Origin of the sequence: Streptomyces sp. Tue6028, from assembly GCF_002300165.1 — a bacterium.
GTDB classification, from domain to species: Bacteria; Actinomycetota; Actinomycetes; order Streptomycetales; family Streptomycetaceae; genus Streptomyces; species Streptomyces siamensis.
On the sequence record NZ_MLCE01000021.1, the window covers coordinates 1 to 57671 of the forward strand.

48 protein-coding genes, 1 tRNA gene and 2 pseudogenes (1 of these 51 running past the window's edge) are annotated in these 57671 nt (G+C 71.1%); 28 read left to right on the forward strand and 23 right to left on the reverse strand.

Going from position 1 to position 57671, the window contains the following annotated elements; all coding sequences use genetic code 11:
* Window positions 1-178 (reverse strand): annotated as a pseudogene (locus tag BKI49_RS18385) (bifunctional DNA primase/polymerase); the annotation flags it as partial.
* A gap of 483 nt (window positions 179-661) precedes the next feature.
* Between BKI49_RS18385 and BKI49_RS18390 the strand changes: the two are divergent.
* The 4 genes from BKI49_RS18390 (at window position 662) to BKI49_RS18405 (ending at window position 6760) form a co-directional block, all read left to right on the forward strand.
* Window positions 662-2173 (forward strand): PP2C family protein-serine/threonine phosphatase, encoded by a 1512-nt coding sequence (locus BKI49_RS18390; RefSeq protein ID WP_095935371.1) that lies wholly within the window; start codon window positions 662-664, stop codon window positions 2171-2173.
* A 166-nt stretch (window positions 2174-2339) separates the two neighbouring features.
* Window positions 2340-3827, forward strand: coding sequence for an aminopeptidase P family protein (locus BKI49_RS18395; protein WP_028804025.1), 1488 nt, complete (start codon window positions 2340-2342; stop codon window positions 3825-3827).
* A gap of 125 nt (window positions 3828-3952) precedes the next feature.
* The gene (gene pdxR / locus BKI49_RS18400; RefSeq protein ID WP_095935372.1) at window positions 3953-5332 is read left to right on the forward strand and encodes a MocR-like pyridoxine biosynthesis transcription factor PdxR; all 1380 of its coding nucleotides are present in this window, start codon (window positions 3953-3955) and stop codon (window positions 5330-5332) included.
* Window positions 5333-5476: 144 nt separating this feature from the next.
* Window positions 5477-6760, forward strand: coding sequence for an MFS transporter (locus tag BKI49_RS18405; RefSeq protein ID WP_095935373.1), 1284 nt, complete (start codon window positions 5477-5479; stop codon window positions 6758-6760).
* Here the strand turns inward: BKI49_RS18405 and BKI49_RS18410 are convergent.
* The 4 genes from BKI49_RS18410 to BKI49_RS18425 form a co-directional block, all read right to left on the reverse strand.
* Window positions 6750-7577 (reverse strand): triphosphoribosyl-dephospho-CoA synthase, encoded by an 828-nt coding sequence (locus tag BKI49_RS18410; RefSeq protein ID WP_095935374.1) that lies wholly within the window; start codon window positions 7575-7577, stop codon window positions 6750-6752. The two genes, BKI49_RS18405 and BKI49_RS18410, sit on opposite strands and share 11 nt — an antisense overlap.
* A gap of 479 nt (window positions 7578-8056) precedes the next feature.
* On the reverse strand, window positions 8057-8665 hold the full coding sequence (locus tag BKI49_RS18415) for an acyl-CoA-like ligand-binding transcription factor (protein WP_095935375.1): 609 nt from the start codon (window positions 8663-8665) through the stop codon (window positions 8057-8059).
* Window positions 8666-8779: 114 nt separating this feature from the next.
* Window positions 8780-10444, reverse strand: a complete 1665-nt coding sequence (locus tag BKI49_RS18420) for an MFS transporter (RefSeq protein ID WP_095935376.1) — start codon at window positions 10442-10444, stop codon at window positions 8780-8782.
* 123 nt (window positions 10445-10567) lie between these two features.
* Complete coding sequence (locus BKI49_RS18425; RefSeq protein WP_095935377.1) at window positions 10568-11023, reverse strand: ATP-binding protein; 456 nt, start codon at window positions 11021-11023, stop codon at window positions 10568-10570.
* Between the two features lie 223 nt (window positions 11024-11246).
* On the opposite strand from BKI49_RS18425, the gene BKI49_RS18430 reads away from it, so the two are divergent.
* The 9 genes from BKI49_RS18430 (at window position 11247) to BKI49_RS18470 (ending at window position 21528) form a co-directional block, all read left to right on the forward strand.
* Entirely contained in the window at window positions 11247-12077 is an 831-nt protein-coding gene (locus BKI49_RS18430; protein ID WP_095935378.1) for a hypothetical protein, read from the forward strand.
* Between the two features lie 109 nt (window positions 12078-12186).
* Entirely contained in the window at window positions 12187-12933 is a 747-nt protein-coding gene (locus BKI49_RS18435) for a YcnI family copper-binding membrane protein (RefSeq protein WP_095935379.1), read from the forward strand.
* Between the two features lie 121 nt (window positions 12934-13054).
* A complete protein-coding gene (locus BKI49_RS18440; protein ID WP_095935380.1) occupies window positions 13055-13708 on the forward strand; it encodes an SCO family protein in 654 nt (217 codons plus the stop codon).
* Window positions 13705-14187: a copper chaperone PCu(A)C gene (locus BKI49_RS18445; protein ID WP_095935381.1), complete on the forward strand. Its 483-nt coding sequence runs from the start codon at window positions 13705-13707 to the stop codon at window positions 14185-14187. The genes BKI49_RS18440 and BKI49_RS18445 overlap by 4 nt, the downstream gene beginning before the upstream one ends.
* 13 nt (window positions 14188-14200) lie before the next feature.
* Window positions 14201-16207 carry a copper resistance CopC/CopD family protein gene (locus tag BKI49_RS18450; RefSeq protein ID WP_095935382.1) on the forward strand — a complete coding sequence of 669 codons (2007 nt, stop codon included), beginning with the start codon at window positions 14201-14203 and terminating at the stop codon, window positions 16205-16207.
* Window positions 16208-16215: 8 nt separating this feature from the next.
* Complete coding sequence (gene efeB / locus BKI49_RS18455) at window positions 16216-17496, forward strand: iron uptake transporter deferrochelatase/peroxidase subunit (protein ID WP_095935383.1); 1281 nt, start codon at window positions 16216-16218, stop codon at window positions 17494-17496.
* Window positions 17497-17648: 152 nt separating this feature from the next.
* A complete protein-coding gene (gene pheA / locus BKI49_RS18460; RefSeq protein WP_095935384.1) occupies window positions 17649-18581 on the forward strand; it encodes a prephenate dehydratase in 933 nt (310 codons plus the stop codon).
* A 785-nt stretch (window positions 18582-19366) separates the two neighbouring features.
* On the forward strand, window positions 19367-20644 hold the full coding sequence (serS, locus tag BKI49_RS18465) for a serine--tRNA ligase (RefSeq protein WP_095935385.1): 1278 nt from the start codon (window positions 19367-19369) through the stop codon (window positions 20642-20644).
* Window positions 20645-20748: 104 nt separating this feature from the next.
* Window positions 20749-21528, forward strand: a complete 780-nt coding sequence (locus BKI49_RS18470; RefSeq protein ID WP_095935778.1) for an HAD family hydrolase — start codon at window positions 20749-20751, stop codon at window positions 21526-21528.
* Between the two features lie 226 nt (window positions 21529-21754).
* Here the strand turns inward: BKI49_RS18470 and BKI49_RS18475 are convergent.
* The 6 genes from BKI49_RS18475 to BKI49_RS18500 form a co-directional block, all read right to left on the reverse strand.
* A tRNA-Ser gene (locus BKI49_RS18475) sits at window positions 21755-21839 on the reverse strand.
* A gap of 323 nt (window positions 21840-22162) precedes the next feature.
* Entirely contained in the window at window positions 22163-22396 is a 234-nt protein-coding gene (locus BKI49_RS18480) for an SGM_3592 family protein (protein WP_028804039.1), read from the reverse strand.
* A 153-nt stretch (window positions 22397-22549) separates the two neighbouring features.
* Window positions 22550-23269 carry an ABC transporter permease gene (locus tag BKI49_RS18485; protein ID WP_095935386.1) on the reverse strand — a complete coding sequence of 240 codons (720 nt, stop codon included), beginning with the start codon at window positions 23267-23269 and terminating at the stop codon, window positions 22550-22552.
* A 10-nt stretch (window positions 23270-23279) separates the two neighbouring features.
* Window positions 23280-24191, reverse strand: a complete 912-nt coding sequence (locus BKI49_RS18490; protein WP_095935387.1) for an ABC transporter ATP-binding protein — start codon at window positions 24189-24191, stop codon at window positions 23280-23282.
* Window positions 24188-25093: an ABC transporter permease subunit gene (locus BKI49_RS18495; protein ID WP_095935388.1), complete on the reverse strand. Its 906-nt coding sequence runs from the start codon at window positions 25091-25093 to the stop codon at window positions 24188-24190. The genes BKI49_RS18490 and BKI49_RS18495 overlap by 4 nt, the downstream gene beginning before the upstream one ends.
* Window positions 25083-26045: an ABC transporter ATP-binding protein gene (locus BKI49_RS18500; RefSeq protein ID WP_095935389.1), complete on the reverse strand. Its 963-nt coding sequence runs from the start codon at window positions 26043-26045 to the stop codon at window positions 25083-25085. The genes BKI49_RS18495 and BKI49_RS18500 overlap by 11 nt, the downstream gene beginning before the upstream one ends.
* 294 nt (window positions 26046-26339) lie before the next feature.
* Here BKI49_RS18500 and BKI49_RS18505 point away from each other — a divergent pair, with 294 nt between their 5' ends.
* From BKI49_RS18505 to BKI49_RS18535, 7 genes and pseudogenes are all read left to right on the forward strand, one after another.
* Window positions 26340-27203 carry a M24 family metallopeptidase gene (locus tag BKI49_RS18505; protein WP_095935390.1) on the forward strand — a complete coding sequence of 288 codons (864 nt, stop codon included), beginning with the start codon at window positions 26340-26342 and terminating at the stop codon, window positions 27201-27203.
* Window positions 27200-28969 (forward strand): SDR family oxidoreductase, encoded by a 1770-nt coding sequence (locus tag BKI49_RS18510; RefSeq protein WP_095935391.1) that lies wholly within the window; start codon window positions 27200-27202, stop codon window positions 28967-28969. Before BKI49_RS18505 ends, BKI49_RS18510 begins: the two co-directional genes overlap by 4 nt.
* Before the next feature lie 65 nt (window positions 28970-29034).
* A pseudogene (locus BKI49_RS35875) lies at window positions 29035-29217 on the forward strand (metal-dependent hydrolase); the annotation flags it as partial.
* 45 nt (window positions 29218-29262) lie between these two features.
* Window positions 29263-30207 carry a MerR family transcriptional regulator gene (locus BKI49_RS18520; RefSeq protein ID WP_095935392.1) on the forward strand — a complete coding sequence of 315 codons (945 nt, stop codon included), beginning with the start codon at window positions 29263-29265 and terminating at the stop codon, window positions 30205-30207.
* A gap of 240 nt (window positions 30208-30447) precedes the next feature.
* Window positions 30448-30996, forward strand: a complete 549-nt coding sequence (locus tag BKI49_RS18525; protein ID WP_095935393.1) for an RNA 2'-phosphotransferase — start codon at window positions 30448-30450, stop codon at window positions 30994-30996.
* Between the two features lie 147 nt (window positions 30997-31143).
* A complete protein-coding gene (locus BKI49_RS18530; protein WP_095935394.1) occupies window positions 31144-32046 on the forward strand; it encodes an LLM class flavin-dependent oxidoreductase in 903 nt (300 codons plus the stop codon).
* Between the two features lie 77 nt (window positions 32047-32123).
* Entirely contained in the window at window positions 32124-33020 is an 897-nt protein-coding gene (locus BKI49_RS18535; RefSeq protein ID WP_095935395.1) for a Cof-type HAD-IIB family hydrolase, read from the forward strand.
* Here BKI49_RS18535 and BKI49_RS18540 read toward each other — a convergent pair.
* The 5 genes from BKI49_RS18540 to BKI49_RS18560 form a co-directional block, all read right to left on the reverse strand.
* Window positions 33017-34060: a M23 family metallopeptidase gene (locus BKI49_RS18540; protein WP_095935396.1), complete on the reverse strand. Its 1044-nt coding sequence runs from the start codon at window positions 34058-34060 to the stop codon at window positions 33017-33019. The genes BKI49_RS18535 and BKI49_RS18540 overlap by 4 nt on opposite strands.
* 115 nt (window positions 34061-34175) lie before the next feature.
* The gene (locus tag BKI49_RS18545; RefSeq protein WP_095935397.1) at window positions 34176-35891 is read right to left on the reverse strand and encodes a sensor histidine kinase; all 1716 of its coding nucleotides are present in this window, start codon (window positions 35889-35891) and stop codon (window positions 34176-34178) included.
* Between the two features lie 42 nt (window positions 35892-35933).
* Window positions 35934-39503 carry a thiol reductant ABC exporter subunit CydD gene (cydD, locus tag BKI49_RS18550; RefSeq protein ID WP_095935398.1) on the reverse strand — a complete coding sequence of 1190 codons (3570 nt, stop codon included), beginning with the start codon at window positions 39501-39503 and terminating at the stop codon, window positions 35934-35936.
* Between the two features lie 61 nt (window positions 39504-39564).
* Complete coding sequence (cydB, locus tag BKI49_RS18555; RefSeq protein ID WP_095935399.1) at window positions 39565-40572, reverse strand: cytochrome d ubiquinol oxidase subunit II; 1008 nt, start codon at window positions 40570-40572, stop codon at window positions 39565-39567.
* Between the two features lie 20 nt (window positions 40573-40592).
* Window positions 40593-42101: a cytochrome ubiquinol oxidase subunit I gene (locus BKI49_RS18560; RefSeq protein ID WP_095935400.1), complete on the reverse strand. Its 1509-nt coding sequence runs from the start codon at window positions 42099-42101 to the stop codon at window positions 40593-40595.
* A gap of 222 nt (window positions 42102-42323) precedes the next feature.
* Between BKI49_RS18560 and BKI49_RS18565 the strand changes: the two genes are divergently transcribed.
* A complete protein-coding gene (locus BKI49_RS18565) occupies window positions 42324-42704 on the forward strand; it encodes a cyclophilin-like family protein (RefSeq protein ID WP_095935401.1) in 381 nt (126 codons plus the stop codon).
* Window positions 42705-42917: 213 nt separating this feature from the next.
* Here the strand turns inward: BKI49_RS18565 and hisC are convergent, their stop codons facing one another.
* On the reverse strand, window positions 42918-43997 hold the full coding sequence (hisC, locus tag BKI49_RS18570; RefSeq protein WP_095935402.1) for a histidinol-phosphate transaminase: 1080 nt from the start codon (window positions 43995-43997) through the stop codon (window positions 42918-42920).
* Between the two features lie 443 nt (window positions 43998-44440).
* Between hisC and BKI49_RS18575 the strand changes: the two genes are divergently transcribed.
* The 3 genes from BKI49_RS18575 to BKI49_RS18585 all read left to right on the forward strand — a co-directional run bounded on the left by BKI49_RS18575 (window position 44441) and on the right by BKI49_RS18585 (window position 48068).
* Window positions 44441-45553 carry a LacI family DNA-binding transcriptional regulator gene (locus BKI49_RS18575; RefSeq protein ID WP_078629357.1) on the forward strand — a complete coding sequence of 371 codons (1113 nt, stop codon included), beginning with the start codon at window positions 44441-44443 and terminating at the stop codon, window positions 45551-45553.
* A 216-nt stretch (window positions 45554-45769) separates the two neighbouring features.
* Window positions 45770-47023 carry a metallophosphoesterase gene (locus BKI49_RS18580; RefSeq protein WP_257004857.1) on the forward strand — a complete coding sequence of 418 codons (1254 nt, stop codon included), beginning with the start codon at window positions 45770-45772 and terminating at the stop codon, window positions 47021-47023.
* 181 nt (window positions 47024-47204) lie between these two features.
* Complete coding sequence (locus BKI49_RS18585; RefSeq protein ID WP_095935404.1) at window positions 47205-48068, forward strand: hypothetical protein; 864 nt, start codon at window positions 47205-47207, stop codon at window positions 48066-48068.
* A gap of 148 nt (window positions 48069-48216) precedes the next feature.
* On the opposite strand, the gene BKI49_RS18590 is transcribed toward BKI49_RS18585, so the two are convergent.
* Complete coding sequence (locus BKI49_RS18590; RefSeq protein ID WP_095935405.1) at window positions 48217-49740, reverse strand: VWA domain-containing protein; 1524 nt, start codon at window positions 49738-49740, stop codon at window positions 48217-48219.
* 169 nt (window positions 49741-49909) lie between these two features.
* On the reverse strand, window positions 49910-51730 hold the full coding sequence (gene thiC / locus BKI49_RS18595; protein ID WP_095935406.1) for a phosphomethylpyrimidine synthase ThiC: 1821 nt from the start codon (window positions 51728-51730) through the stop codon (window positions 49910-49912).
* A 220-nt stretch (window positions 51731-51950) separates the two neighbouring features.
* Here thiC and BKI49_RS18600 point away from each other — a divergent pair, with 220 nt between their 5' ends.
* Window positions 51951-53489: a YibE/F family protein gene (locus tag BKI49_RS18600; protein WP_095935407.1), complete on the forward strand. Its 1539-nt coding sequence runs from the start codon at window positions 51951-51953 to the stop codon at window positions 53487-53489.
* 62 nt (window positions 53490-53551) lie between these two features.
* Here BKI49_RS18600 and BKI49_RS18605 read toward each other — a convergent pair whose 3' ends face one another.
* The 4 genes from BKI49_RS18605 to BKI49_RS18620 all read right to left on the reverse strand — a co-directional run bounded on the left by BKI49_RS18605 (window position 53552) and on the right by BKI49_RS18620 (window position 55894).
* Window positions 53552-53989, reverse strand: a complete 438-nt coding sequence (locus tag BKI49_RS18605; protein WP_095935408.1) for an SsgA family sporulation/cell division regulator — start codon at window positions 53987-53989, stop codon at window positions 53552-53554.
* Between the two features lie 100 nt (window positions 53990-54089).
* Window positions 54090-54815, reverse strand: a complete 726-nt coding sequence (locus BKI49_RS18610) for an IclR family transcriptional regulator (protein WP_095935779.1) — start codon at window positions 54813-54815, stop codon at window positions 54090-54092.
* A 385-nt stretch (window positions 54816-55200) separates the two neighbouring features.
* Entirely contained in the window at window positions 55201-55413 is a 213-nt protein-coding gene (locus BKI49_RS18615) for a DUF5326 family protein (protein WP_028804065.1), read from the reverse strand.
* 163 nt (window positions 55414-55576) lie between these two features.
* Window positions 55577-55894, reverse strand: a complete 318-nt coding sequence (locus BKI49_RS18620) for a cupin domain-containing protein (RefSeq protein WP_028804066.1) — start codon at window positions 55892-55894, stop codon at window positions 55577-55579.
* 80 nt (window positions 55895-55974) lie between these two features.
* On the opposite strand from BKI49_RS18620, the gene BKI49_RS18625 reads away from it, so the two are divergent.
* The 3 genes in view from BKI49_RS18625 to BKI49_RS18635 are tightly spaced (at most 6 nt apart) and all read left to right on the forward strand, a layout consistent with a single transcriptional unit that may run on beyond the window.
* Window positions 55975-56355: a phage holin family protein gene (locus tag BKI49_RS18625; protein ID WP_095935409.1), complete on the forward strand. Its 381-nt coding sequence runs from the start codon at window positions 55975-55977 to the stop codon at window positions 56353-56355.
* Window positions 56356-56361: 6 nt separating this feature from the next.
* The gene (locus tag BKI49_RS18630) at window positions 56362-56853 is read left to right on the forward strand and encodes a low molecular weight protein-tyrosine-phosphatase (protein ID WP_095935410.1); all 492 of its coding nucleotides are present in this window, start codon (window positions 56362-56364) and stop codon (window positions 56851-56853) included.
* On the forward strand, window positions 56850-57671 hold the 5' portion of the coding sequence (locus tag BKI49_RS18635) for a cystathionine gamma-lyase (protein WP_095935411.1). 324 nt of this gene lie beyond the right edge of the window; only the first 822 of its 1146 coding nucleotides appear in the window; its start codon is at window positions 56850-56852; the stop codon falls past the right edge of the window. Before BKI49_RS18630 ends, BKI49_RS18635 begins: the two co-directional genes overlap by 4 nt.

The following is a 57671-nucleotide window of genomic DNA, read 5'->3' on the forward strand; positions in this document are numbered from 1 at the left end:
CCGTGCACTCCGGGTCAGGGCACGCGCAGCGGGCGCGCCCCTGCGGGTCCGCCGCCACTCCCGGGAGTACGGGCCACTGCCATTCGGTCGCGAAGGTCAGGGCCGCGCTGAGCATCTCAGGCCTCCCGTTGTTCCGCCTGGACAGGAGCCTGCGTCGCCTTCCGAGGATCTCGCGCATGAGCGCTCGTTCCTTTCCGTTGCACGCCTGGCAACACCGTGGACCACATCACACCATGTGTCGATCACTTCACTGTGCGTACCTACTGGCGCATCACACCCCTGCTGGAGACAAGGGGAACCCCTATGGGCCGAGCGTTTGGCTGCGTCCGCGTCCATACTGCGTCTATCAAAAGCATGGGCATGGCGTGGGGTGGCGGCGCCTGGCGATTTGCCGTCCCGTGTATTTCTTGCCGCCTCCGCCACGGGAGGATGGGGCACGGTCGTCGGTGGTTAAGACGCCCGGGTCCGTCGCCAGGTTCCGGGCGGATCTCAACCACCCCTGGCCTTCACCGAGTACGTACCCATCACGACCGCTGTGACGCTCCGTCGAACGAGGCCAGTCGACCTCAATAAGCCGTTGCCCGAGTCAGTTTTAAGCCAACTTTGCTTTCCCGCAAGGGTTACCGACAGTCTCACGGACACCAGGAATCCCAGCAGGACAATGCTGGACATCCCCTCACGAGTGCGTGTACATGTGGAGACACCGCTAGCGGCGCAGAACGACATGGGGGTTTGCGATGCTATTGAGCAATACGCACCGGTCGGAAAGCCGGACGCCATGAACGCCCCTCACATTCCGAAAGTGGCCGGAATCGATTCAACGGTTCCTTCGCCCGCACACACTGTCGCGCCGACGCCTGCCCCCACGGGTGCCCCTTCGGCCACTTCCCCCATCGGTCCCGGCGCCGTTCTCCAAGATCGTCTGGCGGGCTGGGTCTCGGATCTCACCACGCTCCACGAGCTCACCGAGCGCCTGGCACGCACCTCGGCACTCGACGACGCCCTGCAGGAGACGCTGCGCGCCGGAGCCGCCCTCGTGGGCGCACGACGCGGTCTCCTCGTCCTGGAGCCGGGCGACGGACTCGGGCCCGACACGACGATCGGCCTGGGGCTGGCCCGAGCGGATCTCGGCCATATCGAGACCGTCCCGCGCAGCGCCATGTCGTACGGGAAGATCCTGGACGGGCTTCCGGGCGGTGAGAGCGAGATCGCCCAGCCGGACCTCTTCTCCGAGGACGGGCTCGACCCCCGCCACCGCGAGGTGGCCGCCCGGCTCGGCTACGCCGCGAGCTACGCACTCCCCCTGTCCACCGGCGCGGCGGGCCGGCTGGGCGCCGCCGTCTGGCTCTACGACGAACCCGCCGAGCCGGTCGAGCGCCAGCGCCACCTCGTCGGCCTCTACGCCCGCTACGCCACCGAGCACCTGGCCCGCCTCGTGGAACTGGAGCGCACGCGCGCGTGCATGACGACGATCTCCGAGGAGCTGCTGCCCCCGCGGCTCCCCCGGGTCTCCGGCGTCCAGCTCGCCGCCCGGCACCGCACGAGTGCGCGCGGCGGCGGCGACTGGTACGACGCGCTGCCGCTGCCCGACGCCGCGCTCGGCCTCGCGGTCGGCTCCGTCACCGGGTGCGGGCCCAGCGCGGTCGCCGCGATGGGCCGTCTGAGGGCGTCCCTGAGGGCGTACGCCGTCATGGAGGGCGAGGACCCCGTCGCGGTCCTGTCCGACCTCGAACTGCTGCTGCGGCTGACCGAGCCCGCCCGCTCCGCGACCGCGCTGTTCGCCTACTGCGAGCCCGCGCTGCGCAAGCTCACGCTGGCGGGAGCCGGACACAGCCCGCCCCTGGTGATCGGGCCACGGCGCACGGAGTTCGTGGAGACCTCCCTGTCGGCCCCCCTCGGCATGCTCGCGTGCTGGGAGGCGCCGAGCGTCGAGCTGACCACGGAGCCGGGCGAGACCGTGCTGCTGTACACCGACGGTCTGCTGCACCGCACCGGCGATCCCATGGACCGGGCCTTCACCCGGCTGCACGCGGCGGCGGCGAGCGTGCCGCGGGCGGTGCGCGACAACCCCGACGCGGTCGCCGACCACGTCCTGCGCACGGTGCTGCCGGACGGGCTCGACGAGGCCGACAGCAAGGAGGACGTCGTCCTTCTCGCGGCACGCTTCGAGTGAGCGCCCCGAGCGCCGCCGTCCCGGGCAGCCGTCCCGGGCGGCCGATCCGCGGTGGCCGCGGTCGCCGATCACGGTGAGCCGTACGTAACAGGTCTTCCGGCCCTGGGCCCCCTTCAGTACGACCGTACGATGGGGGAGGTCCAATGTCGTATCTAGGAGGCAGACCGTGTCGGAGGCGCTCACCCCGGAGACCCCGGAAGCCGTGCTTGACGATGCCGCTGACGAAGCGGGCGAAGAGGAGCCGATCAAGCAGCGCAAGAACGGCCTGTACCCGGGCGTGTCCGACGAGCTGGCCGAGAGCATGAAGTCGGGATGGGCCGACACCGAGCTGCGCGGCCTGAAGCCCATCGCCCAGGCCGAGCACACGGCCGCCCGCCGCGCCGCGCTCTCCGCGCGCTTCCCGGGCGAGCGCCTGGTGATCCCCGCGGGCAACCTGAAGACCCGCTCGAACGACACCGAGTACCCCTTCCGCGCCTCGGTCGAGTACGCGTACCTGACCGGCAACCTGACCGAGGACGGCGTCCTCGTCCTGGAGCCGGTGTCCGGCGGCCACAAGGCGACGATCTACCTGCTGCCGCGCTCCGACCGCGAGAACGGCGAGTTCTGGCTGTCCGGCCAGGGCGAGCTGTGGGTGGGCCGCCGCCACTCCCTCACCGAGTCCGAGGCGCTGTACGGCATCCCGGCCTCGGACGTGCGCGAGCTGACCGCCGCGCTGCGTGAAGCCACCGGCCCGGTCCGTGTCGTGCGCGGCTACGACGCCGGCATCGAGTCCGCCCTGACCGACAAGGTCACCGCCGAGCGCGACGAGGAGCTGCGGGTCTTCCTCTCCGAGGCGCGGCTCCTCAAGGACGACTTCGAGGTCGGCGAGCTGCAGAAGGCCGTCGACTCGACCGCGCGCGGCTTCGAGGACGTCGTCCGGGTCCTGGACAAGGCCGAGGCGACCAGCGAGCGCTACATCGAGGGCACGTTCTTCCTGCGCGCACGCGTCGAGGGCAACGACATCGGCTACGGCTCGATCTGCGCCGCGGGCCCGCACGCCTGCACGCTGCACTGGGTGCGCAACGACGGCCCGGTCCGCTCCGGCGACCTGCTCCTGCTGGACGCGGGTGTCGAGACCCACACGCTCTACACCGCCGACGTGACGCGCACGCTGCCGATCAACGGCACGTACACGGAGCTCCAGAAGAAGATCTACGACGCCGTGTACGAGGCCCAGGAGGCCGGTATCGCGGCCGTGAAGCCGGGCGCCAAGTACCGCGACTTCCACGACGCCGCGCAGCGCGTGCTCGCCGAGAAGCTCGTCGAGTGGGGCCTGGTCGAGGGCCCCGTGGAGCGCGTCCTGGAGCTGGGCCTGCAGCGCCGCTGGACCCTGCACGGCACCGGCCACATGCTCGGCATGGACGTGCACGACTGCGCGGCCGCGCGGACCGAGACGTACGTCGAGGGCACGCTGGAGCCGGGCATGTGCCTGACCGTCGAGCCCGGTCTGTACTTCCAGGCGGACGACCTGACCGTCCCGGAGGAGTACCGCGGCATCGGCGTCCGCATCGAGGACGACATCCTCGTCACCGAGGACGGCAACCGGAACCTGTCCGCGGGCCTGCCGCGCCGCTCGGACGAGGTCGAGGCCTGGATGGCGTCCCTGAAGGGCTGACATAGTGCCCCGCGAGGGCTGATGACGAGACTGATGGCCGGGTGCCCTCCTGGGTGCCCGGCCATCGGCATGCCCGGGGGACTTCGGCGCTCCCGGGTTTTCCGGTGTGCCTAGGGGGGCTTTTCGTGGACGACTTCTGGTCCGGTGTCGGGGTGGACCTGCATCTGGAGCCGGACGCCGGGGCGGGGCGCAGGGCGGGGCTCGAACGGGCCCTGCGGGACGCCGTGCGCGAGGGACGGCTCTCACCCGGCACACGGCTGCCGGCGACCCGCCGGCTCGCGGCCGAACTGGGCATCTCCCGCGGCACGGCGAAAGCGGCGTACGACCAGTTGGTCGCGGAGGGCTATCTGACGGCCCGGCAGGGTTCCGGCACCGAGGTGGCACCGCTGCCCACGGACGGCGCGACGGCGGCCGTACGCGCGCCACACGCGCGTGCGCCACGTTTCGACCTGCGTCCGGGCAGCCCGGACGTCGGCACCTTCCCGGCGGCGGCATGGCTGCGGGCGCTGCGCCGCGCCATCGCGACGGCACCGTCCCTGGCGTACGACTACGGGGACCCGCGCGGCCGTATCGAGCTGCGGACCGCGCTGTCGGGTTACCTGGGGCGGGCGCGGGGAGTGATCGCGCCGCCCGAACGGATCGTCATCACTTCGGGGTACGTGCAGGGTCTCGCGCTCCTCACCCGTGTGCTGGACGGCGGCACGGTGGCCATGGAGGACCCCGGCCTGGCGTTCCACCGCGAGGTGGTGCGCAAGAGCGGCGGAACCGTCGTGCCGCTGCCCGTCGACGAACGCGGCGCCCGCGCGGACGCCGCGGCGAAGGCGGACGCGGTCGTCGTCACGCCCGCCCACCAGTTCCCGACCGGCGTCACCCTGCACCCGGAACGGCGGCGCGCCCTCACCGACTGGGCACGCGCGCGTGACGGGCTGATCGTCGAGGACGACTACGACGGGGAGTTCCGTTACGACCGGCAGCCGGTCGGCGCGCTCCAGGGGATGGCACCCGGCCAGGTCGTCTACCTGGGCACGGCCTCCAAGACGCTCGGGCCCGCCCTGCGGCTCGGCTGGATGGTGCTGCCGCCGCACCTCGTCGACGCGGTCGCCGACATCAAGCTGCACAGCGACCACCACACCGAGTCCATCGGCCAGTTGGCGCTCGCCGAGATGATCGGCAGCCACGCGTACGACCGTCATGTGCGGGCGTGCCGGCTGCGCTACCGGCGCCGCAGGGACCAGCTGCTCGACCGGCTGGGGACGCGCAGGAGCGTCCGGGGGATCGCCGCGGGGCTGCATGCCCTGGTGGAGGTGGACGACGAGGCGGAGGTGCTGGCGCGCGCCGCGCAGGAGGGGCTCGCGATCGGCCACCTGGGAGATCACTGGCACACACCGGCCGCGGACCGTCCGCAGGGACTCGTCGTCGGGTACGGGACACCCCGCGAACGCGCGTATCCGGAGGCCCTGGAGGCGCTGGGGCGGGTGCTGGACGCGGCGCGGAGGGCGGGCTGAGCGCCCACCGGTGCTGATCGGTCCGCCCCGGCGGCTGAGACCTCCGGCGTGGGCCTTGCCGGTGGCGGGCCGTCGAATTGGGCCAACAAGAGGCGTACTCATTGGAGCTGCCCGGGGAGCCAATACATCCGTAGCGTCAGTGGCATGACGAACCAGGCAGCCGCGGCGCACGCGACGTCACACCGTCTCCTCCCGCCCGTGGGCCCGCAGCGCGTGCTCGCCCTCGCCCAGCTGGCCAACTCCGTGGGCGACGGCGCCTATTACGTGACCTCCGCCCTCTACTTCACGCACGTCGTCGGTCTCGCGCCCGAGCACGTGGGACTGGGGCTGACCGTCGCCTGGGCCGTCGGTTCACTGGTGGGCGTGCCGCTCGGCCGGCTCGCCGACCGGCGCGGGCCGCGCGGCACGGCGGCGCTGCTGGCCCTGGCGACGGCGACGGCGGTGGCGTCCTTCCTGGTGGTCCGCGGCTTCGTCCCCTTCGTGCTCGCGGCGTGCGCGTACGCGTCCGCGCAGTCGGGGCTCGCGGCGGCCCGACAGGCGCTGCTCGCGGGGCTGGTGCCGGCCGGGCGGCGCACCGGACTGCTCGCGCACCTCCAGTCGACGCTGAACGCCGGTCTGGCGGTGGGCGCCGGCCTCGGCGGGCTCGCGCTGCACGCCGGAACGCGGGCCGCCTACTCCGGGGTGTTCGCGCTGGACGCGACGAGCTTCCTGCTGTGCGCCGGGCTGCTGCTGCGCCTGCCACCGGTGCAGCCGGTGACCGTGCGGCGCGGTCACGGGCTCGGTGTCCTGCGCGACCGCCCCTACGTGCTGGTGACGTTCCTCAACACCGTGCTGCTGCTGCGGATGCCGCTGCTCAGCCTCGGCGTCCCCCTGTGGATCACCGAGCGCACCGAGGCGCCTGCCTGGCTGGTCTCCGCGCTGTTCGTGCTCAACACGGGCGCGGTGATGGCCTTCCAGGTGCGGATGGCGCGGGGCGTGTCGGGCCTCACGGCCGCCACGCGCGCGATCCGCCGGTCCGGACTCGTGATGCTGGCGTCCTGCGCGGTGTTCGCCCTGTCGTCCGGGGCCTCTCCGTGGGTCGCGGCCGGGATCCTCGTGGCGGGCGCGCTCCTTCAGGTCGTCGCCGAGATGCAGCAGTCGGCGGGCTCCTGGCAACTGGCCTTCGACCTCGCCCCGGCCGACCGCATGGGCGAGTACCAGGGCTTCTTCGGCACCGGTGTCACGGTGGCCCGCACGATGGGTCCGCTCGTCCTGACGGCCCTGCTGGTGGGCTGGGGAACCCCGGGATGGCTGCTGCTCGGCGGACTGATCGCCGGGGCGTCGTACGCGATGGGGCCCGCGGCGCGCTCCCGCCTCGCGCAGGACCCGGCGTCGGACCCACACTCCGAGCCGGCCGCGGGCCGACGCGGCGTCCCGGTCACGACCTGACGGTCACGGGCAGCGAGTCCACGAACAGGGCACCCGCGAGGAGCGCTCCACTGCCTCGCGGGCTCCACGCGCGCGCGTGCAGGTCGCCGTCGAACGCGGTCAGGGCCGCACGGCCCGCCTCCGTGGACGGACCGCCCGCGTCCAGCACCGCGCGGGCCCCCGCCTGGACGTGCCGCAGGCCGTGGGGTCCGGCGGTGTGCAGCAGCTCCGTGTCCTGGAGCGTGCACATGACGGTGAGGAGGGCGTCGAGCCGGGCGCAGGGTTCCGGCGCACCGGCCGAGCGGCTGGCGGCGAGCGCGTCCAACGCCCGGCGGACGTGCGGGAATCCGGCGCGTGCCTCGCCCCGTGCGCCGGCCGCCCCGTAGGTCGCGGAGACGGTCGATCCCCGGGAGGGCCGCCGCGGTGCCCGCCGGTCGGGGTGCGCCGCGATCCGCTTGGCCACCGCCGTGACCTCCGTCCCGGTGGCGCCGGGTTCCAGGGCGGCTGCCGCGACGAGCAGCCCGAGCGCCCACAGGGCGCCCCGGTGTCCGCCGCCGGCCAGGGCCACCGAGTGCTCCGTGGACCGGCCGATCGCGCCCAGTTCCGCGCGGAGTCCGGGGGTGGCGCGGCCCGTACGGCGTGCGGCGGCCGCCATGGCCGCGAGGCCGGGCGCCAGCGCCTTGGCCGACCAGCGCAGGGACCGGTGGTCCTGCCGGGTGGCTCGGGCACGTAGATCGCGCGGGTCGGGCAGTCCGGGCTTGGGTGCCAGCTCCAACTGCCGTGTCAGCGCCGTCACCGCGGCCTCGGCGAGCGTCTCGTCCTGGCGGCTTCCCCTCATGCCGGGAATCTAGGAACGCCGGCCGTCAGGGACCTGGGGGAGAGCTGTGACCGCGCTGTGGACTCCGGAATTTCCCGGGCCGGACGTGACCGCGAGAAGCCCGGGCCGGGGGGACGCGTCACGAGTCCGGGGCGGGGGCACGCGTCGCGCCCGGCGGGTCGGTCGGCAGGCCGGGTCCAGCGGGTCGTTCGGCACGTCGGCCCCCGCGGGTCGCTCGGCACGTCAGCCCCTGCCGGTCGCTCGGCACGCCGGCCCCTTCCGGTCGCTCGGCACGTCCCCGCGGGTCGTTCGGCACGTCGGCCCCCGCGGGTCGCTCGGCACGTCAGCCCCCGCGGGTCGCTCGGCACGTCAGCCCCTGCCGGTCGCTCGGCACGCCGGCCCCGCGGGCCGACCAGGCACGGTCGGCGTCTACGGGCGAGCCGTTCACGGCCGGGCGTCTGCGCGCGAGCCGGGCGCGACCAGGCGTCTGCGGGCGGGGCCTAGAACTCCAGACCGCGTGACAGCAGGGGCAGATGACGGGCGTACAGCTCCGCCAGGTCCTCCGTGCCGCCGCCCTCCACCCAGTGCCGTACGAGGGTCGTGAACACGGCGATGATGGCCGCCGCCGCGCACCGCACGTCGAGGTCCGAGGCGTCCCGGCCGCTGCGCTCCGCGATGATCGCGGCGATCTCCCGCTCGCTGCGCTCCTGTTCACCGACGGAGCGGGCGCGGATCGCCGGATCGGTGAAGGTGATCCGGCTGCGCAGCAGCAGCGCCTCGCGGTCCTGCTCGAGCATCCGGCCCATGGGGCCATTCAGCGCCTGGAGGATCGCGTCGACGATGGGCTCGTCGGCGGGGCGGGCGCGCAGCGCCTCGGCGAGCGCGGGGTCGTACTCGTCCTGGATGACCACGTCCTCCTTGGTGGGGAAGTACCGGAAGAACGTGCTCGGGGAGACCTCGGCGGCCTCCGCGATGTGGTCGACCGTCGTCGCCTCGTACCCGTGCTCGGCGAACAGGCGGTAGGCCTCACGGCGGATCCGGTCGCGGGTCTGGCGCTTCTTGCGCTCCCGCAGGCCGAGCGGCGCTGCCGAGGTCTCCTGTGTCGTCATTCCGCGGTCTCCTGCTCCGTCACGCGATCGTCTCCCACGTCGCCGTGCGCACCGTGCACGCCATGCATTTCATGCATCTCACGCACCTCATGCACGCCATGCATCTCACGCACGTCACGCGGCGTCCTGCGCCTTCATGCCCTGTGCCGTCGATTCTGCGTCCTGGGGCCCGCCCCGGGCCACCTTCCGGGACGCCGCCGGGCGGCCGGGCAGGTAGACCGCGGCGAGGACGGCAGCCAGCAGGGAGATGATCCCGCAAGCCGTCAGGACCAGGTTCATGCCGTGCACGAAGGCGTCGTGGGCACTGGCCGCGAGACCGGTGTCGTGCAGCCGGCGGGCCACCTCGTCCGCGCCGGACACCGAGTCGCGGGCCGTGTCGGCGGCCTGCCCGGGCAGTCCGCCGGTGCGCAGCCGGGCGAGGTAGCCGTAGCCGAGGAGGCTGCCGAGGCCGGCCACGCCGAGGACTCCGCCCAGCTGCTGGACGGTCTCCAGCAGGCTCGTGCCGCGGCCGGTGCTGCCGCCGGCCAGCGACCCCATCACCAGGCTGGTCGCCGGCACGACGGCGAGGCCGAAACCGAGACCTGTCAGGGAGAGCCACAACGCGGTGAAGGCGTAGCCGTCGGCGCCGTCCGTGGTCGCCCCGAGCAGGGCGCCTCCCGCGAGGACGGCCATGCCGAGGGTGACGGCGGCGCGGGCACCGATCCGGGGCACGAGCGACTCGCTCGCCGTGGCGGCGGCCATCAGCCCGCCGATCAGGGGCAGTACGCGGATTCCGGTGGCGAAGGAGTCGTGGCCGAGAACGGCCTGGAGGTACTGGGGGACGACGAACAGGATCCCCATCACCGCGAAGTTGACGAAGACCGCGATCAGCGTGCCCCACAGGAAGCGGCGGTCGGCGAACAGCCCGAGGTCGACGATCGGGTGCGGGTGACGGCGCTCGTGCAGGACGAACCCGGTCAGCAGGACCGCCGCGGAGCCGAGGGCGGCGAGGACGGCCGGGCCGGTCCAGCCGTCGCGCGGGATCAGGATGGTGCCGTAGACGAGTGCGGTGATGCCGAGGGCGCTCAGCACGGCGCCGACCCCGTCGAACGGGACGGCGCCGGCGCGCTCGGTGCGCCGTGCGTCGCTCGGCAGCAGCCACAGCCCGGCGGCCAGGGCGAGAACGGTGACGGGCACGTTGAACAGGAAGACGGAGCCCCACCGGAAGTGGTCGAGGAGCCAGCCGCCGACGAGAGGGCCGACGGGCATGCCCAGGGCGGTGGCGGCGGTCCAGACGGCGATGGCCTTGGGCAGTTCCTCCTTGGCGAAGACGCGCGGAAGGATCGCCATCGACAGCGGCATGATCGTGGCGGCGCCGAGGCCGAGGACGGCGCGGGCCACGATGACCGTGCCGGGCGAGGCGGCGAACGCGCCGCCCAGCGAGGCGAGGCCGAACAGGGCCATGCCGCAGAGCAGCAGCCGTTTGTGCCCGTAGCGGTCGCCCAGCAGGCCGACGGGCAGCATGGCCACCGACAGGGCCAGCAGGTAGCCGCCGCCGATCCACTGCAACTGGGCGCTGTCGGCGTGCAGATCGCCGGCGAGGGTGGGCAGGGCGACGTTGATGATCGTGCCGTCGAGGCCGACGATCAGCACGCTCAGCGTGAGGGCGGCCAGGGACAGCCAGCGGCGGGGGGAGGCGGACAGGGCCGCGGTCGTCGTGGCCCTGGAAGGCGGAGGAGCCGGGGAAGCCGAAGAAGGGGCAGCGGAAGCGGGCTGGGCAGGCGGGCGCGACGCGGACATGCGGACCTCCAGAAGGGAGCAACCTGATGAGAGGTTACTTCCAAATGAGAGTCCACTGTCAATATGCAGTTGGCTTTCACATTGGGGCGGCCGCTCGGATGCCCCGCTCCGCCGCGCGCAGCGCTACGCCGTCAGCAATGACGGGTCCTTCTTCCACTTGAGGATCTTGTCGAAGCTGACGACTGCGCCGCCCCTGCCGGGGCTGCTGTCGATCTCGACGTGGTCCGCGAGTTCATGGATCAGGCACAGCCCCCGTCCGTGCTCGCTGTCGCCGCGCGCCGGACGGATCGGAGGTCGGGCACGGCCGCCGGGGAAACCCGGGCCCGAGTCGGCGACTTCGATGCGGCACCTCTCCCCGTCGAGGTAGGCGGTCACCCGATAGGCCTCGGAATAGGGGCCGTTCGCGGTGCCGCCACCGTGCTCGACGGCATTGGCACAGGCCTCGGTGAGGGCGACGGAGAGGTCGTACGAGATGTCCGGGTCGACTCCCGCGCTCTCCATCGTGCCGAGCAGCAGGCGTCTCGCGAGCGGAACGCTCGCAGCTTCGCGCCGCAGATGGAGTGACCACCAGATGCTCATGCTCCAGCCTCCCGGCCGCGGCTCGACATACCGTTACGTATTGCCGCAAGCACGCGCACGCAATCGCCTGCCCGAGGTGATGCCGCCCATACGGCGGATGCGCGGGTGCCGAGGATCGGTGTATGTGCACCCAAGACCCCGCACAGGGTGACCTATCGGTCGAACACCACCTAGCGGACCTGCCGTACGGGACGAGCCGGGCCAGTGGGATGATGAGCCCGCCATGACTGCCCCCCACAAGCGCTCGGCACGCTCCGGACTCGACCTCCGGACGCTCAGGGCCGCGGTGTTCGCCGCGGTCTGCGTCGCGCTGGCCGCGGCCGGTCATGGTCTCGCCTCCTGTGCCTCGGTCCCCCTGTGGACACTCGGGGCCGGCTTCCTCGCGGTCTTCGCGGTCGCCGCCGCACTGGCGGGACGCGAGCGGTCGCTCCCGGGCATCGCCGCGGTCCTCGCGGCCGGACAGACCGCGCTGCACACGCTGTTCGGGCTCGGCCAGCACACCGGCGCGACGTCCACGGACGCCATGTCGGGCATGCCGATGTCCGACGCCTCGCTCGTCGAGCGGGCCGCGCGCCTCGTGTGCGGCACCGCCGCGGCGGCGATCAGTCCGGCACAGGCCCAGCGGATCCTCGCCGAGGCGCGGATCGACACGGGCACGACGGCCGGCATGAGCCCGTCCATGCACCACCCGGCGGACGCCATGGCGGCCACGGCCGGCTCATCGATGTCGGTCCTGCCGTCCCTGCCGATGCTGCTCGGCCACGTCCTCGCGGCCGTCGCCGCGGGATGGGTGCTGCGCCGCGGGGACTTGGCGCTGCTGCGTCTCATGCGGCTGTCCGCCCACGGGGTCGCGGAGACGGCACTCGTACGGTCCCTGCGCTCCGCGTTCGCGCTCGTACGCGCCCTGCGCTCGGGTCTTCTGGGAGCGCCCGACGCGGTCCGCGCACCACGCACCGCGCTGCTCGCGCCCCTGAAGCCGCAGGCGAGCACACTTCAGCACACCGTCGTCCGGCGCGGGCCGCCGTCCTCCACCGCACTCGTCCTCGCCGCCTGACACGACACGTCACTCCGCCAAGGGGCCACGCCGTCGTGCGGCACGCGCGCGTGCCCGTCGCGCACGCGCACCCCCTTGCCAACGGACTGAAAGTGGAGTGTCCCCTGCTATGAAGCCTTCCCGTATCGCCGCCGCCGCTGCCGTCGCCGCCTCGGCCGTCCTCACCCTGTCGGTCCCCGCCTTCGCGCACGTCAGCGTTCAGCCCGAGGGCGCGGCCGCCAAGGGCGGCTACGCGGTCGTGAACTTCAAGGTCCCCAACGAGCGCGACGACGCCTCGACCACCAAGCTCGAGGTCAGCTTCCCGACCGACCACCCGCTCGCCTCGGTCATGCCGCAGAAGCTGGACGGCTGGGACGTGAAGGTCACCAAGTCCAAGCTGGACAAGCCGCTGACCGTGCACGGCCAGAAGATCGACGAGGCCGTCACCAAGGTCACCTGGACCGCCAACGGCAAGGGCGTCGAGCCGGGCTTCTTCCAGAAGTTCCCGCTCTCCATCGGCGCGCTGCCCGAGGACACCGACGAACTGGTCTTCAAGGCCGTCCAGACGTACTCCGACAAGGAGGTCGTGCGCTGGATCGAGCCGCAGCAGGAAGGCCAGGAGGAGCCCGAGAACCCGGCCCCGGTGCTCGCGCTCTCCGCCGCCTCCGAGGACGGCCACCACGGCTCCGCCGACGCCGAGGACGCCTCCGACGCGTCGCACTCGTCCGACGCGAAGGCGGAGTCCGAGAAGACCACCGAGGCGTCGTCCGACAGCAGCGACACCACCGCGCGCGTGCTCGGCATCATCGGCATCGTCGTCGGCGTGGCGGGCGTGGCGTACGGCGTGGTGGCCAGCCGCCGCCGCACCGCCGCCTGAGACAGCGCGCGGTACCGAGGCTCATCCCTTCGGTGCGCACCGGGACGTCGTACGACCTGGGCTTCGGGCCCGGTACGACCCCCGGTGCGCGCCGGAGCGCACACATCTGGGACATTTTTCTATGCGCAAGAAGACGTATGCCGTGGCCGCCCTGTTCGCCGCCGCCACCCTGACCCTCTCCGCCTGCGGCAGCGGCGACGACGGCAACAAGCCCGTCGCCGACGTGTCCGCCGAGACCGGCTCCGCCAAGACGGCGACGATCCTCGACAAGCCGTTCGAGAAGCCGGACCTCGTGCTCACCGACACGCACGGCAAGAAGTACGACCTGCGCGCGCAGACCAAGGGCCGGCCGACGCTCGTGTACTTCGGCTACACGCACTGCCCCGACGTCTGCCCGCTGACGATGAACAACCTGGCCGTCGCCAAGAAGCAGCTGCCCAAGGCCGAACAGGACAAGCTCCGCGTCGTGTTCGTCACCACCGACCCGGACCGCGACACCCCCGCCGCCCTCGGTACGTGGCTCAAGGGCATCGACTCCGACTTCGTCGGCCTCACCGGCGACTTCGCCACGATCCAGGCCGGCGCGCGCACCCTGGGCATCTCCATCGAGCCGACGTCGAAGGACAAGAACGGCAAGCTCGTCTCCGTTCACGGCACCCAGGTCGTCGCGTTCTCGCCGAAGACCGACGGCGGCTACGTGCTGTACGGCGAGGACGCCACCGTCGACGACTACACCAAGGACCTGCCCAAGCTCATCAAGGGGGAGAACCCGTGAGCCGTACCGGCCGGGCCCCGCGTCCGCTCGCCGCGTGCGCGGTCCTCGTGGCCACCGCGACCGCACTCGCGGGCTGCGGCTCGGACGACGGCGGTTCCTCGGCGGGCAGGCCCGCACTGAAGGTCACCGGCGCCTACATGCCCGCCCCGAGCATGGCCACCATGGCGGCCGGCTTCTTCAACGTCAGCAACACCGGCGGCGCCGACACCCTGACCTCGGTCACCAGCAGCCTCTCGGACGACGTCACACTGCACTCCACCCAGGGCGGGGCGATGGAGGAGGAGACGTCGTTCGCCGTGCCCGCGAAGGGCACGCTGAACTTCGCGAGCGGCGGCAACCACCTCATGTTCGAGAAGCTCACCCGCAAGCCGGAGCAGGGCGAGAAGGTGGCCGTGGAACTCCACTTCGCCAAATCCGGCACAGTGAAGATATCCATGCCGGTGAAGTCCGCGACGTACACACCGAAGACCGGGCACTGAGGGAGCGACCACCTTGACGCAGACCATCGCCCCCCGTTTCCGGACCCTCCTGCTGCTGTTCCTCGCCGTCACCGGCGCGCTCCTGGCCGGGGCGGCGCCCGCCTCCGCGCACGCAGCGCTGACCGGGAGCGACCCGAAGCAGGGGTCGGTGGTCGACCAGGCGCCCACCCAGGTGTCGCTCACCTTCTCCGAGAAGGTCGCGCTGTCCGACGGTTCGCTCCGCGTGCTCGACCCCAAGGGCAAGCGGGTCGACACCGGCCGGGCCGCCAACCTGAGCGGCACCACGTACGGCGTGAAGCTGCACTCGGGACTGCCCGACGGCACCTTCACCGTCACCTACCAGGTGGTCTCCGAGGACAGCCACCCCGTCTCCGGTGCCTTCACCTTCTCCGTCGGCGCGCCCTCGCAGACCTCCGTCGCCCTGTCCGACCAGGGCGCGGGCGGCGGAACCGTCGGCGTGCTCTACGGCATCGCACGCTACGTCTCCTACGCGGGCTTCGTCCTCCTGGTCGGCGGAGCCGCCTTCGTGCTGACCTGCTGGCAGCGCGGTGCCGGCGTCCGGCCGGTCCAGCGGCTCGTCGTCACCGGCTGGCTCGCCCTCACCGGCGCCACGCTCGCGCTGCTGCTCCTGCGCGGTTCGTACGTCGGCTCCGGCAAGATCGGCGACATCTTCGACCTGAGCCTGCTGGGTCAGGTGCTCCAGACCAAGTCGGGCGCGGCCCTGGTGTCCCGGCTGCTGCTGCTCGCCGCCGCGGCGCTGTTCATCGCGGTGCTCTTCGGGGCGTACGTCAAGCGGGACGAACCCGAGGCCCAGGCGTCCGACACGTCCGCCACGGACGATGCGACCGACGGGACCGACGGATCCAGCGGGGGCGAGGACGAGGCCACCGTGGCGGCCGCCCGGGCCGCCGAGGCCGCGGACAGAGCCGCCGAGAAGAAGGACCTCACCTTCGGCCTCGCGATCGGCGGCACCGTCGTCGCGGCGGGCCTGGCCGCGACCTGGGCGATGGCCGAGCACGCCTCGACCGGCCTCCAGCCCGGTATCGCGATGCCCGTCGACGTACTGCACCTGCTGGCCGTCGCCGCATGGCTCGGCGGGCTGTCGGCCCTGCTGACGGCACTGTTCAGGGCTCCGGCCGAGGACGCGATCGAGACGGCGGCCGTGCGCCGCTTCTCCCGCCTCGCGTTCGGCGCCGTGGTCACGCTGGTCGCCACCGGGATCTACCAGTCGTGGCGCCAGCTCGGTTCCTGGTCCGCGTTCACCGGCACGAGGTACGGACAGCTGCTGCTCGCCAAGATCGCTCTGGTGGCGGTCCTCGTCGGCATCGCATGGATCTCACGCCGCTGGACCGGCCGGCTGTCCGAGGCGCCGGCTTCGGAGGAACGAGGCTCCGCGGCCGAGGACGTGGCCGAACAGCGCGAGGAGACCCGGGAGACGGTCCCGGCGGACTCCCGGCGTGCCGCGCAGCTCGCCCGGCAGCGGGCGGCCGTCGCCACCGCGCGCGACAAGCGCCTGCGTGACGCCGATCCGCACCGCTCGGGTCTGCGTCGCTCGGTGCTCGCGGAGGCGGGTGTCGCCGTCGTCCTGCTCGCGGTCACGACCGTGCTGACCTCCACCGAGCCCGGGCGTACGGAGGAGGCGGCCCAGCAGGCCACCGCTTCCGCGTCCCAGCGCTCGGGCCCGCTGTCCCTGAAGATCCCGTTCGACACCGGCGGCGAGGACGGCAAGGGCACCGTGGAGCTCACCCTCGACCCGGCCCGCGTCGGCGGCAACGAGATGCATGTCTTCGTGGAGCGGCCCAACGGCAAGGCCTTCGACGTCCCCGAGGTGAAGGTCGCCTTCACCCTCGCCGCGAAGGACATCGGCCCGCTGCCCGTGACCCCCGACCGCATCGCCACCGGACACTGGTCGGCGAGCGGAGTGCAGATCCCCATGGCGGGCGACTGGAAGATCGCGGTGACCGTGCGCACCTCCGACATCGACCAGGCGACCGTGAACAAGAACGCGCAGATCGGCTGAACCCCACCATGTCCGACCAGTCCACTCCCGACGCCGTCTCCTCCCCCGAGGCCGCCGCCAAGGGCGGCTTCTCGCGGCGCCGGCTGCTCGGCACCGCCGGCGCCACCGGTCTCGCCCTGGGCGCGGCCGGGGGCGCCGCCGGATACGCGGCCGCTCCGAACGACGAGAGCGGCGCGCCGGCCGCGCCGCTGAGCTCGGTCGGCTCGGACGCGGTGATGTTTCACGGGAAACATCAGCCGGGCATCACGACCGCCCTCCAGGCACGCGGCCACCTCGTCGCCTTCGACCTGGCGGCGGGCGCGGGCCGCAAGGAGGCCGCCGCGCTGCTCCGCCGCTGGTCGGCGACCGCCCAGCGGCTGATGGCGGGCGAGCCTGCCGCCCAGGACGACACGGATGTCGCACGCGACGCCGGCCCTTCCTCCCTGACGGTCACCTTCGGATTCGGCCACAGCTTCTTCGCGCGTACGGGCCTGGAGAAGCAGCGCCCGGTGGCGCTCGACCCGCTGCCCGACTTCTCCTCCGACCACCTCGACAAGGCGCGCAGCAACGGCGACCTGTGGGTGCAGATCGGAGCGAACGACGCCCTGGTCGCCTTTCACGCCCTGCGCGCCGTCCAGAAGGACGCGGGCAGCGCGGCCCGGGTGCGCTGGCAGATGAACGGCTTCAACCGCTCGCCCGGCGCGACCGGGCGGCCCATGACGGCTCGCAACCTGATGGGGCAGATCGACGGCACCCGCAACCCGAAGCCGTCCGAGTCCGACTTCGACCGGCGCGTCTTCGTGCCCGCCGCGGGCGAGCCGGCCTGGATGGCGAACGGCTCCTATGCCGTCGTCCGCCGTATCCGCATGCTCCTCGACGGCTGGGAGAAGCTCTCTCCCACGGCCCAGGAGGATGTCATCGGGCGGAAGAAGGCCACCGGCGCCCCGCTCAGCGGCGGCACCGAGACCACGCCGATGGACCTGGACAAGACCGACGCCGACGGCAATCTCGTCGTCCCGATCAACGCGCATGCCAGGATCACCCGGCCCGACCAGAACGGCGGTGCCGCGATGCTGCGCCGCCCGTTCTCCTTCCACGACGGCATCGACACGGACGGGGTGCCCGACGCGGGGCTGCTCTTCGTCTGCTGGCAGGCCGATCCGGTGCGCGGATTCGTGCCCGTCCAGCGCAAGCTCGACCGCGGTGACGCGCTCTCCACCTTCGTCCGCCACGAGTCGAGCGGCCTGTTCGCGGTGCCTGGCGGGGCGGCGACGGGCGAGTACGTGGGGCAGCGCCTGCTGGAGGGCTGACCGCCCCGCATCGCCTCTGGGGGCCTGGATCACTTCTGGGGGGTGGCTGGTCACCCCTGGGGGTGGCTGATCACCTCGTAGCCGATCACCCCTGGGGGGTCCCGTTCCCACACGCGTCGTCCTGGTTGTTCGAGGCCCATTAGGGTGAGGTCATGCCAGCCAGCTACGCGTATCTCGGTCCCGAAGGCACCTTCACCGAAGTCGCCCTGCGCACGCTCCCGGAGGCTGCCACCCGGGAACTGGTCCCGGTGGTGTCGGTTCCCGCCGCGCTGGACGCCGTCCGCAACGGCGAGGCCGAGGCCGCCTTCGTCCCCATCGAGAACTCGGTGGAGGGCGGCATCACCACGACCCTCGACGAGTTGGTCGCGGGCGCCCCGCTGATGATCTACCGCGAGGTGCTGCTGTCGATCACCTTCGCGCTGCTGGTCAGGCCCGGCACGAAACTGTCGGAGATCAAGACGGTCACCGCGCACCCCGCCGCACAGCCACAGGTGCGCAACTGGCTCGGGACGCACCTGCCCGACGCCCTGTGGGAGTCCGCCGCGTCGAACGCCGACGGCGCGCGCCTGGTCCAGGAGGGCAGGTACGACGCGGCCTTCGCGGGCGAGTTCGCGGCGGCCAGGTACGGCCTGGAGCCGCTGGAGACCGGCATCCACGACGCGGAGAACGCGCAGACACGCTTCGTGCTGGTGGGCAGGCCCGCCCGGCCCGCGGCACCGACCGGCGCGGACAAGACGTCCGTGGTCATCTGGCAGCGCGACGACCACCCCGGCGCCCTGCTGGAGCTCCTCCAGGAGTTCGCGGTGCGCGGCGTCAACCTGATGCTGCTGCAGTCGCGGCCGACCGGTGAGGGCATCGGCAACTACTGCTTCGCCATCGACGCCGAAGGCCACATCTCCGACCGGCGGGTGGGCGAGGCGCTGATGGGGCTCAAGCGGGTCTGCCCGCAGGTGCGCTTCCTCGGCTCGTACCCCCGGGCGGAAGTCGATCCCAAGGACGTACGCGCACCCCGGGCCGGGACCTCGGACAGCGAATTCTCCGCCGCTTCCGACTGGCTGGCGCGCTGCCAGGACGGCCGCTTCTGAAAGGGGCCGTTCCGCGGGCGGCCGGGAAGGAGCGCGCGGGTTCGGGCCAGGGCGGTCAAAGGCAGTGGGCCGACGCCGGGAATCGAATGGACGAACTGTTCCCGAACACGCCGTAAACAGTCCGTGCGGCTCATTTCCACCGGTTCGGTGCACGGGAGCCGATCGCCCCTGGTCGGCGGCTCGTCCCCGGCGGCCTGTCCGCTCCCGGACGTCCTCCCTGTCCACCGGCCCGCGCACCCTTGATCACTGGTCCTACCTGCAGATTTTCGTCATCCACAGGCGTTATCCACAGGCACGCTTCTCGACCTGGGGACAAGTCGACAACGAAATACTGCATCGTCGACAAATCGGCCTACAGACCCCAACTTCTTCCACAGCCCCGCACGTCACCCTTCGTCCACCCTTTTCCATTGATCAACTCTATGGGGCGAATCATTTACACCCGAAAGTGCGTGTACGCAGGGTTTGAACCGGGAATTCCTCAACCCGTGTCCACCCCTTGGAATGATCATTTCCGAAGTCCACAGATCTTCCGCACAGCCTGTGGATAACTCTGGAGGGCTGTGGATTCCTGTGGACAACCGGGCACCAAGTCCCTGTCGCCGCAAGGAAATCCGGTCAACCGACGAGCCGCCACCTGCCCCCTTTCAGGGAGTACGACCCTTTTCCTTGACGCCGACTCATGATCAAAAGATTCAGTCCGGCATTCTCCCCATAACGTGACAGAACCGGCGGACCGGAATATCGAGTCGTTGGCCGGAACCGCGCACCGGTAGCCTTGAGGGGTGATTGACCTTCGCCTGCTCCGTGAGGACCCCGACCGTGTTCGCGCCTCCCAGCGCGCCCGTGGAGAGGACGTCGCCCTCGTCGACTCCCTCCTCTCCGCCGACGAGCGGCGCAGGTCGTCCGGCGTCCGCTTCGACGAGCTGCGTTCCGAGCAGAAGGCGCTCGGCAAGCTGATCCCGAAGGCCTCCCCCGACGAGCGCGCCGAGCTGCTGAAGAAGGCCGAGCAGCTCAAGGCCGACGTCAAGGCGGCCGACGTCGAGCAGCACGAGGCCGACGAGGAGGCCAAGCGGCTCCTCCTCCAGCTGGGCAACCTGGTGCACCCCGACGTCCCGGTCGGCGGCGAGGAGGACTTCGTCGTCCTGGAGACGCACGGCACCATCCGCGACTTCGGCGCCGAGGGCTTCGAGCCCAAGGACCACCTGGAGCTCGGCGAGGCGCTGGGCGCCATCGACGTCGAGCGCGGCGCCAAGGTGTCCGGCTCGCGCTTCTACTACCTGACCGGCGTCGGCGCCCTCCTGGAGCTCGCCCTCGTCAACGCGGCGATCGCGCAGGCCACCGAGGCCGGCTTCACCCCGATGCTGACGCCCGCGCTGGTCCGCCCGCGCGCCATGGAGGGCACCGGCTTCCTCGGCCAGGCCGCGGAGAACGTGTACCACCTGGAGAAGGACGACTACTACCTGGTCGGCACCTCCGAGGTCCCGCTCGCGGCGTACCACATGGACGAGATCCTCGACGCCGACAAGCTGCCGCTGCGCTACGCCGGCTTCTCGCCGTGCTTCCGCCGCGAGGCCGGCACCTACGGCAAGGACACCCGCGGCATCTTCCGCGTGCACCAGTTCGACAAGGTCGAGATGTTCTCGTACGTCGACCCGGAGGACGCGGAGAACGAGCACAAGCGCCTCCTGGACTGGGAGAAGCAGTGGCTGACCGGTCTTGAGCTGCCGTTCCAGGTCATCGACGTGGCGTCGGGCGACCTGGGCTCGTCCGCGTCCCGCAAGTACGACTGCGAGGCGTGGATCCCGACGCAGGGCAAGTACCGCGAGCTGACCTCGGCGTCGAACTGCGACGGCTTCCAGGCCCGCCGCCTGTCCGTGCGCATGCGCGACGGCAAGAAGGTCCAGCCGCTCGCCACGCTCAACGGCACGCTGTGCGCCGTCCCCCGCACGATCGTCGCGATCCTGGAGAACCACCAGCTCGCCGACGGCTCCGTCCGGGTGCCGGAGGTGCTGCGCCCGTACCTGGGCGGCCGTGAGGTCCTGGAGCCGATCTCCAAGTGACCGGCACATCTGGAGCGACCGGTTCGACCGCGCCGCACGGCTCGACCGCGCCGCGGGCGTCGCACGAGCCGGACGGACCGAGCGGGTCGTTCCCGTACAAGCTCGTGGCGACCGACCTCGACGGCACGCTGCTGCGTGCCGACGAGACGGTCTCCCCGCGCACGCGTGAGGCGCTCGCCGCGGTGACCGCGGCGGGCGCGGCCCACATCGTCGTCACCGGACGCGCGGTGCCCTGGACCCGGCACATCCTCGACGACCTCGGCTACGAGGGCCTCGCGGTGTGCGGCCAGGGAGCGCAGGTGTACGACGCGGGGGAGCACCGGCTGCTCACGTCGGTGACGCTGGACCGGCAGCTGGCCGGGCTGGCGCTCGCCAAGATCGAGGCAGAGGTCGGGCCGCTCCTGCTGGCCGCGAGCCGCGACGGGCTCGACGGCCAGGTCGTCGTGGGCCCCGGCTACCGGGTGCAGGACGGCCCGCTGACGACCGTGCCGATCAGGGACGCGGCGGACCTCTGGTCGGCTCCCCTGAACAAGGTGTACATCCAGCATCCGACGCTCTCCGACGACGAGCTCGCCGCCGTCGGCACGGAGGTCGCGGGCGGTCTGGTGGGCGTCACGATGGCGGGTGCGGGGATAGTGGAGCTGCTGCCCCTCGGCCTCTCCAAGGCGACCGGGCTGTCCCTGGCGGCCCGCCGGCTCGGCATGAAGGCGGCCGACACGATCGCCTTCGGCGACATGCCCAACGACATTCCGATGTTCGCCTGGGCGGCGCACGGGGTGGCCATGTCCAACGCCCACGACGATCTCAAGGCCGTCGCGGACGAGGTGACGTCCTCGAACGAGGAGGACGGCATCGCGGTGGTCCTCGAACGCCTGCTGGGCTAGTCCCGACCTCGGTCCGGTCCCAGCGCCTGCCGCGCGCGGCGGGAGGCTGCGCCCCGGATCCTGGAGCTGCGCGACGGGGGCGGGGTCTGCGCCGCGGAGCCATGAGCTGCGCGGCAGGGCGGGCGCTCACGGACGTCGGCCGGTCGGCCGGGGACGACGGCATCGGCCGTCCGCTGTCGTGCCGGCCGTGACTCGACGACATCAGCCGTCGACTGGTGCGTTCTTGCGGAGGATGCGCGGATCGAACGCGCGCGGGGACGACCCCGACCACGGCTTAGCAAGCCGGTGCCTTACCTCTCGGCCAATCCTCCGGGTGGGCGGCCCGCGCGTGACGCGCGCTCGAAGCGGCCGCCCCGGGCAGCCCCCCGTGCGGGGTGGGTTCGACGGAGGGGTAACTACTCCGGAACCCGCCGCGGGCTGCCCTGTCGGGAGCTCGACGAACTGCTCCTGATGAACATCGTCGCGCTCCTCTCCCAGAACATGGCGCCGGCTCGATGCGGCGGCGTGGACACAACTACTGTGCCCCGGAGCCGATTTGGATGCCACCGAATAAATGCCGGGCTCGCACGCAGTGCCGGGTCAGGGTCACCCGCCCCGGCGGCGCCCCGTACGCGGTGGCCCTCGGAAGCCGCGGTCAGCGGCGGCGCCACCTGCGCCGTCGCGCCTTGCTGAAGAACCATCCCGCGGGCGGCTCGTCGGACCGCCAGGGCTGCGGGTCGGGCCCTCCCTGGCGCCAGCGGGCGGCCAGCATACGGGCGCGGGCCGAGGGCTCGGCCGTATCCGCGGACCGTATGAAGTCCTCGTCCAGGACGAGGTCGTCCCAGACGTCCCCGGGTTCCCCGTCGCCTTTCAGTTCCTCAGCGGACATCCCCGTCCTCCTAGCAACGCATCCCCTTGGCCCAGTGTGCCCGGGCACAGGTGAAGCCGATGTCAAGAAAAGGCCGCCCGGTGGACGGGCGGCCTCGGCGGGGTTCCACGCGCGCGTGCACCGTGACGGCCGCCGCGCGCGCGTGGAACCCGCTCACTCCTCGCCGGCCAGCGTCAGCGACCGCAGCCGCTGCCCCGCGTACCAGGTGGCCAGCACGGTGACCCCGATCAGCAGCACCGTCGCGGTCGGCAGGCCCACGTCGGAGGTGACGAGGTCGCCGCCGGTGACCTTGTGGCCCACGGCGAGTGCCCACTGCTGGACGCTCAGCGTGCGCGCGCCGGACACCAGCGACCCGAAGAGGGCCTCCCAGACGAGGGCGTAGACGAGTCCGAAGACCACCGCGTGCCGGGTCACGGTCCCCAGGAGCAGGAACAGGGCGGCGTACGCGATCGAGGCGACCAGCGCGGCGACGGTGTAGGCGACGGCGATCTGCTGGCCGTTGCCGTTCAGGATCAGGCCCGCGATGAACGTCGGCACCGCCGAGAACGCCATGGTGACGGCGATCGCGACGATCAGCTTGGTGAAGATGATCGTGGGCCGCTTGAGGGGCTTGGCCAGCAGATACACCACCGAGCCGTCGTCGATCTCGGGGCCGATCGCGCCGGTGCCCGCGATGACGCCGATGATCGGCACCATCGTCGCGAGCGCGAAACCGCCGAGCACGTCCGAGGCCACCTGGTCGTCGGCGCCGGTGAAGCCGCGTACGGCGGCGGAGATCACGATGAGCAGGACGGGCAGGGCGCACAGGATCAAGGCCCTGCGCCGGCCGAGCAGGCCACGGTAGGTGAGCCGGGCGACTGTGGGGTCGTACATCTTCGGCCTCCTATGCCGCGACGAGATACGAGAAGACGGACTCGAGGGACTCGTCGGACGGCGAGACCGTGAGCAGCCGGATGCCGTGCTCGCGCGCGACGCGCGGGAGCACGGCGGTGAACCGGCCGAAGTCGACCGCCTGGATGCGCAACGCACCCTCGGCCAGGTCGACTTCGATGCCCGACGTCGACGGGTCGGCGATCAGCGCCGCGGCGAGCGCCCGGTCGTCGCTGGACCGGATCAGATAGCGGTGCGGGCGGTCGGTCATCAGGCGGCGGATGCGCCGGAAGTCGCCGCTCGCCGCGTGCCGTCCGGCGACGATCACCTCGATGTGCGCGGCGAGTTGCTCGACCTCTTCGAGGATGTGGGACGAGAACAGCACCGTGCGGCCCTCGTCGCCCATGCGCCGCAGCAGGTCCATGAGCTGCATGCGCTGACGCGGGTCCATACCGTTGAACGGCTCGTCGAGCAGCAGCAGCGACGGGTCGTGGACGAGCGCGGACGCCATCTTCACGCGCTGTCGCATGCCCTTGGAGTACGTCGAGATCTTGCGGTCCTGCGCGTACTCCATCTCGACCGTGGCGAGCGCACGTTGGGCGGCCTTGTCGCCGAGGCCGTGCAACTCGGCGTTGGCGACGACGAATTCGCGGCCGGTGAGGAAGTCGTACATCGCCTCGCGCTCGGGGACGATGCCGATGTGCCGGTAGATCCGTTCGTTGCGCCAGACCTGCTCGCCGTCGAGGGTGACGGTGCCCGTGGAGGGGGCGAGGAAGCCGCCCATCATGTTGATGAGGGTGGACTTCCCGGCGCCGTTCGGGCCGAGCAGGCCGGTGACTCCGGGGCCGATCGTCATCGTGATGTCGTTGACCGCCACCACGTTGCCGAACCAGCGTGAGACGTGGTCGATGTTGAGCGTGGTCACAGCCCGACCTTTCGGTAGCGGCGCATCAGGAGGCCGTAGCAGCCGGCGATGAGCCCCAGGACGACGATGAGGTAGACGAGGCCCTGCCCGGACGAGGGTCCTTCCCCTCCGGGGAACGCGGAGGTGGCGCCCAGGAAAGCGGTCTGCACCCCGTCGATCAGCGTGATCGGCGAGAAGAGGCCGAGCCACGGGACGGCTCCGGTGCTGGACTGCTCGAAGGCGATGGCCTGGACGGTGGACACCGCCCCGTAGGAGATGGTCAGGGCGGCGATGACGGCCGCGATGCCGAAGCCGCGGCGCGGCGTGAGCGCGGAGATCACCAGGCCGATCCCGGCGAAGAGCAGCGACAGCAGTGTCACGGAGACCAGCCCCTGTGCGAACCCCTTGGTCTGGTCGGCGAAGTCCAGCTTCGCCAGCAGCGCTCCCGCGTAGAGCACGATCAGCGGCGCGGCGGTGAGGACGAACAGCGCCGAGGCCAGCGCCGCGTACTTGGCCCGCACGTAGTCCGCGGTCTCGATGGGGCGCGAGAAGTACAGCGGGACGGTCTTGAAACGCAGGTCGCGGGAGACGGCCTGCGGTCCCTGCGAGGCCACGTACAGGCCGATCACGGCCTGCATGATGATCGCGTAGCGCGTGTAGTCGACGGGCAGGTCCTTCGCCTTGGTGGCGACCGCGACCGCCACCATGATCAGGGCGGGGACGCACATCACGACGAACAGCAGCATCGGCAGCACCTTGGACTTGACCGAGCGGCCGAGTCCGTAGGCACCGCGCAGGGACTGCGAGTACAGGGAGCGACGGGCGTACGCGCGGCCCAGGCGCGGTCCGTCGTAGTTGCGGTAGCCGATGTTGTGGATCCGGGTCTGCTCGGCCTCCCGGGCCGTGGGCTGCTCAACCGCCATGGCCGACCGCCTCCTTCCGCTGCTCGTCGCTGTCCTTGAAGACCTCCGCGATGTGGTGCCGGCGCTGCTCCATGCGGACCAGGCCGAGGCCGAGGTCGGCGACGACATCGCGGACGAGGTCGTACGTCTCCTCGCCCTCGGCGGTCAGCAGCAGGATGTGCCCGGCGCCCGGCAGGCCGCTGCCGTCGTGCGTCTCGATCCCGCGCCCGTGCAGCGCGTCGCGCACCGCGAGGGTGCCGTCCGGGTGCTCGTCGGTGTCGGTGACCTCGATGGCGAGGGTCGTGGTGGTCTGGGTGAAGTCCGTGGTGGAGCTGGACCGCAGCAGCTTGCCGCCGTCGATGACGACGACGTGGTCGCAGGTGCGCTCCAGCTCGCCCAGGAGGTGCGAGGTGACCAGGACCGAGATGCCGAAGTCGGTGTGGATCCGGCGGATCAGCCCGAGCATGTCGTCGCGGCCGACCGGGTCGAGGCCGTTGGTCGGCTCGTCGAGGAAGACCAGCTGGGGGTCGTGGACGAGGGCCTGCGCGAGCTTGACGCGCTGCTTCATGCCCGTCGAGTAGCCGCCGATGGGGCGGTACCGCTCCTCGTACAGGCCGACGTGGCGCAGGGTGTCCGCGGTGCGCTCGCGGGCCGCGGCCGGCGGGAGGCCGGACATGCGCGCCATGTGGACGACGAACTCGGTGGCCGAGACGTCGGGCGGCAGGCAGTCGTGTTCGGGCATGTACCCGACCCGCTCGCGGATGGCGGCGCCCTTGGTCGCGACGTCGAGTCCGAGCACTTCGGCGCGGCCCTCGGTGGCGGGGGACAGACCCAGCAGGATCTTGATCAGTGTGGACTTGCCGGCTCCATTGGCTCCGACGAGTCCGGTCACACCGGGCCCGACGTCCACGGAGAGCCGGTCAAGCGCGGTCACCCGGGGGAACCGCTTGCTCAGGCTTTCGGTCGCGATCACAGTCACGTTTCGAAGGTAGTGGCGCACGCCACAGCGGTCGTCAGACCACGGAGCTGGATCCGCGTCAGACTCCAGTCGTACGGGCCCGTAGGGGTCCCCCTGAGGTCGAATGCCGTCCGTCGCAGCGCCCCCGGCCGGGCCGCCCGTCCGGGGGTGCCGGCCGTCCACGACGGGCCGGTTGTCCACAGGCGCCGCACTCGGCTATTGACGCAGCCTCTAACTACTGTCACATTCGCCAGTGTCAAGTTACGGACACGTACCGCGGTCAGCGTGGACAGGGTGTGGGGCGGTGGCATGACGACGGCAGTGGCAGGCGAACTCTCCGCGGAGCTGCGCGGGTTCAGAGACGAACTGCGCGGGTTCAAAGAGGTGCAGCGCCTCGCGTACGAGTGCGCGGAGGCGGTCGCGGCGCAGCTGAAGCCCGGTGTGACGGAGCGCGAGGCGGCACGCATGCAGCGCGACTGGCTGCGCGGGCGCGGGGTGCGGGACTGGTTCCACCTGCCCTTCGCCTGGTTCGGCGACCGCACGGCGTTCGTCGGCTTCCGCGTCCCGCTCCAGTTCTTCCCGACCAACCGGCGGCTGGAGCCGGGGATGCCCTTCATCCTCGACATGGCACCGGTCCACAAGGGCTTCACCGCCGACATCGGCTACTCGGGCTCCCTCGGCCCGAACCCCCTCCAGGACAAGCTGCTCGCCGACCTGGAGGCGCACCGCGAGCTCATCCTGCGCGAGGTGCGCGAGCGCCGCACGCTGCGCGAGATCTACGAGGACGTGGACCGGCTCATGGTCCGCCAGGGGTATGCCAACCGGCACCGCGCGTACCCCTTCGGTGTGATCGCGCACAAGGTGGACCGGGTGAGGGAGCGTCCCTGGTCCCCGCGTCTATTCGGGTTCGGCACCCAGGCCCTGAAGGGCCTGGCGAGCGACGCCCTGCGCGGGCACCGGGACGGCTGGTCGCCGCTGTGGTCGCCGTACCGCTTCTCCGACCATCCGCCGCAGCCCGGGCTGTGGGCGGTCGAACCCCACCTCGGATTCCGGGGCACGGGCGCGAAGTTCGAGGAGATCCTGGTCGTCACCGACTCCAAGGACCCCGAGGCGAGCGCCTTCTGGCTGGACGACGATCTGCCGCACGTGCGGCGCTGGGCGGAGGACAAGTGAGTCTCGAAGGTGCGCGCGAGCGCTGGGTGCGGACGGGCGGGATCGAGCTGTGCGTCGCCGAGCTGGGCGACGACCGGCAGCCCACGGTGGTGCTCGTGCACGGCTATCCGGACTCCAAGGAGGTGTGGTCCGAGGTCGCCGCACGACTGGCCGACCGTTTCCACGTCGTGCTGTACGACGTGCGCGGGCACGGCAGGTCGTCGGCGCCGCAGCCGCTGCGCGGCGGGTTCACCCTGGAGAAGCTGACGGACGACTTCCTCGCGGTCGTGGACGCGGTGAGCCCGGACCGTCCGGTGCACCTGGTGGGGCACGACTGGGGCTCGGTGCAGTCCTGGGAGTTCGTCACGGTCGCACGCACCGAGGGCCGGATCGCGTCCTTCACCTCGATGTCCGGTCCGTCCCTCGACCACTTCGGGCACTGGATCAAGCAGCGCGTGCGCCGGCCCACCCCCCGCCGGGTCGGCCAGCTCCTCGGGCAGGGCGCCAAGTCCTGGTACGTGTACATGCTGCACACTCCTGCGCTGCCCGAGCTGGCCTGGCGCGGCCCCCTCGGCAAGCGCTGGCCGAAGATGCTCGAGCGGTTCGAGAAGGTGCCCGCGGGCGACTACCCGACCGCGTCGCTGCCCTCGGACGCGGCGCACGGCGCATGGCTGTACCGCGACAACGTACGGCCCCGGCTGAGCAGGCCGCGCGCCGACGCGTACGCCCACGCGCCCGTGCAGCTGATCACGCCCCTGGGCGACGCGTTCCTGTCCGAGCGGCTCTACGACGACCTGGAGGAGTGGGCACCCCGGCTGCTGCGCCGCACGCTCCCCGCCAAGCACTGGGTTCCGCGCACGCGGCCCGACCAGCTGGCCGCCTGGATCACCGAGTTCGTGACGGCCAACGAAGGCCGGGAGGCCGGACTGCCCGCGCAGGGCACAGCGGCCACCGGCAAGTACGCGGACCGGTTCGGGGGCCAGCTCGTCCTGGTCACCGGCGCGGGCAGCGGCATCGGACGGGCCACCGCCTTCGCGTTCGCCGAAGCCGGCGCGCGCGTGGTGGCCGTCGACCGGGACGCGGGGAGCGCCGCCCGCACGGCGGAGATGTCCCGGCTGATCGGCTCCCCCGAGGCCTGGGCGGAGACGGTCGACGTCTCCGACGAGCAGGCCATGGAGAAACTCGCCGAGAAGGTCGCCACGGAGTACGGCGTGGTGGACGTCCTGGTGAACAACGCCGGGATCGGGCTCTCCGGCTCCTTCTTCGACACGACGTCGGAGGACTGGAAGAAGGTCCTCGACGTCAATCTGTGGGGTGTGATCCACGGCTGCCGGCTCTTCGGGAAGCAGATGGCCGAGCGCGGCCAGGGCGGCCACATCGTCAACACCGCCTCGGCCGCGGCGTACCAGCCCTCGAAGGCCCTGCCCGCCTACAGCACCTCCAAGGCGGCCGTACTGATGCTCAGCGAGTGCCTGCGCGCGGAGCTGGCCGGGCAGGGGATCGGCGTCTCGGCGATCTGCCCCGGCTTCGTCAACACGAACATCACCTCGACCGCCCGTTTCGCCGGCGTCGACGTGGCGGAGGAGAAGCGGCGCCAGAAAAACTCCGCCCGGCTGTACGGCCTGCGCAACTATCCGCCGGAGAAGGTCGCCGACGCGATCCTGCGCGCCGTCGTCCGCAACCAGGCGGTCGTCCCCGTCACCCCGGAGGCCCGCGGCGCCCACCTCATGTCACGGTTCACCCCGAAGGCGCTGCGCGCGATCGCCCGGCTGGAGCCACCGCTGTGAGCACCACGGAGCCCGCGGGAGTCCCCGGGCGCGGTGCGATCGCGCCGCGCCGGGTCTCCTTCGAAAGGACTGTGCGCAAGGGGCTGTTGCCCGGGTGGAAGGAGCTCGGCGCGGCCGTACCGCGCTGTCTGCGGCGGTCGTACCATCCGTCCCAGGAGGGGTCACTGCGCCGGGCCGTCGATTACCTGGCACTTTCGCCGGCGGCACGGACGGCAGCCGTGGCGATCGGGCGTGCGGCGACCGCGTAGCGACCGCCGGGCGGCTTCGCCGGGCGACGCGGAAGGGCAGGGAGCGTGAGCGACGAAGCGGCCGGTGCCGCCTACCGGATCGAGGATCTGGCACACCTCAGCGGTGCCACGGTCCGGACGATCCGCGCCTATCAGGACCGCGGTCTGCTCCCCCGCCCCGAGCGGCGGGGCCGCGCCAACGTGTACGCGGACACGCATCTGGCCCGGTTGCGACAGATCGCCGACCTCCTCGACCGCGGCTACACGCTGGCGTCCATCAAGGAACTGCTGGAGGCCTGGGACACCGGCCGGGGCCTCGGCGGGGTCCTCGGTCTGGTCGCCGAGGTGGACGGGCCGTGGACCGACGAGGAGGCCGCGCGGATCTCGCGCGCCGAGCTGGACGCGCGGTTCGGCGGAAGCCCTGACGACGCGGCGGTGGCCGAGGCCGTGGAGCTGGGTGTGCTGGAGCGCATTCCCGGCGACGACGACACGTTCCTCGTCCCGAGCCCTCAAGAGCTGGGCGTGGCAGTGGAGTTGCACGCCGCGGGCGTTCCGCTGTCAGCGATCTCAGGTCACCTGCGGGAGTTGAGGGTTCAGGTCGAACATATCGCGGACCGTTTCCTGGAGTTCACGACCGAGCACGTCTTCGCCCGCTATCTGGGGGAGCACCCGCCGACGGACGCGGAGGCGGCCGAGGCGGCCTCCCTCGTACGACGGCTGCGGCCTCTGGCGCAGCAGACGGTCGACGCCGAACTGGCCAGGGCCATGCGCCTGTTCGCGCACCGGCATCTGCGCGAGCAGCTGGGGGCTGGGCAGCCCCGGGAAAGAGCCGACAAGGCGCGTTCGGTGGAGATCCCCGCGGAGACAATGCGGGCGGTGGCGAACCTGGTTGGTCCGTCGCAGGTGGCCGCTTTCGTCACCGCTGCGGCCGAACGCGAGGTCCAGGCACGCGCCTTGGACCACCTGGCAGCAAATCACGCCAAGCGCGGCATGATTGATCAATCCCCCTAAATCCCCGCCAGGTTGTCCACAGAATCTTCAAATCCCCTGTGGATAACCGGACTTGGTTGTGGATCAAACCTCCGGACCAAAATCAAATGCGTGATCAGCGTCTCGCCAGGCACGCTGGTGAACCCGACGGCACGACGAACGGGTGGCGTACAGCTCGACCGACGAGAGCCGCACACCCCCGCGAACGAGGACCGGACGGAACATAGAACAAAGAGATCGAATGACAAGATGGATGTACGTATGGATGAAAGACGCACCGTAAAGGTGTCGAAGTACCTCTCGAAGCACCTGCGGCACCAGCCCGAGCGGATCGGGCTGACGCTCGGCGAGGGCGGCTGGGTCGAGATCGACACGCTGATCGCCGCGGCGGCCGCCCACGGCTTCCGCATCACGCGCGAGGAACTGGACCACGTCGTCGCCACGAACGACAAGCGGCGCTTCGCCGTCGAGGGCACCCGGATCCGCGCCAGCCAGGGCCACTCCGTGGAGGTCGACCTCGGACTGCCCCCGGCGACTCCTCCGGCGTACCTCTACCACGGGACCGTGGCGTCCAGCCTGGGCGCGATCCGCACCGAGGGCCTCAAGCCCATGAGCCGGCACGACGTGCACCTCTCGCCCGACCGGGAGACCGCGACCCGTGTCGGTGCCCGCCGCGGCCGGCCGGTGGTCCTCTCCGTGGACGCCGCCGCCATGCACCGCGACGGCCATGTCTTCCACGTCAGCGCGAACGGCGTCTGGCTGACCCAGGCCGTACCCCCGCGCTATCTGCGCTTTCCGGCGCCGCACTGACGCCGCCGACCGCGGCGGGGCAACCGTGCCCCCGGTGACCCGCCGACCTCGCCGACCGCCCGGGACAACCGTGCCCGCGGTCCGTGCGGGCCGTCGACGATCATGCGGTGGCCACGACCACCGTCTGGTTCCGCTTACGCTCGAAGCATGAGTCTGCGCCTCAGCACCGTGATCCTCCCGTACGTCCGCTGGCACGAGGGCGGGCGTTCCGCCTGGCAGCGCGCGGAGCAGCTCGGCTTCCACACCGCTTTCACCTACGACCACCTGTCGTGGCGGAGCTTCCGCGACGGCCCGTGGTTCGGCGCCGTGCCGACGCTCACCGCCGCGGCCGCCGTCACCGACCGCATCCGCCTCGGCACGCTCGTCACCTCGCCGAACTTCCGGCACCCGGTGACCCTCGCCAAGGAACTCGTCTCCCTCGACGACATCTCGAACGGCCGGATCACCCTGGGCATCGGCGCGGGCGGCACCGGCTTCGACGCGACGGCGCTCGGCCAGGACCCGTGGACCCCACGCGAGCGCGCAGACCGCTTCGGCGAGTTCGTGCCGCTGCTGGACCGCCTGCTCACCGAGGAGTCCGTCTCGTACGGCGGTGACTTCTACTCCGCGCACGAGGCGGTCAACATCCCGGGCTGTGTGCAGCGCCCCCGGCTGCCCTTCGCCGTGGCCGCCACGGGCCCGCGCGGCCTCAAGCTCGCCGCCCGGCACGGGCAGGCCTGGGTGACGACCGGCGACCCGAAGCTCTACGAGACGGGCACCCCCGAACAGTCGGTTCAGGCCATTCGCCGGCAGGCCGACAAGCTGGCCGACGCCTGCGCCGAGATCGGCCGGGACGTGTCCGAGCTCGACAAGATCCTGCTCACCGGGTTCACCCCGGACAAGGGCCGTCCCCTGGAGTCCCTCGACGCGTTCGTCGACTTCGCCGGCCGGCACGCGGAGCTGGGCTTCACCGAGATCGTGATCCACTGGCCGATCCCCGACTCGGTCTTCGCCGCCGACGTGAAGGTCTTCGAGCAGATCGCCATGGAGGCCCTCGCCCAGCTTCCGTGAGCGCGACGGGGTGTAACGGCGCTGGTGAGGACGGTAACCACTCAACTGTGCGGACCGCCGCACGGCCGTGCGGGCATATGCGCGAGAATGAGCGGGTGACCTCAGCGACTCGACGGCCCGAGACCCCGGCCTCCACCGTTCCGCCCCGGCTGATCGCCACGGATCTCGACGGCACCCTGTTGCGCGACGACAAGTCGGTGTCCGAGCGTACGATCGCCGCCCTCGCCGCCGCCGAACAGGCCGGAATCGAGGTCTTCTTCGTCACGGGCCGCCCGGCCCGCTGGATGGACGTCGTCAGCGACCATGTCCACGGGCACGGCCTCGCGATCTGCGGAAACGGCGCCGCCGTGGTCGACCTGCACGGCGGCCCCGGTGCCCACCGCTTCGTCAAGATCCGCGAACTGGCGCCCGGCATCGCGCTCGATGTCGTCGGCCTGCTGCGTTCCGCGGCGCCCGGCACCGTGTACGCCGTCGAGCGGACGTACGGCCTGCACCTCGAACCGGCCTACCCCTCGCTGCACATGGAGCCCCCGGAGATCGTCGCGCCCGCCGAGAAGCTCCTCGCCGCGGACGCCCTGGACGCCGATCAGCCGGTGCTCAAGGTGCTCGCCTACCACCCCGACATGGACCCGGACGCCTTCCTCGCGGTCGCCCGCACGGCCATCGGCGAGCGGGCCAACGTGACCCGGTCGAGCCCCAGCGCCCTCCTCGAGATCAGCGGCCCCGGCGTCTCCAAGGCCAGCACCCTCGCGCTGTGCTGCGCCGAGCGGGGCATCTCCCCCGAGGAGGTCGTCGCCTTCGGTGACATGCCGAACGACGTCGAGATGCTCACCTGGGCAGGCCGTTCGTACGCGATGGGCAACGCCCACCCCGACGTCCTCGCCGCCGCCTCCGGCCGCACGGTGGCCAACAACGACGACGGAGTGGCCGTCGTGATCGAGCGGATCCTCGCCGAGCGGCTCGACACCCCCTAGAGCGGGACCCCGTGCCGGGCCAGCCACGGCACGGGGTCGATCGCCGATCCCAGCTCGTCGCTGACCCGCACCTCGAAGTGCAGGTGCGGTCCCGTCGAATTGCCGCTCGTGCCGGACTGCCCGATCAACTGCCCGGTCGACACCCGGTCCCCCTGGTCGACGGCCACGGCGGCCAGGTGCGCGTACTGCGTGCGGTAACCGCCGGAATGCCGGATCACGATCTCGATGCCGAAGGAACCCCCGCAGGACACCTTCACCACCCGGCCCGCCCCGACCGACCTCACCGGCGTGCCGATGGGCACCGCGAAGTCCTGCCCGGTATGGCGGTTCGCCCAGCGTTCGCCACCGCTCCCGAAACGCGCGGAAAGACGGTACGAAGGCACCGGCGCGACCCACTTGCGCTCGCTGTGCGTCCGCGCCCCGTCGAGGTGGACGGCGCCGCGGCATGAGCCCGCCTCCACCGAGGAGTCCGCCCGGCTCTGCAGCGTCGACCGCGCCTCGTCGAGCTTCGCCTCGATGGTCCGCTTCATCGCGGCCAGTTCGCCGTTCCGCTGGTCCAGCGCCTTCCGGGCGGACCGTGCCTTCGCCTCGTCGGCGGCGAGCCGGGCCTCGGCGCGACGGCTCTTGCCGACCGCGTTGCCGAGCGCCAGATCCGCGCGCCATGCGGCGCCCTGACCATGCATCAGCTCGTCGTCGCCGACCGCGAGCAGCATCTGCGCGGAGTACGGGAGCCCGTCCCCCTCCCGGTACTGGGCGCGCGCGATCCGCCCCAGGTCCTCGCGCAGCACCGTGATCTCCTGCCGCTCGCGCGCGAGAAGCCGCTCGGCCCGCTCCGCCCTGCCCCGCTGCGCGTCGGCAGCCTTGCGTCCCGCCTCGTACTCGCGCGACGCCGTGGCGGCCTCCTCGTACAGTCGCGCCACCCTGGCGCCGGCCTCGGAGCCGTCGTCCTCGCTCTCGGCCGTCGTGGGCCGGGACGCGAGAACCGCGAGTGCGCACAACAGCACCGGCAGGAGCAGGGGACGGCGGCGGAGAAAAGGCATGACAGCGATCGTGGACCGCCTCGGCGGGCCCGGTCTCGTCCACGTCGTACAGCCGGGGGACCTACGGCACGAATGGCCGACAGGACTGGGCCGAACAGGGCGCGTGCGGGACGTTTCAGTACGGGGCCTGCCATGTCACCGTCGTGCCGGAACCGCCCTCGCCGATGCCCGGTCCGTACGAGCTGTCGCCGCCCAGGGACTCGGCGCGTCGCGCTAGGTTCCGCAGCCCGCTGCGCCGGCCGCCCTCCGGGATGCCGACGCCGTCGTCGGCGACGGTGAGCCGGACGCCCTGCCGCCCGTCCGGCAGCCGCGCGGCCGCGTCGACCGTGACGTCGATCCGGGAAGCCCCGGAGTGGCGGAAGGCGTTGGACAGGGCCTCGCGCAGCGCGGCGATCAGGTTCTTGCAGGTGAGCTCGCCGACCGCGGTGTCGACGGGGCCGACGAAGCGGTGGCCGGGCTTGAAGCCCAGCGGCACGGCGGCCATGTCGATCTCGCGCAGGATCCGGGTGCGCAGTCCGGACGGCGGCTCCTCGGAACCCGGCTGGAGCGCGAAGACGGCCGTGCGGATCTCCTGGATGGTGACGTCGAGTTCGTCGACCACCCGTCCGACGCCCTCCCGCACCTCGGGCAGGGCCGACCCCCGCTGTGCGCTCTCCAGCATCATCCCGGTGCTGAACAGCCGCTGGATGACGAGATCGTGCAGATCCCGGGCGATCCGGTCGCGGTTCTCGAACACCGCGAGCCGCTCACGGTCGCGCTGGGTCTCGGCCACCATCAGCGCGAGCGCGGCCTGTGAGGCGAACTGCGCCGCCAGGACCCGTTCGGTCCCGGTGAAGGGCCGGCCGTCCTCGGCACGGGGCAGGACGAGGGCCCCCAGCAGCCGGCCGTCGCTCTGCAACGGCAGCATCATGATCGGTCCGTAGCCGCGGGCGAGGTCCGTGATCATGCGCGGCTCGGTGGCGGCGTCCTCGACGAACACCGGCTTTCCGTCGAGGAGTTCGGCGACGACCTGGCTCTCCGGCGGGACGACCACGCCGAGCGCCTTCGACGGATGGGCCGAGGAGACCGCGACAATCTCCAGACCACCCTCCACGGCGGGCAGCATCACGATCCCCGCGGCCGAGCGGGCCAGCCGGCGGGCCTGTTCGGCGACCACCTGGAGCGCGTCCTCGGCGTCGTCGCCCGCCAGGAGTGCCGTGGTGACGGCCACCGAGCCGTCGATCCACCGCTCGCGCTGCTGGGCGGCCTCGTACAGCCTGGCGTTGCCGATGGCGATGCCCGCCTCCGCCGCCAGGACGCGGACCAGATGGAGGTCGTAGTCGGTGAACGGACGGCCGTCCCGCTTCTCGGCCAAGTACAGATTGCCGAAGATCGCGCCCTGCACCCTGATCGGGACGCCCAGGAAGCTCCGCATCGGCGGGTGGTGCTCGGGGAGGCCGCAGGCGCGCGCGTCGTCCGCCAGGTTCGTGAGCCGTACCGGATCCGGGTCGTGGATGAGCGCCCCGAGGAGACCGCTCTGCCCGTCGGGGAGGCGCCCGATCCTCTGGGCGGTGTCCTCGTCCACGCCGTAGTACACGAAGTCCGCGAGCCCCTCCTCGTCCTCCGCCGCGACTCCCAGACCCGCGTAGCGGGCGTTCGTCAGCTCGGCCGCCGTCGCGCAGATCCGGTTGAGGGTGGCGTGCAGTTCGAGGCCCGAGCCGACCGATCGCAGGGCCTCCAGCAGTTGCGGCACCCGCGCGGTCAGCTCCGTGGACAGCCCACGCAGGCCGCGGGTCGTCGCGACCGCCGCGTCCGGGCTGCCGTCGGATGAGCGCGGGGCGGGAGCTGCCATGCCTTGAGCCTAATTAGTCCCCTTTGCAAGGGAAAGTCGGCTTCATGGGTGCGCGGCGGCGGTCAGGGGCCCGGCTCCGAGCAGCAGATCTCCTGCCGCCTCCCGTTCCACCATGTCCCGCAGCGGTCCTTCGGCGGCGGCCAGCCGAGCGTACGGACCGCGCTGGACCACGCGTCCCTCCACGAGCACGATCACCTCGTCCACCGCGTCGAGACCGGCCAGCCGATGCGTGATCAGCAGCGTCGTACGTCCTTCGGTCGCGGCCAGCAGGTCCGCGGTGAGCGCGTCGGCCGTCGGCAGGTCGAGATGCTCCGCGGGCTCGTCGAGGACGAGCACGGGGAAGTCGGCGAGGAGCGCCCTCGCCAGCGCGAGCCGCTGGCGCTGACCGCCGGACAGCCGGGCCCCGTGCTCGCCGATCAGGGTGTCGAGGCCGTCGGGCAGGCCGTCCGCCCACTCCAGGAGCCGGGCCCGGGCGAGCGCGTCACGCAGTCCGGCCTCGTCGGCGTCCTTCCGGGCCAGCAGCAGGTTCTCCCGGACGGTGCTGTCGAAGAGGTGGGCGTCCTGGGCGCAGAGCCCGATCAGACGGCGTACGGCGTCCCCGTCCATCGCGGCGGCGTCCGTGCCACCCAGCGTGCAGGTCCCCGCGCTCGCGTCCAGGAAGCGCAGCAGTACCTGCGCGAGCGTGGTCTTGCCGGACCCGGAGGGGCCCACGACGGCGATGCGTCGGCCCTGTTCGAGAGTCAGGTCGACGTCGGCGAGCGCGTCCCGGTCCTGTCCCTCGTGGCGCGCCCGCAGCCCCCGCACACGCAGCGGGAACGGCGAGGCGGGCGCGGGCTGCGGCCGCAACGGTTCGCGTACGGGCTCGGGGGCGTCCAGCACCTCGTACACGCGCTCCGCGCTCCTGCGCACCCGCTGCCGGTACTGGACGGCGAGGGGCAGCCCGAGGACGGCCTCGAACGCGGCCAGCGGGGTGAGGACGACGACGGCCATCGCGACACCGCTCAGGCGCCCGGCGGCGACCGCCTGCGCACCCGCGAGGGCCGTGGCCGCGACGGTCAGCCCGCACACGAGTGCCGTCAGCCCGTCGCCGAGCGCGGTCGCGGTGGCGCCCCGGGAGGCGAGGCGGGTGAGTACGGCGTCGGCCCTGCGCGCCTCGGCGGTACGGGCCGGAAGCGCGCCCGCGACGGTCAACTCCGCCGTTCCCGTGAGCAGATCGGCCACCTTCGTCGCCAGGACGCCCCGTGCGGGCGCGAGCCGCAGCTCGGCCCTCCGGGCGACGGCTCCGGTCACCAGGGGGACACCGACCCCGGCCGCGAGCAGCCCGAGAGCGAGGGCGGCACCGGCCTCCGGCAGCAGCCAGGCCGTGAAACCGACGGAGGCGGCGGAGACGACGAGCGCGGCTCCGGCGGGCAGCAGCCAGCGCAGCCAGTAGTCCTGCAACGCGTCCACATCGGCGACGAGCCGCGACAGCAGATCGCCGCGCCGGGTCGTCCGCAGTCCGGCGGGCGCCAGGCGCTCGACGCGCCGGTAGACCGCGACCCGTGTGTCGGCCAGCATCCGCAGCACCGCGTCGTGGGACACGAGCCGCTCCGCGTAACGGAAGACGGCCCGTCCGATGCCGAACGCCCGCGTCGCCGTCACGGCCACCATCAGATACAGCACGGGCGGCTGCTGGGACGCCCGCGAGATGAGCCAGCCGGACGTCGCCATCAGCCCGACGGCGCTTCCGAGGGCGAGGCTGCCGAGGAGCAGGGCCAGCGCGAGCGGCCCGCGCCGGGGAGCGGCCATCGCGCGCACCCGCGCGAGCACACCGCCCCGTGTCGACAGGACCGTTCCGGAGGCGGCCCCCTCGACCGCCGGTTCCACGTCGTGAAGCGGACGCGCACGGCCCGACTCCTCGGAGCCGGGTATCTCGACGAGCGCGCCGGCCTCCCTGGAGCGGGACGCCGGGACGCGCGGTCCGCCGTCCGTGGAGCCGGCCGTCCCGGGCTCCAGACGCACCACCCGGTCGGCCACCCCGAGCAGCGCCGGCCGGTGCACCACGAGCAGAACCGTGCGCCCCACGGCGAGCCGCCGCACGGCCTCCACGACCTCTGCCTCCGTCGCCCCGTCCAGCGCGGCCGTCGGCTCGTCGAGGAGCAGCACGGGCCGGTCGGCGAGGAACGCGCGCGCGAGGGCCAGGCGTTGGCGCTGACCGGCCGACAGCCCGGCACCGTCCTCGCCGAGGAGGGTGCCGGCGCCATCGGGCAGGGCATCGACGAAGGCCGCCGCGCCCGCGTCGGCGAGCGCCTGCCGCAGCGCCGCGTCGTCCGCGTCGGGCCGGGCCAGCCGTACGTTCTCGGCAATGGAACCGGCGTACAGGTGGGGACGCTGCGGCACCCAGGCGACCCGTGAGCGCCACTCGGCCAGGTCGGCCTCGGCGAGGTCGGTTCCGCCGATCCGTACGCGCCCCTCGTCGGGCTCCACGAATCCGAGCAGGACGTTCAGCAGCGTCGACTTGCCCACGCCGCTCGGCCCGACGAGAGCCACCGTCTCACCGGGTTCGACCGAGAAGGAGGCGTCCGAGACCGCGTCCGCCGAGCGCCCGGGGTACCGCACGGTCACGCCCTCGAAGTCGATCTCCCCCACCGGAACACGCAGCGCCCCGGAGGCCGGTGCCGGCGTCTCCAGGACGGAGAAGATCTCCTCCGCCGCCGCGAGTCCCTCGGCGGCGGCGTGATACTGCGCGCCCACCTGCCGCAGCGGCAGATACGCCTCGGGCGCCAGCACCAGGATCACCAGCCCCACGTACAGGTCCATCTCGCCGTGGACGAGCCGCATACCGATGGTCACGGCGACCAGAGCGACCGAGATGGTGGCGAGCAGCTCCAGGGCGAACGACGACAGGAAGGCGATCCGCAGCGTCCGCATGGTCGCCTGGCGGTACTCGCCGGTGATCTTCCTGATCGACTCGGCCTGCGCCTTGGCCCGGCCGAACACCTTGAGCGTGGGCAGTCCCGCGACGACGTCCAGGAAGTGCCCGGACAGGCGGGACAGCATCGTCCACTGCCGGTCCATCTGGGTTCGTGTGGCCCAGCCGATCAGCACCATGAAGAGGGGGATCAGCGGCAGCGTGCCGACGATGATCGCCGCCGAGACCCAGTCCTCTGTGACGATGCGCGCCAGCACGGCCACCGGAACCACCACCGAGAGTCCCAGCTGCGGCAGGTAGCGGGAGAAGTAGTCGTCGAGTGCGTCGACCCCTCGGGTGGCGAGGGCGATCAGCGACCCCGTCCGTTGGCCGCTCAGCCACCCCGGACCGAGCTCCGCGGCCCGGTCCAGCAGCCGGCCCCTGAGCTCCGACTTGACCGCCGCGCTCGCCCGGTGGGCGGCGAGCTCGGTCAGCCAGGCCACCACCGCACGGCCGGCCGCGACCGCCACCAGCAGCACCAGGGGTGTGCGCAGTTCGGCGACCGACAGGCCGTGCTGGAAGGCTCCGACCACGACCTCGGCGATGAGCATCGCTTGGGCGATGACCAGCGCCGCTCCGACGGCACCCAGCCCCACGACCGCCATGAGGAACAGGCGGGTGGCCCGGGCGTACCGGAGCAGACGCGGATCGATTGGTTTCACGTGAAACACACCCTTGGGCTCATCAGGCACGTTTCACGTGAAACATGCCCTGGGGTCGGATTCAGTGCGCGGCATCCGGGGCGATGTGATGCGTACCGATCCGCTTGCGGAACACCCAGTAGGTCCACGACTGGTACAGCAGGACGAGCGGTGTGGCGATTCCCGCGCACCACGTCATGATCTTCAGGGTGTAGGGGCTCGACGAGGCATTGGTGACCGTCAGGCTCCAGTCGGGATTGAGCGAGGACGGCATGACGTCCGGGAAGAGCGCCAGGAAGAGCATCGCGACGGCCGCCACGATGGTGAGACCCGACAGGATGAACGCCCAGCCCTCACGGCCGGCGTTGACCATCACCAGCGCGACGAGGAGTGCCGCCACGGCCACGATCAGCGCCACCAGCGACGCGGTGTCACCGCTCTCGGCCTGGGTCCAGAGCAGGAAGCCCAGCGCCGCCACGGCGGTCACCACACCCAGCTTCAGTGCCAGCTTCCTCGCCCGTTCCCGGATCTCTCCGACGGTCTTGAGTCCCACGAACACCGTGCCGTGGAAGGTGAACAGCGTCAGGGTGACCAGACCACCGAGGAGCGCGTACGGGTTCAGCAGATCCCCGACGTTGCCCACGTACTCGAAGTGTTCGTCGATCTTCACTCCGCGCACGATGTTGCCGAAGGCCACGCCCCACAGGACCGCCGGGATCAGCGAGGTCCAGAAGATCGCCGTCTCCCAGTTGCGCTGCCACTGCTCCTCGGGCCGCTTCGCCCGGTACTCGAAGGCGACACCGCGCACGATGAGGCAGACAAGAATGATCAGCAACGGCAGATAGAAGCCGGAGAAGAGCGTGGCGTACCACTCGGGGAAGGCGGCGAAGGTCGCACCGCCCGCCGAGAGCAGCCACACCTCGTTGCCGTCCCAGACGGGGCCGATCGTGTTGATCAGCACCCGCTTCTCGGGACGGTCCCGGGCCAGCAGCTTCGTCAGGATGCCGACTCCGAAGTCGAAGCCCTCCAGGAAGAAGTAGCCGGTCCACAGGACCGCGATGAGTACGAACCAGACGTCGTGAAGTTCCATGACTCAGCAGCTCCCTGGGCCTAGTAGGAGAAGGCCATCGGCTTGTCGGCGTCCTGGGAGTCGCCGCCGATCCTGGTGGGCGGGTTGAGGTCGGCCTCGGTGAGTTCCGGCGGCCCGGCCTTGACGTACTTCAGGAGCAGCTTGACCTCGACGACGGCGAGGATCGCGTAGAGCGCCGTGAAGACGATCATCGAGGTGAGTACCTCGCCCTGGGAGACGCCGGGGGAGACCGCGTGCCGGGTCTGCAGCACGCCGTAGACGACCCACGGCTGACGGCCCATCTCGGTGAAGATCCAGCCCCAGGAGTTGGCGATCAGCGGGAAGCCCAGCGTCAGGATCGCGATGCGCCAGTACCACTTGGTGAGGTTCGGGCCGAGCGCCTTGTTCTTGAACAGCACCAGATGCGGCACCTCGTCCTCACCCACCCTCAGGTGCTGAGGCAGCATGAACTTCTTGCGCGTGAGCCAGAGTCCGACCAGGCCGATCGCGAAGGACGTCATGCCGAAGCCGATCATCCAGCGGAACGCCCAGAAGGTGACGGGGATGATGGGGCGGTAGTCGCCCGGACCGTACTTCTCCTGCTCGGCCTTGTTGGTGTCGTTGATGCCGGGAACGTACGAGGTGAAGTCGTCGTCGGCGAGGAACGACAGTATCCCCGGGATGGACAGCTCGACGGTGTTGTGGCCCTTGCTGACATCGCCGTAGGCGAAGATCGAGAACGGCGCGGCGTCCTGACCGTCCCACAGCGCCTCCGCGGCGGCCATCTTCATCGGCTGCTGCTTGAACATGACCTTGCCGAGGGTGTCACCGCTGATCGCGGTGAGCAGTCCGGCGATGACGACCGTGACCAGCCCCAGCCGCAGCGAGGTCTTCATCACGGGGATGTGCTTCTTGCGCAGCAGATGGAAGGCTGCGATGCCGACCATGAAGGCGCCACCGGTCAGGAAGGACGCGGTGAGCGTGTGGAACGCCTGGGTCAGCGCCGTGTTCTGGGTCAGCACCTGCCAGAAGTCGGTGAGTTCGGCACGTCCCCGCGCCCCGTTGATCTTGTAGCCGACGGGGTGCTGCATCCACGAGTTGGCCGCGAGGATGAAGTACGCGGACAGGATCGTGCCGATGGAGACCATCCAGATGCAGGCCAGGTGGAGCCTCTTCGGGAGCTTGTCCCAGCCGAAGATCCACAGCCCGATGAACGTGGACTCGAAGAAGAAGGCGATCAGAGCCTCGAAAGCGAGCGGGGCACCGAAGATGTCACCGACGAAGCGTGAGTAGTCGGACCAGTTCATGCCGAACTGGAACTCCTGCACGATGCCGGTGACGACACCCATCGCGATGTTGATCAGGAAAAGCTTCCCCCAGAACTTGGTGGCCCTGAGGTACTTCTCCTTCTCCGTACGTACCCAGGCCGTCTGCAGGCCGGCCGTGAGGGCAGCGAGCGAGATGGTGAGAGGGACGAACAGGAAGTGGTAGACGGTGGTGATGCCGAACTGCCAGCGCGCCAGAGTCTCCGGCGCCAGAGCCAATTCCACGTCGTCAGTCTCCTTACGTCGCCGTGGTACAGCGGCAGTTTGCCCCCTTTGTCACGTACATCACGGGAGCAACCGGGACACGTTTGTGAACGCGTTCACATTCACAAGCAATTATGACGCATGGCCGTTCGAAGGGTGAGGGTGGGGGTCCCTAGTCGGTTCGAGGGCCTTCGGGGGCCTGGGGGCTTCCCTTGAACTTCAACATAATGTTGAATCCGCGGCATGCAGATACGGATCTCCTGGCCCGCGGGAAACCTCACCGCGACCCTCGACGACACCCCGACCACCCAGGCGCTGCCGCTCTCCTCCACCGCCCGCACCTGGGGCGAGGAGGTCTACTTCGACACCGGGGTCGCGGTCGCCCGCGAAGCGGACGCCCGGGAGGTGGTCCCGCCGGGCACGGTGGCCTTCTGGACCGACGGCGACGCTCTCGCCCTCCCCTACGGACCCACGCCGATCTCGCGAGGCGACGAGTGCCGCCTCGCGAGCCCGTGCAACGTCCTCGGCCGCCTCGACGGCGACGCTCACTCACTGGCCACGGTGCGCGACGGCGATCCCGTCCGAGTGGAACCCGTCGACGCCGGTGCTTCCGCGAGCCGGTAGCCCCGACGGACCGGGGGGATGCCGACGGACCGGACACCGGCCGTCCTCCACCGGTGCGCTCGTCGGCCGACGGCCCGCGGCGAACCGGCCGCGACCGCGCGGGGCAGAGGCCCCGAGCGGACCGCGCGATGGCTCCGCCGGCCTGCGCCCCCGACCCGTGACGGCCTTTGCCGGCGCCGGCTGCTCACGGCGGCTCCCGGGGCTCCCGGCGGACTAGAGCGAGGCGCGGAAGCCTTCCGTCGCCTTCAGGAAGATGTCGTTCGCCTCGGTCTCGCCGATCGTGACGCGCACGCCCTCGCCGGCGAAGGGACGCACCACGACCCCGGCGCGCTCGCAGTGCGCGGCGAAGTCGAGCGTGCGCTCCCCCAGCCGCAGCCACACGAAGTTGGCCTGGGTCTCGGGAACCGTCCAGCCCTGACCGCGCAGCGTCTCGACGACCCGGTTGCGCTCGCAGACCAGGGAGCCGACCCGGCCGAGCAGCTCGTCCTCGGCACGCAGACTCGCCACCGCCGCGTCCTGGGCCAGCTGACTCACACCGAACGGCACCGCGGTCTTGCGCAGGGCCGCCGCCACCGGCTCATGGGCGATCGCGAAGCCGACGCGGAGCCCGGCCAGGCCGTACGCCTTGGAGAAGGTGCGCAGCACGCAGACGTTGGGCCGGTCCCGGTAGACGGCCACGCCGTCCGGCACCTCGACGTCGCGGACGAACTCGCGGTACGCCTCGTCCAGGACGACCAGCACGTCGCCCGGCACCCGGTCGAGGAAGCGCTCCAGCTCGGCCCGGCGCACCGAGGTGCCGGTGGGGTTGTTCGGGTTGCAGACGAAGATGAGCCGGGTGCGGTCGGTGATCGCGTCGGCCATCGCGTCCAGGTCGTGCACCTCGCCCGGCGTGAGCGGCACCTTCACCGAGGTCGCCCCGCTGATCTGCGTGATGATCGGGTACGCCTCGAAGGACCGCCAGGCGTAGATGACCTCGTCGCCGGGGCCGCTGGTGGCCTGGAGCAGCTGCTGCGCGACCCCGACCGACCCGGTGCCGGTCGCCAGGTGCGAGACGGGGACCCCGAAGCGGTCCGCCAGCTCGTTCATCAGGCCGGTGCACGCCATGTCCGGGTAGCGGTTGAACGACCCGGAGGCGGTCAGGAGGCTCTCCATCACCCCGGGCAACGGCGGATACGGGTTCTCGTTGGAGGACAGCTTGTATGCCACCGGACCGTCGGCCGCGGCGGGCTTGCCGGGCTTGTAGGTGGGGATACCCTCCAGCTCGGCACGCAGCTTGGGGCTCGTCTCGCTCACCGCAGTCCTCCTCGCGACCACCGGCGGCTCATGACCACCGCCGGCTACCAATGCTTCTCACCTTATGAGGATTCGGCGCCGCTGCGAATGGGCTGTGGACAACCGGGCGGCAACCCGCGCCGGACCGTCCGCCGCCTCCGGGCGACCCCACGGTCATCCTTGTACGAAGGTGCACGAAAAGGGGGGCGCGTCACTCGGGCACGCACGCGCCGGTGGCTCACGCCGTGGCGCGCATCCCTCGTGAAGGTGAGTTGAGACCTCTTCGAAACATGGCCCCCTTGGCAGGCCTGTGCGTGTCGACAAGTCACGTACTGCCATTGGATCGTTCAACTGACTTGTTTTCTAAGGTTGTTGCTCCCTTTCGACCATGCAGAAACGTGCCTGTCAACGCGCGCATATGCGTCCGCACTACCCCACCGCATGAGCCCTACTATCGGCTCGCCATGACAGCAGCAGGGAAGCACCAGGTGAGCCGGGCGGAGACCTCCCGCCGAGGCGGTCGACCGGGCCGGGCGGGCATCAGAGACGTGGCTGCGGCCGCAGGGGTCTCCATCACGACTGTGTCCGACGCCCTCAACGGCAAGGGCCGGCTCCCGGACGCCACCCGACGCCATGTCCGCGAGGTCGCCGACCGGCTGGGCTATCGCCCGTCGGCCGCGGCCCGAACCCTCCGTACCGGCAAGTCGGGGCTGATCGGCCTGACCGTGACGACGTACGGGGATGAACCTTTCACCTTCACCGAGTTCGCGTACTTCGCGGAGATGGCCAGAGCCGCGACGTCGGCCGCGCTGGCCCGGGGCTACGCCCTGGTGATCCTCCCCGCGACCTCGCGCCACGACGTGTGGTCGAACGTCGCCCTGGACGGGACCGTGGTCATCGACCCGTCCGACCAGGACCCGGTCGTCAGCGAACTGGTCCGCCAGGGCTTACCCGTCGTCTCCGACGGCCGCCCGGCGGGCTCGCTCCCGGTCACCGCCTGGGTGGACAACGACCACGAGGCCGCGGTCCTGGGCATCCTCGACCACCTGGCCGACGCCGGCGCCCGCCGGATCGGCCTCCTCACCGGCACCACCACGGACACGTACACCCATCTCTCCACCACCGCATACCTGCACTGGTGCGAGCGGGTGGGCCAGGATCCGGTGTACGAGGCCTACCCCGCGCACGATCCCTGCGCCGGAGCCGTCGCCGCCGACCGGCTGCTCGCCCGGCCCGACCGCCCCGACGCCGTCTACGGGCTCTTCGACCCGAACGGCACGGACCTGCTGGCCGCGGCCCGCCGGTACGGCCTGCGTGTCCCGGACGACCTGCTGCTCGTCTGCTGCAGCGAGTCCACCGTCTACGCCAACACCGAGCCGCCCATCACCACGCTCTCGCTCAAGCCGCGCCGCATCGGCACGGCCGTGGTCCAGCTCCTCATCGACGCCATCGAAGGGGTCGAATCGGACCATCCGGTCGAGCAGGTGATACCCACGGAACTGATCGTCCGGACGTCCTCGGAGCGCCGCTCGCCGCGCACGACGGTCAGTCCGCCACGATCACCCGAGGAGGGTTGACGTCCCGTAAACAAGGGGCGCCACCAAAAGGGCTGGGATAGCACCGCCCAATTCGGGCGAAAACCGCGGTGAACAGGGCTCCTGCTCCGATTCACCACCCCTGGGTCATCACATGGCGCGATCCGCATTCCTATGATGGGCGGACGACACCGCGGGCCGCTGCGACCAGGCAGTCCGATCCGGTGCAGATGCGGCGCGATGGTGGTGGAGGGGTCGATGACTCAGGGGGCCGGTCAGGGACCCGAGGTGGTGCGGACGGCGACGTTGCGCGACTTCCGGGTGCCCGCGTACGTCCACGAGACCGGTCCGTACACGCCCAGCACTCCCCCTGGCGAGGCCACCGGCCCCGCCGGGGAGCCGGGCGAGTACCGGAACCCGGCCCCGGCCGAGTACCGGAACCAGCAGCAGGCCGAGCGCCGGGCCCCGGACACGGCGGAGCACCGGACCGCGAACGCGGCGGAGCGCCGGGCGCCGGAGTCGGCCGAGCACCAGACCCCGGAATCGGCTGCGTACCCGTCCACGGACTACCGGACGGACTACACGGAGGAGTACACGCCCACGCAGCGGGACCTCCCCGTCATCAACCGGGGCGACACCGTCCAGGTCACCGTCGACCCGGCCGCCGTGCCCGCCCCCACGCCCGCCGACGGACCCGGCCCGCTGTACGTGGTCGGCGACGTGCACGGCTTCCTGGACCAGCTGGTCGCGGCGCTCCAGGAGCGGGGCCTCGTCGACGCCTCGGGCAACTGGTCCGCGGGCAACGCCCGCCTGTGGTTCCTCGGCGACTTCACCGACCGCGGACCCGACGGCATCGGCGTGATCGACCTCGTGATGCGGCTGTCCGCCGAGGCCGCCGCGGCCGGCGGCTACTGCAAGGCCCTCATGGGCAACCACGAGTTGCTGCTCCTCGGCGCCAAGCGGTTCGCCGACACCCCGGTCAACTCCGGCGCGGGCACCGCCACCTTCCAGGCCGCCTGGCTGCTCAACGGCGGGCAGAAGACCGACATGGACCGCCTCCAGGACCACCACCTCCAGTGGATGGCCCGGCTCGACGCCATGGAACTGGTCGACGGGCACCTCCTGGTCCACTCGGACACGACCGCCTACCTCGACTACGGCGACTCCATCGAAGCGGTCAACGACACCGTCCGCGAAACCCTCACCCGCAACGACGCCGACGAGTGCTGGGACCTGTTCCGCAAGTTGACCAAGCGCTTCGCCTTCCGCGACGACGGCGGTTCCGAGGCCGTCCGCGAACTGCTGAACGCCTACGGCGGCAAGCGCATCGTCCATGGTCACAGCCCCATCCCGTACCTCCTGGGCGAGGTCGGCTCCGAGGACGGCGAGGACGGCGCGGGCCCCGTGGTCGAAGGACCCCACCTGTACGCCGACGGGCTGGCCATCGCGATGGACGGCGGAGTGACCATGGCCGGAAAGCTGCTGGTCCAGCAACTTCCCCTGGATACCTGAGCGTTCGCCGGGCAGGCGTCCCCCAGGAGGACTGCGCCGAGCCAGGGGCCTATTTCTGGAAACCCCCTGTCACGGCGTGCCGTCACCGCTCTACCATCGGCTTATCCGTAGCAGGCTCCCCTCCGTTTCTGCCCGACGGCTCGTCAGCGTGCGAGCCACCAGCCCTACGGAGCATCGGGGGATGCACATGAACAGCGTTCCGCAGCACCTGCTGAGCGAGGACCGCCAGGAATACGAGCGGATCCTCGACGAGGCGCTGCGCTCCGCACCACACCGCCCGGAACTCGCCGCTGTCGGCCAGCGGCTCAACCCCGAACAACTGCGCACCATGGCACTCAACGCCACCGCGCTCATCACGGCGGCCGCGGCGACCGAGTACCAGAACTATGTGAAGGCCCGTGAGGAACTGCGCAACCCGGCGTCGTCCCACCCGGTCGTGAGCGAGGAAGTCGGTTCCCCGGAGCCGGGCGCGACCGCGATGGGGCTCGCCGCCACCGTGGGGGAGGTCACCGAGACCGCCGGAGCCGGCGCCATCGCCGTCGTCGCGGTGCTCGCGCCCGTGCTCGCGGGCACGGCAGCGGCGATCTTCCTGCTCGTCGGGTACATCCTGAAGATGCTCGACCCCGAGCCGGCGTTCGCCAAGACCCTCCTGACCACGGGGTGGGTCTTCGGCGCGGTCACGGCGGCCGCGATCCTGGTCGCCGCGGTCGGACTGCTGCTGACGGCATTGCGCAACAGCTCGTCCTCCCTTCCGGACGAGGCCCGCGGCGAACTGCGCGAACAAGTGGTCCGGGCCAGGGAAGCGTGGCACGACGCTCTGCTGGAGCGCGGCGTCCTGCCGTTCCTCCGGGAGGCCCTCGCCGATCCCGGCTCCGCCGCGCTGGGCCGCCAGGCCTCGGCGCCGAGCCGCATCCCGCACCTCGGGTACAACCGGCCGGGGTTCAGCAGCCCCGAAGGCGGACCGTCGGCAGGACCGCGCCCGAGCTTCTCCAGTCCGGACTTCACCAGCCCGGACTTCGGCGGACCGGAGCACCAGCCCGAGTAGGACCCCGGTCGGCCGACGGCCGGGGGAATCCGGGCCCGCGCTCCAGCGGCGCGGGCCCGCACGGGGCCTGTCCCCGTGCCCTCCTGCCCCCGTGCGACGGCTTCGGTCTCATGGCCTCATTGCCTCACGGCCTCACGGCCTCACGGCCTCAGCCGCGGACGATGCCCAGACGCCGTGCCGCGCTCATCCAGGCCGGGAACTGGGACAGCAAGCGGTCGTACAGCTCCGGGTCCGGCACGGTACTGATGTCGTCGACGGCGAAGAAGCCGACATTGTCGACGCGTCGGTCGGGGAGTGCGTCGAACCGCTCCAGCACGCCGTAGTTCGACCGCCCCAGTCCCACGAACTGCCAGAAGATCGGCTCCTCCACCGCCGCACGCAGCTCGTTCTCGATCTCCTTGTTGCGGTAGATGCCGCCGTCGGAGAAGAACAGCACCAGCGTGGGATCGGCGGCCGGGTTCTCACGGACGAACGACCGCACCTCGGCGATGACCTTCTGCTCCTCGTTCTGGATGCCCACCGCGCGCATGTCCACCTGCCCCGGCCGCAGACCCTTGCGCGGCTTCTTGCGCCGGAACAGGGTCAGCTCACCTACCCGGACGTGAAGCTCCAGCCATTCGGGCAGTTCCCCCAGCACCAGGTCCGGCAGGCGGGCCGGGTTGGAGGCGAAGGTCCACGCCTGCATCTCCCCGTCGTCGTCGAGCTGCGCTGCCACCGCGGCCATCCGCTCCACCACATCGGCCACGACGCCGCGCGAATACAGGAAGGACATCGAGCCCGAGGCGTCGAGGACCAGGACGACACGGGCCCTGACACCCTCCGCGCCGTGCTTGCGCAGGCTGACGGCCACCTGCTCCTTGCGCAGGGACAGCCGCTTGCGCATGTCCACGGGCAGGTGCTCCTCACCCTTGACCAGGCGAGGAGGGGTGGCCTGCGGCGCCGTGGGAACCGGCGGTCCCACGACCGGCGGAGCGGGCGCGGGCGCCGTGGCGGGGAGGGGCGGACGAGGTGCCAGGGGTGCCGGCGGCGCGGCGGGCACCGGAGCCGGGGGTGCCGTCGGCGCGGGCGGAGCGGCGGGCACCGGCGTCTGGTGGGCCATCGCCGCGGCATCGGGGACGGCCGGCTCCGCGGTGGCGGGCTCCTCGTCCACGCTGATCCCGAAGTCGGTGGCGAGGCCCGCCAGTCCGGAGTCGTAGCCCTGTCCGACCGCGCGGAACTTCCACTGGCCGCCCCTCAGATAGAGCTCGCCGCCGATGAACGCCGTCTCCGTCGTGGCCTCCATCTCGAAACGCGCGAGCTCCTGGCCCGTCCCGGCGTCCAGCAGCCTGAGCATCAGGCCCGACAGCTGACCGAAGGTGCCGCCGTCGGCCGAGGCTCCCAGCACGACACGTTGGACGGCGGGCTCCAGGGCACGCAGGTCCACCCCGACGGTGTCCGTCGTGCCGCCGGCGTCCTGACGCTTCCCGAGGTGACGCACGGCGCCGGAGGCGTGCTGCGGCTGGTTGTAGAAGACGAAGTCCCCGTCGTCCCTCACCCGTCCGTCCGCCCCGAGCAGGAGCGCCGAGGCATCGGCGTCCGGCGCACCAGGCCCGGCGGACCAGCCGAGCACGACCTGCACGGCCTCGGCGGCCACGGGAAGATTGGCGCCTTTGCTCATGGATGTGGCTGTCATGGGCCCAGTCTGCCAACTGAACCGGTCCCCGGGACCGCCCCCTACGCACACCCGTACCCATCGGACAGCCCAGGGGCTTCTGCCGACTGAAGACGCGTCAGCCCACGAGCGGGAGACGGCCCCTCCCTCCTTCGGGAGGGAAGGGCCACTCGGCGGGACCCTCGTCGGATCAGTCCGCGATCGGCAGGTAGACCCGGTTGCCGCTGGACGCGAACTCCTTCGACTTCTGGAGCATCCCCTCGGCGATCTCCTCCGGAGAAGCCCCCTCGGCCGCCGCACCACCGAATCGCTCGGTGATGCTCTGGCTGATCTTCATCGAGCAGAACTTCGGCCCGCACATGGAGCAGAAGTGGGCCGTCTTGGCGGGCTCGGCCGGCAGGGTCTCGTCGTGGAACTCGCGTGCCGTGTCCGGGTCGAGCGCCAGGTTGAACTGGTCCTCCCACCGGAACTCGAAGCGGGCGTCGGACAGCGCGTCGTCCCACTCCTGTGCACCCGGGTGCCCCTTGGCGAGGTCGGCGGCGTGAGCGGCGATCTTGTAGGTGATGACGCCGGTCTTGACGTCGTCACGGTTGGGCAGGCCCAGGTGCTCCTTGGGTGTCACGTAGCAGAGCATGGCCGTGCCCCACCAGGCGATCATCGCGGCGCCGATACCGGAGGTGATGTGGTCGTACGCCGGCGCGACGTCCGTGGTCAGCGGGCCGAGCGTATAGAACGGAGCCTCATCGCAGATCTCCTGCTGAAGGTCGATGTTCTCCTTGATCTTGTGCATCGGGACATGTCCCGGGCCCTCGATCATGGTCTGAACATGGAAACGCTTGGCGATCGTGTTGAGTTCCCCGAGCGTGCGCAACTCCGCGAACTGCGCCTCGTCGTTGGCGTCCGCGATCGAGCCCGGGCGAAGGCCGTCGCCCAGCGAGTACGTGACGTCGTACGCGGCGAGGATCTCGCAGAGCTCCTCGAAGTTCTCGTACAGGAACGACTCCTTGTGGTGCGCGAGGCACCACGCGGCCATGATGGAGCCGCCGCGCGAGACGATGCCGGTCTTGCGGTTCGCGGTGAGCGGCACATACGGCAGCCGCACACCCGCATGGACGGTCATGTAGTCCACGCCCTGTTCGGCCTGCTCGATGACCGTGTCCTTGTAGATCTCCCAGGTCAGTTCCTCGGCGCGGCCGTCGACCTTCTCCAGTGCCTGGTAGAGCGGCACGGTGCCGATGGGCACGGGGGAGTTGCGCAGCACCCACTCGCGGGTGGTGTGGATGTTGCGGCCGGTGGACAGGTCCATGACCGTGTCCGCGCCCCAGCGGGTCGCCCAGGTCATCTTCTCGACCTCCTCCTCGATGGAGGAAGTGACCGCCGAATTGCCGATGTTGGCGTTGACCTTCACCAGGAACCGCTTGCCGATGATCATCGGCTCGATCTCCGGGTGGTTGACGTTCGCGGGAAGCACCGCGCGCCCCGCGGCGATCTCCTCGCGTACGACCTCGGGCTCGACGTTCTCGCGGACCGCCACGAATTCCATCTCGGGCGTGATCTCGCCCCGGCGGGCGTAAGCGAGTTGCGTGACCGCCTGCCCGTCCCGGCCCCGGCGTGGCTGCCGCGGCCTGCCGGGGAAGACGGCGTCGAGGTTGCGCAGTCCCCCGCGCGGTGAGGTGTGCTTGATCCCGTCGTCCTCGGGACGGACGGGGCGGCCCGCGTATTCCTCGGTGTCGCCGCGGGCGATGATCCAGTTCTCGCGCAGGGGCGCCAGGCCCCTGCGCACATCGGTGTCGACGGATGGATCGGTGTACGGGCCGGAGGTGTCGTACAGCGTGACGGACTGCCCGTTGGTGAGGTGCACCTGACGGACCGGCACCCGTACATCGGGGCGCGGACCCCCGACGTACCCCTTGTGCCAGCCGATGGACTTCCCGGCCTCGCCGTTCGAGGACGGGGAAGAAGCCCCGTCCGTCTGGCTGGAGGCAGGCGTGCGTACGTCCTTGTCGGTCATGAGACCTACTCCCTACGCCGGCATTACCCGGTAACAGGTTCGGCGGTCGACGCAGCGGCTTCCGTCTGTCGATGTTTCATGTGAAACATCGATGAGGCGGAGGTCAGCGCCCTCTCAGCCCGGTGCTCCGAGCTCCCGCGTGTGCAAAGGTGCCTCCACGCTAGCGTCATATCTGGCGCGGTGAACAGAGGGCCCCTGCCGTTCTTGCGATGATCGGTCGGTGACCACGACGCAGCAGTCCCCGTTCCCGCCGTCCGAGCCGCCGCGCGGTGCAGCCTCCGGCGACGGCCGCAGGCATGGCCCCGGTGGCGGCTCCGGACGCGGATCCGGCGGTGGCCGTGGACCAGGCGGCGGGCATGGCCACGGTCCCGGCAACGGGCACGGCGGCGGTCCGGGCGACGGTCACGACGACAGTCCCGGCGGAGGGCACGGACACGGCCCCGGCGGAGGCCATGGCCACTCGCACAGTCACAGCCACGGCCCGGCCGCACCCGTCTCCCGCCACCTGCGCAAGGTCATCGCCGCGGTGCTGATCCCCTTCGCGGCAGCGGTCGTCGTGGGTCTCCTGGTGCTCTGGCCCGGTGGCGCTCCGTCCCACGAGCGGACCGGCGTCGGCTTCGACCGGCAGACACAGCAGGCGACGGTCACCCAGGTCGACGAGGTGGACTGCAAGGCGGTGAACGCCGCGGGGCAGGCGCCGAGCGGCGACAACTCCACCGCCCAGGGGTCGTCCACGCAGCAGCGGGCGAAGGGGGAGTGCAAGAAGGCCACGATCCGGATCGACACCGGCAAGGACGAGGGCCGCACGTTCACGGAGATCATTCAGCCCGACCAGACCCGGCAGTTGCACGAGGGACAGAAGGTCGTCGTCGCGTACGAGCCGTCGGCGCCGAAGGACCTCCAGTACTCGGTCACCGACGTCAACCGGAAGTTCCCCCTGACCCTGCTCGCCGGGATCTTCGCGGTCGTCGTCGTGGTCGTGGGCCGGATGCGCGGCGTCATGGCGCTGGTCGCGCTGGCCATCAGCTTCCTGATCCTGACGTTCTTCATCCTGCCGGCGATCCTGGAAGGCTCGAACCCGCTGATCGTGGCGGTCGTCGGCTCCAGCGCCATCATGCTGATCGCCCTCTACATGTGTCATGGTCTCTCGGCCCGCACATCGGTGGCCGTCATCGGCACGCTGCTCTCGCTGGTGCTGATCGGTGTGCTCGGCTCCGCCTTCATCGGATGGGCGGCGCTGACCGGCAACACCGACGACAACACCGGCCTGATCCATGGCCTGTATCCGTCCATCGACATGAGCGGTCTGCTGCTCGCGGGCGTCATCATCGGTTCGCTCGGTGTCCTCGACGACGTGACCGTCACACAGACATCCGCGGTCTGGGAGCTGCACGAGGCGAATCCGACGATGGGCCGGCGCGGCCTGTACCGCGCGGGCATCCGCATCGGCCGTGACCACATCGCGTCGGTCGTGAACACCCTCGTCCTCGCCTACGCGGGCGCCGCACTGCCACTGCTGCTGCTCTTCTCGATCGCGCAGAGCAGCGTGGCCACGGTGGCCAACAGCGAACTCGTCGCCGAGGAGATCGTGCGCACCCTGATCGGCTCGATCGGGCTGGTCGCCTCCGTGCCGGTGACCACGGCGCTGGCCGCGCTGGTGGTCGCCGCCGACCGCCCTGAGGCCGCGCAGAGCGTGCCTGAGCCCGCGAGGGCCAGGACGCCGGTGCGCGGCGGTGGCGGTCGCCGCCGTAAGCGCTGAAACCATCAGTCCCCGCGCCGACGGTGAGGAAGCGTTACTCCACTTGAGGATGCGGACGTTCGTCAGCCCGCGCTCTGCTCCTCCGCCAGGATGCGGTCGAGGGCCTCGTCGAGATGCGTGTCGAAGCCGGCCAGGGCACGCTCCTGCCCGAGCGGAACCAGTTTGTCGGTGCGGTCGAGGAACGCGACGAGCGGCGCGGCGCCGGACCGGAACAGTGCGTGGTCACCGCCCACCTGAAGGCGGATCAGGACCTCACCGAGGGACTCCGGATCGGCCGGCGCGATGCGCACATCACCGTCACCGCACGGGCGCCCCACACCGTCGATCAGCAATTCCCGCCCGAACGCCCAGGTCACCGGCGCATCGCCAGGCAGATGGAAGGTCAGCCGCACCGCGTACGGATCACAGGTCTCGTATCGCAGTTCCACAGGGATGCGGAAAGAGAGCTCCTCCGACACGAGGAAGCTCATCATGACCTCTGCCTGTACCGACTCGCGCATCGCCTACCCCGTCGTTTGCCGTCGTCCTGGCCAGGAATCGTCCCCCTGACACTGCTGGAATCTTGCAGAACGTGCACGAGAGATCACAAGGAGTGAGTTTTCAGATACTGATAGAGATCGCGAGTGTCCCTAGCAGCCGGCCGATCTCGCTCTGCAATTGGCGTGCGGCGGGTAGCAACCGCTCGGCCTGATGGGAAGGGAGGGAAATGGCCATCGTCGCGGCCGTGCTGCCCGCTGTGATGGGGATGGCGGCGCAGACCGTGCCCAGCGCGTACTCCTGCCGCTCGATGACCGGCTCCATGCGCCCCGTCCGCTCCAGGCGCCGCAACAGGCTGTCGTTGTCACGCACCGTGTACGGGGTGATCGACTGCACCGGATAGCGGTCGAGGTGGTCACGGCGGGCCTTGTCGTCCAGCTGGGACAGCAGGCACTGGCCGATCGCGTGGGCGTGGCCGGTCTCGCGGAAGTCGGCCCACTCCTCGACGGCGGGGGTGGCCGGGCTGTCGGCGACGCAGATGACGTCGATCTCGCCGTCCCGGTAGTTCGCGTAGTAGACGGGCACGCCGATCGCATCGCGCCAGTGCGCCAGTGCGTCACTCATCGTGCTGCGACGTTTCTGCTGCGCTCCACTGCTGCTCAGCCGCTCGGCCGACTCCCCTAGGAAGAAGAGTCCCTTGTCCCGGCGCAGATAGCCCTCGTGGGCCAGGGTGCGCAGCAGGTGGTACGCCGTCGGCAGCGCGAGCCCGGCCTCCCGGGCCAGCTGCTTGGCGGGCGCCCCGTGCTCGCGCGACGCCACCGCCTCCAGGAGCCGCATCGCGCGCTGCACCGAGCCGATCAGGGTGGTGGAGTTCGACTCCACGGGCGGGACGTGTGCGGCGCGGGTCTCGCCGGGGGTGGTGAGGGGCTGGGTCGGCGGAACGCGTGACGCCGTGGGTCCGCCCGACCGCTGGACGGGGGGAGCAGGTGATTGTGCGGGTGCGGTGTCAACCGTGGCCAAGGGGCACTCCCGAAGCGCGAGGGGAACCGCCCGTGCGGGGGAACACGGGAGGGGGCTGTGCGCTGCCCGCGGGGGCCGGCCCCGCGTCGAGCTCCGGACTTTAACCGTCTGTCACCGCTCGCAGACGGCCTCACCGGGAAACTTCCCTCGGGCGAGGGAACCTGGAGTTCCCTTTCCCGGCGCACCCGTTACCCCACGCTCACCCTCTCGCGTCTCACCAGTCGCTGCGGGACGACGAGCCCGCCATGAACTTCCGCACGATGTAGATCAGTCCGCCGACCAGCGCGACGAAGATCAGCAGCTTGAAGAGCAGGCCGATGACGAATCCGACGACGCTGGCTATCAGGCCGCCGAACACGACCAGGGCGATGACCGGCACCGCGACCCACTTCACCCACCACGGCATACCGCTGAAGATCTCTCGCATCGCCCTCGTCCTTACCTCTCTTCGCCCGTCGCCCCAAGTCCGGGGCCGTGATTCCGGGTTCTCCGATGTCCTGCTTCGATGCTAGGCCGGGAGAGACGCGTACAGGGGCCTCGCACCCCTTGTCCTCCCCTGACCGTTCCCCTAGGGAACCCTGAGGCCGCGGTCAGCTCTCGGGCGGAGAGAACACCACCAGGACCCTCAGATCCTCGGTGATGTGGTGGAACTTGTGGGCGACGCCCGCGGGTACGTAGACGACGCTGCCGCGCGCCACCTGCGTGGTCTCCAGTCCGACCGTGATCGAGGCCCGCCCGCTCACCACGAAGTACACCTCGTCCTGCTGGTGCGGCTTCTGTGGGTCGAGCTCACCCGCGTCGAGCGCGTAGAGGCCGACCGACATGTTCCGCTCGCGCAGGAACTGCAGGTAGGCGCCTTCGTTGGCGGCGCGTTCCGCCTCCAGTTCGTCCAGCCGGAATGCCTTCATCGCTCTTGTCCGCTCTCGTACCCCACAAGCTGTGCGCACAGCCTGCTCGCCAGTCGATCTCTTCTGCCACGATCAGACACATGAAGAATTTCGTAGTCAAGACACTCGCCAACGCGGGGGCCCTGGCCGTCGCGGTGTGGCTGCTCGACAAGATCACCCTCACGGGGGACAGCACCGGCAAGAAGGTCGGCACGCTGCTGCTCGTCGCGCTGGTCTTCGGCCTGGTGAACTTCCTGGTCAAGCCCATCGTGCAGATCCTGACCTTCCCGCTCTTCATTCTCACGCTCGGCCTGATCACGCTCGTGGTCAATGCACTGATGCTGCTGCTCACCTCGTGGCTGGCCGACAAGCTCGACCTGAGCTTCCACGTCGAGGGCTTCTGGACCGCCGTCCTGGGCGGTCTGATCATTTCCGTCGTGTCCTGGGCGCTCAACGTCGTGCTGCCCGACGGCAAGGACTGAGTACCCATGCCCTATCGCGTCTGTTTCGTCTGCACCGGCAACATCTGCCGCTCCCCGATGGCGGAGTCCGTCTTCCGCGCCCGTGTGGAAGAAGCCGGGCTCGATCAGCTCGTCGAGGTCGACAGCGCGGGTACGGGCGGCTGGCACGAGGGCGACGGCGCCGACCCGCGGACCGTCGCCGTCCTGGAGGCGCACGGCTACGGGAGCGACCACACCGCCCGGCAGTTCCAGGCCTCGTGGTTCTCCCGCCTCGACCTCGTCGTCGCCCTCGACTCCGGCCACCTGAAGGCGCTGCGCCGTCTCGCGCCCACCCCCGAGGACGCCGACAAGGTCAGGCTGCTGCGGTCGTACGACCCCGCCGCGGGCGACGATCCGGATGTCCCGGATCCGTATTACGGACGTATGGACGGCTTCGAGGAGTGTCTTGAGATGGTGGAGGCGGCGAGCGTCGGTCTGCTCGCCGCTGTACAGGAGCAAGTGGAGGGACAGGTCTCATGACCTCAGGGGATTTCGTCGCGCCGAGCGGTGACGGCACGCGCGCGGTGCGGGCTGGGCTGCCCGAGCCCGTCAAGTACGAGCCGACGCTTCCGGGACCGGTCTTCGCCGCGCACTTCCACCTGCCCGGCGATCCCACCGGCCCGTACGCCTACGGCCGCGACGAGAACCCGACCTGGACACTCCTGGAGCGCGCCATCGGCGAGCTGGAGGCCCCCGGGCAGGACGGCGTCGAGACCCTCGCCTTCCCCTCGGGCATGGCCGCCATCTCCGCCGTCCTCTTCTCGCAGCTGCGCGCCGGCGACGTCGTGGTCCTGCCCGACGACGGCTATCAGGTGCTCCCGCTGGTGCGCGAGCAGCTGACCGCGTACGGCATCGAGGTGCGCACCGCCCCGACCGCCGGCGACGCCCAGCTGGAGGTGCTCGACGGCGCGAAGCTGCTGTGGATCGAGACGCCGTCGAACCCGGGCCTGGACGTGTGCGACATCCGGCGGCTGGTCACGGCGGCCCACGCGCAGGGCACGCTCGTCGCCGTCGACAACACCCTGGCCACTCCGCTCGGACAGCGCCCGCTGGAGCTCGGCGCGGACTTCTCGGTCGCGAGCGGCACCAAGATGCTCACCGGGCACGGCGACGTCCTGCTGGGGTACGTCAGCGCCCGCGACGGCGCGCTGATGGTTCCGGTGAAGCGCTGGCGGAAGATCGTCGGCGCGATCCCCGGTCCCATGGAGGCCTGGCTCGCGCACCGCTCGCTCGCCACCCTCCAGCTGCGCGCCGACCGGCAGACCTCCAGCGCCCTGATCGTCGCCGAGGCCCTGCGG

Excerpts from the sequence above, each read along its gene's own strand:
- BKI49_RS18535 (WP_095935395.1), top strand. The coding sequence starts at position 32,124 with ATGCGCGAGAATGAGCGGGTGACCTCAGCGACTCGACGGCCCGAGACC.
- BKI49_RS18390 (WP_095935371.1), top strand. The coding sequence starts at position 662 with ATGCTGGACATCCCCTCACGAGTGCGTGTACATGTGGAGACACCGCTA.
- BKI49_RS18590 (WP_095935405.1), bottom strand. The coding sequence starts at position 49,740 with ATGACAGCCACATCCATGAGCAAAGGCGCCAATCTTCCCGTGGCCGCC.
- BKI49_RS18495 (WP_095935388.1), bottom strand. The coding sequence starts at position 25,093 with ATGGCGGTTGAGCAGCCCACGGCCCGGGAGGCCGAGCAGACCCGGATC.
- BKI49_RS18565 (WP_095935401.1), top strand. The coding sequence starts at position 42,324 with ATGCAGATACGGATCTCCTGGCCCGCGGGAAACCTCACCGCGACCCTC.
- BKI49_RS18410 (WP_095935374.1), bottom strand. The coding sequence starts at position 7,577 with ATGAGGGGAAGCCGCCAGGACGAGACGCTCGCCGAGGCCGCGGTGACG.
- BKI49_RS18480 (WP_028804039.1), bottom strand. The coding sequence starts at position 22,396 with ATGTCCGCTGAGGAACTGAAAGGCGACGGGGAACCCGGGGACGTCTGG.
- BKI49_RS18620 (WP_028804066.1), bottom strand. The coding sequence starts at position 55,894 with ATGAAGGCATTCCGGCTGGACGAACTGGAGGCGGAACGCGCCGCCAAC.
- BKI49_RS18505 (WP_095935390.1), top strand. The coding sequence starts at position 26,340 with ATGACGACGGCAGTGGCAGGCGAACTCTCCGCGGAGCTGCGCGGGTTC.
- BKI49_RS18430 (WP_095935378.1), top strand. The coding sequence starts at position 11,247 with ATGACTGCCCCCCACAAGCGCTCGGCACGCTCCGGACTCGACCTCCGG.
- BKI49_RS18525 (WP_095935393.1), top strand. The coding sequence starts at position 30,448 with ATGGATGAAAGACGCACCGTAAAGGTGTCGAAGTACCTCTCGAAGCAC.
- BKI49_RS18540 (WP_095935396.1), bottom strand. The coding sequence starts at position 34,060 with ATGCCTTTTCTCCGCCGCCGTCCCCTGCTCCTGCCGGTGCTGTTGTGC.
- BKI49_RS18420 (WP_095935376.1), bottom strand. The coding sequence starts at position 10,444 with ATGTCCGCGTCGCGCCCGCCTGCCCAGCCCGCTTCCGCTGCCCCTTCT.
- BKI49_RS18425 (WP_095935377.1), bottom strand. The coding sequence starts at position 11,023 with ATGAGCATCTGGTGGTCACTCCATCTGCGGCGCGAAGCTGCGAGCGTT.
- BKI49_RS18615 (WP_028804065.1), bottom strand. The coding sequence starts at position 55,413 with ATGCGAGAGATCTTCAGCGGTATGCCGTGGTGGGTGAAGTGGGTCGCG.
- BKI49_RS18580 (WP_257004857.1), top strand. The coding sequence starts at position 45,770 with ATGACTCAGGGGGCCGGTCAGGGACCCGAGGTGGTGCGGACGGCGACG.
- BKI49_RS18545 (WP_095935397.1), bottom strand. The coding sequence starts at position 35,891 with ATGGCAGCTCCCGCCCCGCGCTCATCCGACGGCAGCCCGGACGCGGCG.
- cydB (WP_095935399.1), bottom strand. The coding sequence starts at position 40,572 with ATGGAACTTCACGACGTCTGGTTCGTACTCATCGCGGTCCTGTGGACC.
- BKI49_RS18435 (WP_095935379.1), top strand. The coding sequence starts at position 12,187 with ATGAAGCCTTCCCGTATCGCCGCCGCCGCTGCCGTCGCCGCCTCGGCC.
- BKI49_RS18605 (WP_095935408.1), bottom strand. The coding sequence starts at position 53,989 with ATGCGCGAGTCGGTACAGGCAGAGGTCATGATGAGCTTCCTCGTGTCG.
- BKI49_RS18630 (WP_095935410.1), top strand. The coding sequence starts at position 56,362 with ATGCCCTATCGCGTCTGTTTCGTCTGCACCGGCAACATCTGCCGCTCC.
- BKI49_RS18440 (WP_095935380.1), top strand. The coding sequence starts at position 13,055 with ATGCGCAAGAAGACGTATGCCGTGGCCGCCCTGTTCGCCGCCGCCACC.
- BKI49_RS18575 (WP_078629357.1), top strand. The coding sequence starts at position 44,441 with ATGACAGCAGCAGGGAAGCACCAGGTGAGCCGGGCGGAGACCTCCCGC.
- BKI49_RS18405 (WP_095935373.1), top strand. The coding sequence starts at position 5,477 with ATGACGAACCAGGCAGCCGCGGCGCACGCGACGTCACACCGTCTCCTC.
- thiC (WP_095935406.1), bottom strand. The coding sequence starts at position 51,730 with ATGACCGACAAGGACGTACGCACGCCTGCCTCCAGCCAGACGGACGGG.
- BKI49_RS18485 (WP_095935386.1), bottom strand. The coding sequence starts at position 23,269 with ATGTACGACCCCACAGTCGCCCGGCTCACCTACCGTGGCCTGCTCGGC.
- BKI49_RS18530 (WP_095935394.1), top strand. The coding sequence starts at position 31,144 with ATGAGTCTGCGCCTCAGCACCGTGATCCTCCCGTACGTCCGCTGGCAC.
- BKI49_RS18585 (WP_095935404.1), top strand. The coding sequence starts at position 47,205 with ATGCACATGAACAGCGTTCCGCAGCACCTGCTGAGCGAGGACCGCCAG.
- efeB (WP_095935383.1), top strand. The coding sequence starts at position 16,216 with ATGTCCGACCAGTCCACTCCCGACGCCGTCTCCTCCCCCGAGGCCGCC.
- pheA (WP_095935384.1), top strand. The coding sequence starts at position 17,649 with ATGCCAGCCAGCTACGCGTATCTCGGTCCCGAAGGCACCTTCACCGAA.
- BKI49_RS18625 (WP_095935409.1), top strand. The coding sequence starts at position 55,975 with ATGAAGAATTTCGTAGTCAAGACACTCGCCAACGCGGGGGCCCTGGCC.
- BKI49_RS18415 (WP_095935375.1), bottom strand. The coding sequence starts at position 8,665 with ATGACGACACAGGAGACCTCGGCAGCGCCGCTCGGCCTGCGGGAGCGC.